The organism is Stenotrophomonas sp. PI_27 (genome assembly GCF_027854495.1).
GTDB lineage: Bacteria > Pseudomonadota > Gammaproteobacteria > Xanthomonadales > Xanthomonadaceae > Stenotrophomonas > Stenotrophomonas pavanii.
On record NZ_JAJNOF010000017.1, the window covers coordinates 56,619 to 103,386 of the forward strand.

Annotated in this window: 40 protein-coding genes, 7 tRNA genes and 1 pseudogene (1 of these 48 running past the window's edge); 25 read left to right on the forward strand and 23 right to left on the reverse strand. The window is 68.0% G+C overall.

Going from position 1 to position 46,768, the window contains the following annotated elements; genetic code table 11:
- The 14 genes from LRM18_RS18130 to LRM18_RS18195 form a co-directional block, all read left to right on the forward strand.
- Nucleotides 1–59, forward strand: partial view of a DUF1249 domain-containing protein gene (locus LRM18_RS18130; RefSeq protein WP_033833151.1) — the final stretch only. Its footprint begins 451 nt before the window's first position; the window shows 59 of its 510 coding nt (coding positions 452–510); the start codon falls outside the window, past its left edge; the stop codon is at nt 57–59.
- Between the two features lie 42 nt (nt 60–101).
- Nucleotides 102–590: an 8-oxo-dGTP diphosphatase gene (locus LRM18_RS18135; protein ID WP_049466582.1), complete on the forward strand. Its 489-nt coding sequence runs from the start codon at nt 102–104 to the stop codon at nt 588–590.
- A 125-nt stretch (nt 591–715) separates the two neighbouring features.
- Nucleotides 716–1,330 carry a DUF2239 family protein gene (locus tag LRM18_RS18140; RefSeq protein WP_049466581.1) on the forward strand — a complete coding sequence of 205 codons (615 nt, stop codon included), beginning with the start codon at nt 716–718 and terminating at the stop codon, nt 1,328–1,330.
- 117 nt (nt 1,331–1,447) lie between these two features.
- Complete coding sequence (locus tag LRM18_RS18145) at nt 1,448–2,809, forward strand: MATE family efflux transporter (RefSeq protein WP_270955197.1); 1,362 nt, start codon at nt 1,448–1,450, stop codon at nt 2,807–2,809.
- A 450-nt stretch (nt 2,810–3,259) separates the two neighbouring features.
- Complete coding sequence (locus LRM18_RS18150; RefSeq protein WP_049466577.1) at nt 3,260–3,874, forward strand: phosphatidylcholine/phosphatidylserine synthase; 615 nt, start codon at nt 3,260–3,262, stop codon at nt 3,872–3,874.
- A gap of 22 nt (nt 3,875–3,896) precedes the next feature.
- The gene (phaE, locus tag LRM18_RS18155) at nt 3,897–4,961 is read left to right on the forward strand and encodes a class III poly(R)-hydroxyalkanoic acid synthase subunit PhaE (protein WP_270955198.1); all 1,065 of its coding nucleotides are present in this window, start codon (nt 3,897–3,899) and stop codon (nt 4,959–4,961) included.
- Nucleotides 4,958–6,025: a class III poly(R)-hydroxyalkanoic acid synthase subunit PhaC gene (phaC, locus tag LRM18_RS18160; protein WP_164083284.1), complete on the forward strand. Its 1,068-nt coding sequence runs from the start codon at nt 4,958–4,960 to the stop codon at nt 6,023–6,025. Before phaE ends, phaC begins: the two co-directional genes overlap by 4 nt.
- Before the next feature lie 55 nt (nt 6,026–6,080).
- Nucleotides 6,081–6,452 carry a YfeK family protein gene (locus LRM18_RS18165; RefSeq protein WP_270955199.1) on the forward strand — a complete coding sequence of 124 codons (372 nt, stop codon included), beginning with the start codon at nt 6,081–6,083 and terminating at the stop codon, nt 6,450–6,452.
- Nucleotides 6,453–6,516: 64 nt separating this feature from the next.
- Nucleotides 6,517–6,720, forward strand: a complete 204-nt coding sequence (locus LRM18_RS18170; protein WP_049466571.1) for a PspC domain-containing protein — start codon at nt 6,517–6,519, stop codon at nt 6,718–6,720.
- The gene (locus tag LRM18_RS18175) at nt 6,717–7,169 is read left to right on the forward strand and encodes a hypothetical protein (protein ID WP_057494650.1); all 453 of its coding nucleotides are present in this window, start codon (nt 6,717–6,719) and stop codon (nt 7,167–7,169) included. The genes LRM18_RS18170 and LRM18_RS18175 overlap by 4 nt, the downstream gene beginning before the upstream one ends.
- Before the next feature lie 719 nt (nt 7,170–7,888).
- A complete protein-coding gene (locus LRM18_RS18180) occupies nt 7,889–8,104 on the forward strand; it encodes a hypothetical protein (RefSeq protein ID WP_005417149.1) in 216 nt (71 codons plus the stop codon).
- 207 nt (nt 8,105–8,311) lie between these two features.
- Entirely contained in the window at nt 8,312–10,699 is a 2,388-nt protein-coding gene (locus tag LRM18_RS18185) for a Tex family protein (protein WP_270955200.1), read from the forward strand.
- 208 nt (nt 10,700–10,907) lie between these two features.
- Entirely contained in the window at nt 10,908–13,097 is a 2,190-nt protein-coding gene (locus LRM18_RS18190) for a PAS domain S-box protein (protein WP_057494629.1), read from the forward strand.
- Nucleotides 13,098–13,159: 62 nt separating this feature from the next.
- Nucleotides 13,160–13,462, forward strand: a complete 303-nt coding sequence (locus LRM18_RS18195) for a hypothetical protein (protein WP_270955201.1) — start codon at nt 13,160–13,162, stop codon at nt 13,460–13,462.
- An 86-nt stretch (nt 13,463–13,548) separates the two neighbouring features.
- Here the strand turns inward: LRM18_RS18195 and LRM18_RS18200 are convergent, their stop codons facing one another.
- Nucleotides 13,549–14,649: a DUF5694 domain-containing protein gene (locus LRM18_RS18200; protein ID WP_270955202.1), complete on the reverse strand. Its 1,101-nt coding sequence runs from the start codon at nt 14,647–14,649 to the stop codon at nt 13,549–13,551.
- Nucleotides 14,650–15,117: 468 nt separating this feature from the next.
- On the opposite strand from LRM18_RS18200, the gene LRM18_RS18205 reads away from it, so the two are divergent.
- Entirely contained in the window at nt 15,118–16,941 is a 1,824-nt protein-coding gene (locus LRM18_RS18205; protein ID WP_270955203.1) for a methyl-accepting chemotaxis protein, read from the forward strand.
- Here LRM18_RS18205 and LRM18_RS18210 read toward each other — a convergent pair.
- Together LRM18_RS18210 and LRM18_RS18215 are read right to left on the reverse strand one after the other, a co-directional pair.
- Nucleotides 16,938–18,380 carry a GGDEF domain-containing protein gene (locus LRM18_RS18210; protein WP_270955204.1) on the reverse strand — a complete coding sequence of 481 codons (1,443 nt, stop codon included), beginning with the start codon at nt 18,378–18,380 and terminating at the stop codon, nt 16,938–16,940. The genes LRM18_RS18205 and LRM18_RS18210 overlap by 4 nt on opposite strands.
- A gap of 367 nt (nt 18,381–18,747) precedes the next feature.
- A tRNA-Leu gene (locus LRM18_RS18215) sits at nt 18,748–18,833 on the reverse strand.
- Nucleotides 18,834–18,963: 130 nt separating this feature from the next.
- Between LRM18_RS18215 and LRM18_RS18220 the strand changes: the two genes are divergently transcribed.
- A complete protein-coding gene (locus LRM18_RS18220) occupies nt 18,964–19,344 on the forward strand; it encodes a response regulator (protein WP_049471469.1) in 381 nt (126 codons plus the stop codon).
- A gap of 31 nt (nt 19,345–19,375) precedes the next feature.
- Here the strand turns inward: LRM18_RS18220 and LRM18_RS18225 are convergent, their stop codons facing one another.
- On the reverse strand, nt 19,376–20,332 hold the full coding sequence (locus tag LRM18_RS18225; protein ID WP_053462921.1) for an SOS response-associated peptidase family protein: 957 nt from the start codon (nt 20,330–20,332) through the stop codon (nt 19,376–19,378).
- A 76-nt stretch (nt 20,333–20,408) separates the two neighbouring features.
- Here LRM18_RS18225 and LRM18_RS18230 point away from each other — a divergent pair, with 76 nt between their 5' ends.
- The gene (locus tag LRM18_RS18230; RefSeq protein WP_053462922.1) at nt 20,409–20,825 is read left to right on the forward strand and encodes a GNAT family N-acetyltransferase; all 417 of its coding nucleotides are present in this window, start codon (nt 20,409–20,411) and stop codon (nt 20,823–20,825) included.
- A gap of 101 nt (nt 20,826–20,926) precedes the next feature.
- Here the strand turns inward: LRM18_RS18230 and LRM18_RS18235 are convergent.
- The 7 genes from LRM18_RS18235 to LRM18_RS18265 form a co-directional block, all read right to left on the reverse strand.
- Nucleotides 20,927–21,002, reverse strand: a tRNA-Glu gene (locus LRM18_RS18235).
- A 47-nt stretch (nt 21,003–21,049) separates the two neighbouring features.
- A tRNA-Ala gene (locus LRM18_RS18240) sits at nt 21,050–21,125 on the reverse strand.
- Between the two features lie 46 nt (nt 21,126–21,171).
- Nucleotides 21,172–21,247: transfer RNA gene (locus tag LRM18_RS18245), tRNA-Glu, on the reverse strand.
- 49 nt (nt 21,248–21,296) lie between these two features.
- Nucleotides 21,297–21,372: transfer RNA gene (locus LRM18_RS18250), tRNA-Ala, on the reverse strand.
- Between the two features lie 184 nt (nt 21,373–21,556).
- Nucleotides 21,557–21,632 (reverse strand) — tRNA-Glu (locus LRM18_RS18255).
- A gap of 54 nt (nt 21,633–21,686) precedes the next feature.
- Nucleotides 21,687–21,762 (reverse strand) — tRNA-Ala (locus LRM18_RS18260).
- A 103-nt stretch (nt 21,763–21,865) separates the two neighbouring features.
- Nucleotides 21,866–22,264, reverse strand: coding sequence for a heavy metal-responsive transcriptional regulator (locus LRM18_RS18265; protein WP_064238767.1), 399 nt, complete (start codon nt 22,262–22,264; stop codon nt 21,866–21,868).
- Nucleotides 22,265–22,460: 196 nt separating this feature from the next.
- Here LRM18_RS18265 and LRM18_RS18270 point away from each other — a divergent pair, with 196 nt between their 5' ends.
- From LRM18_RS18270 to LRM18_RS18300, 7 genes are all read left to right on the forward strand, one after another.
- Nucleotides 22,461–23,528, forward strand: coding sequence for a helix-turn-helix domain-containing protein (locus LRM18_RS18270; protein WP_049469351.1), 1,068 nt, complete (start codon nt 22,461–22,463; stop codon nt 23,526–23,528).
- An 81-nt stretch (nt 23,529–23,609) separates the two neighbouring features.
- The gene (locus tag LRM18_RS18275) at nt 23,610–24,413 is read left to right on the forward strand and encodes a TlpA disulfide reductase family protein (protein WP_270955205.1); all 804 of its coding nucleotides are present in this window, start codon (nt 23,610–23,612) and stop codon (nt 24,411–24,413) included.
- 30 nt (nt 24,414–24,443) lie between these two features.
- Entirely contained in the window at nt 24,444–25,286 is an 843-nt protein-coding gene (gene dsbG / locus LRM18_RS18280) for a thiol:disulfide interchange protein DsbG (RefSeq protein ID WP_053506326.1), read from the forward strand.
- A 511-nt stretch (nt 25,287–25,797) separates the two neighbouring features.
- Entirely contained in the window at nt 25,798–27,231 is a 1,434-nt protein-coding gene (locus tag LRM18_RS18285; protein WP_074725380.1) for a DcaP family trimeric outer membrane transporter, read from the forward strand.
- A gap of 76 nt (nt 27,232–27,307) precedes the next feature.
- Entirely contained in the window at nt 27,308–28,660 is a 1,353-nt protein-coding gene (gene adiC / locus LRM18_RS18290) for an arginine/agmatine antiporter (RefSeq protein ID WP_014647526.1), read from the forward strand.
- Nucleotides 28,661–28,680: 20 nt separating this feature from the next.
- Nucleotides 28,681–30,969, forward strand: a complete 2,289-nt coding sequence (locus tag LRM18_RS18295; RefSeq protein WP_049469343.1) for an Orn/Lys/Arg decarboxylase N-terminal domain-containing protein — start codon at nt 28,681–28,683, stop codon at nt 30,967–30,969.
- A 28-nt stretch (nt 30,970–30,997) separates the two neighbouring features.
- Nucleotides 30,998–31,900, forward strand: coding sequence for a cation diffusion facilitator family transporter (locus LRM18_RS18300; RefSeq protein WP_270955206.1), 903 nt, complete (start codon nt 30,998–31,000; stop codon nt 31,898–31,900).
- Between the two features lie 177 nt (nt 31,901–32,077).
- Here LRM18_RS18300 and LRM18_RS18305 read toward each other — a convergent pair whose 3' ends face one another.
- The 8 genes and pseudogenes from LRM18_RS18305 to LRM18_RS18340 all read right to left on the reverse strand — a co-directional run bounded on the left by LRM18_RS18305 (nt 32,078) and on the right by LRM18_RS18340 (nt 39,393).
- Nucleotides 32,078–32,791 (reverse strand): energy transducer TonB, encoded by a 714-nt coding sequence (locus LRM18_RS18305; protein ID WP_064238762.1) that lies wholly within the window; start codon nt 32,789–32,791, stop codon nt 32,078–32,080.
- Nucleotides 32,784–33,530 carry a ChaN family lipoprotein gene (locus LRM18_RS18310; RefSeq protein ID WP_336297093.1) on the reverse strand — a complete coding sequence of 249 codons (747 nt, stop codon included), beginning with the start codon at nt 33,528–33,530 and terminating at the stop codon, nt 32,784–32,786. Before LRM18_RS18310 ends, LRM18_RS18305 begins: the two co-directional genes overlap by 8 nt.
- Before the next feature lie 40 nt (nt 33,531–33,570).
- Entirely contained in the window at nt 33,571–36,042 is a 2,472-nt protein-coding gene (locus tag LRM18_RS18315; RefSeq protein WP_270955208.1) for a TonB-dependent receptor, read from the reverse strand.
- A 64-nt stretch (nt 36,043–36,106) separates the two neighbouring features.
- On the reverse strand, nt 36,107–37,033 hold the full coding sequence (locus LRM18_RS18320; protein WP_270955209.1) for a FecR domain-containing protein: 927 nt from the start codon (nt 37,031–37,033) through the stop codon (nt 36,107–36,109).
- Nucleotides 37,030–37,539, reverse strand: a complete 510-nt coding sequence (locus LRM18_RS18325; protein ID WP_057494642.1) for an RNA polymerase sigma factor — start codon at nt 37,537–37,539, stop codon at nt 37,030–37,032. Before LRM18_RS18325 ends, LRM18_RS18320 begins: the two co-directional genes overlap by 4 nt.
- Nucleotides 37,540–37,700: 161 nt before the next feature.
- A complete protein-coding gene (locus LRM18_RS18330; protein ID WP_049469329.1) occupies nt 37,701–37,925 on the reverse strand; it encodes a hypothetical protein in 225 nt (74 codons plus the stop codon).
- Nucleotides 37,922–38,623, reverse strand: a pseudogene (locus LRM18_RS20360) (glutamine amidotransferase). Before LRM18_RS20360 ends, LRM18_RS18330 begins: the two are co-directional and overlap by 4 nt.
- Entirely contained in the window at nt 38,620–39,393 is a 774-nt protein-coding gene (locus LRM18_RS18340; protein ID WP_270955211.1) for a YggS family pyridoxal phosphate-dependent enzyme, read from the reverse strand. The pseudogene LRM18_RS20360 and the gene LRM18_RS18340 overlap by 4 nt, the downstream one beginning before the upstream one ends.
- A 76-nt stretch (nt 39,394–39,469) precedes the next feature.
- Here LRM18_RS18340 and ptsJ point away from each other — a divergent pair, with 76 nt between their 5' ends.
- Nucleotides 39,470–40,756 (forward strand): transcriptional regulator PtsJ, encoded by a 1,287-nt coding sequence (gene ptsJ / locus LRM18_RS18345; RefSeq protein WP_270955212.1) that lies wholly within the window; start codon nt 39,470–39,472, stop codon nt 40,754–40,756.
- 30 nt (nt 40,757–40,786) lie between these two features.
- Here ptsJ and LRM18_RS18350 read toward each other — a convergent pair whose 3' ends face one another.
- From LRM18_RS18350 to imuA, 4 genes are all read right to left on the reverse strand, one after another.
- The gene (locus LRM18_RS18350) at nt 40,787–41,293 is read right to left on the reverse strand and encodes a hypothetical protein (RefSeq protein ID WP_270955213.1); all 507 of its coding nucleotides are present in this window, start codon (nt 41,291–41,293) and stop codon (nt 40,787–40,789) included.
- Nucleotides 41,294–41,374: 81 nt separating this feature from the next.
- Nucleotides 41,375–44,485, reverse strand: a complete 3,111-nt coding sequence (locus tag LRM18_RS18355; RefSeq protein ID WP_270955214.1) for an error-prone DNA polymerase — start codon at nt 44,483–44,485, stop codon at nt 41,375–41,377.
- Between the two features lie 6 nt (nt 44,486–44,491).
- Complete coding sequence (locus tag LRM18_RS18360) at nt 44,492–45,901, reverse strand: DNA polymerase Y family protein (RefSeq protein ID WP_057494647.1); 1,410 nt, start codon at nt 45,899–45,901, stop codon at nt 44,492–44,494.
- A 9-nt stretch (nt 45,902–45,910) separates the two neighbouring features.
- Nucleotides 45,911–46,525, reverse strand: coding sequence for a translesion DNA synthesis-associated protein ImuA (imuA, locus tag LRM18_RS18365; RefSeq protein WP_053462936.1), 615 nt, complete (start codon nt 46,523–46,525; stop codon nt 45,911–45,913).
- Nucleotides 46,526–46,768: the final 243 nt, after the last annotated feature.

Sequence of the window (46,768 nt, forward strand, 5' to 3'; positions counted from 1 at the left end):
GCCGTGACCCCGATGGCGCCGGTGCGCCTGCCGAGCGCCGCCTGTCGCTGGTGCGCTGATCGGCCATAATCCAGGGCTGACCTGCCGCTGGATGCCGCCCCATGCCGTACACCCCGATCGTCGCCACCCTGGGCTACGTGCTGTCGCCTGATCGTCGCCAGGTGCTGATGATCCACCGCAACACCCGTCCGGGTGACCACCATCTGGGCAAGTACAACGGGCTGGGCGGCAAGATCGAAGCGGACGAGGACGTGGCCGCCAGCATGCGTCGCGAGATCGCCGAGGAAGCCGGCATCGACTGCACCGGCATGCGCCTGCGCGGCACCCTCAGCTGGCCGGGTTTCGGCAAGCACGGTGAAGACTGGCTGGGCTTCGTGTTCGTCATCGACACCTTCGAAGGCACCCCGCACGGCGGCAACCATGAAGGCACGCTGGAATGGGTGGACCTGGACAAGCTGGACACGCTGCCGATGTGGGAGGGCGACCGCAACTTCCTGCCGCTGGTGTTCGACACCGACCCGCGCCCGTTCCACGGCGTGATGCCGTACAAGGACGGCCGCATGGTCAGTTGGTCCTACAGCCGGCTGTGATCCGGCGAATCGGGGAGGTGCCCACCCGAGGCTGGCACGCTTTTCCGGATAATTAATGCCCGGGCAATATTGACGTCGACAAATTACCCGGGCAATATTTGCGCATCGCCTCTGATGCCCTTGCCATGCCTGCGTCCCGTCTTCCTCCTTTCAGTTGTTTCGACGGCCATCGCCTGGTCGCTTCCGGCACCCCGGAAGTGGCTGCGCTTGCCCTCAAGCAACTGCGCGCCAGCAACGCGGCCGGGCCGTTGCTGGTGTTCGACAACGCCACCGGCCATACCCGTGATTTCGATACGCGCGGCAGTGATGCAGAACTGCTGTCGCGGGTAAGTGCAGCGTTTCCCGCCGTGGAGACGGATGCCGAGGTCATTGCCGAAGACGCACCCGCGGCCCCGCGTGGCCGTGGCCGCCCGAAGCTGGGCGTGGTAGCGCGCGAAGTGACGTTGCTGCCGCGCCACTGGGCATGGCTGGCAGAGCAGCCGGGCGGGGCCTCGGTGGCACTGCGAAAACTGGTGGAGGCGGCCAGCCGCGCCGGTGCGGACAAGGACCGCCGGCGTCGCGATGCCGAGCGCGCCTATCACTTCCTGCAGACCATCGCCGGTGACCTGCCGGGCTTCGAGGAGGCCATCCGCATGCTGTTCGCGCATGACCGCGCAGGCCTGGAAGCGGTGCTGCATTCCTGGCCCAGGGATGTGCGCGACCACGCCCTGCGCCTGGCGTTCGACAGCGCCGACGGCTGAACCATCGCGCCGTCGTCGCGCGGCGGCGCCACCTGATCGCGGGCCACGGCCCGCTCCCCTGTGCTTGCTTTGCTGGCGGAAACGCCGGGCAGGGCAGCGCCTTGCCCAGAGAACCCCATGAACGCCCCTGTACATCCCACGCCCCCGGCCGCGCCGCCTCTGTGGCGCACCTACCTGGCCCTGCTGCTGCCGATGCTGCTGACCAACGCGCTGCAGCTGGCCGCAGGCACGCTGGACAACATCTACCTCGGTCATCTGCTCGGGACGCAGGCGGTGGCCGCCGCGGCAGCATTCTTCCCGGTCTTCTTCCTGCTGCTGGCCCTGGTGATGGGCCTGGCGACCGGCGCGATGGTGCTGATCGGCCAAGCCTGGGGCGCGCACCGGCCGCAACAGGCGCGGGCGGTGGCCGGCAGCGCGGTGGCGCTGATCCTGCTGCTGTCGGTGCTGGTGATGGCTGTGGGCGGCGGTGTTGCGCCACACCTGCTGACCGCGCTGGGCACACCGGCACCGATCCTCGGCGAGTCCATCGTCTACGCGCGCGTGCTGTTGCTGGCTGCACCTGCGTTCTTCCTGCTGTGGCTGGCCACCGCCGTGAGTCGCGGGGTGGGCGATGCGAAGACGCCCCTGCAGGCGCTGCTGTTGGCCACCCTGATCGGCCTGCTGTGCACGCCGCTGCTGATTCTGGGATGGGCCGGCCTGCCACGGCAGGGCGCAGCCAGTGCGGCCGTATCGGCGGCGTTGGCCTCCCTGCTGGCCCTGGGCTGGCTGCTGTGGCGCTGGCGCCGGATGGGGCATCCGCTGGCACCGGGCCGTGAGCTGCTGCGTGCGATTCGTTTCGATGGCGTACTCATCCGTTCGATGCTGCGCATCGGCCTGCCGTCTTCGCTGCAGATGCTCAGCCTGGCCATCGCCGAAATCGTGTTGCTGGCCTGGATCAACCGCTACGGCTACACCGCTACGGCCGCCTACGGTGCGGTCAACCAGCTGATGAGCTGGGTGCAGCTCCCGGCGATGTCGCTGGGGATCACCGCCACCATTCTCGCGGCGCATGCGGTGGGTGCTGGGCGGACGGCACGGCTGCCGGCCATCGCCCGCACCGGGGTGCTGCTTGGACTGGCGACGCTGAGCATGGTGGTGGTGCTGGTTGTGGTGCTGGCGCCCGGGCTGACCGGGCTGATCCTGGCGGCGACCGAAGTGCGCGAGCTGGCTGCGTTGCAGCTGCGCACTGTGGTGTGGGGCGTGCTGGCGATGGGAGTCAGCGCGGTGCTGGTGGGAGTGATGCGCGGCAGCGGCACGGTATGGCGGCCAGCGTTGCTGGGCATGATGGCGGTCGTACTGGTGGAGCTGCCGCTGGCGATGTGGCTGCGGGCGCGGCACGGCCTGGCGGGCCTGTGGTGGGCGTGGCCGCTCGGATTGGCGGCGATGCTGGTGATGCAGGTGATGTGTTTCGCCCGGTGGCGGCGGGTGCACGCTGGGTAGTGCCGGCGTTGGCCGGCATTCCGGAAGGGCAGGGGCAGCCGGCCAGCGGCCGGCTCTACCACTTCAGGGCCGCTGCGCCAGCAGCAGTGGAAGCATCCGGCATCATCATCGCCGGTCACCAGGAATCGGACGTGGCGGCGGGCCCGCCGGTGACCATAGCGCCGACCTCGTGGCTTGGGAAGTAGGGAAACCCCGCTGTGGGGTGATGAGGAAATGTCCACGGTCGCAGTCGGTGAGATCCGGTTGTCCACAGGGGGTGTGGATTACGCGTGGGCAACTTTGTGGATAAGCCGCGACAGGCGCCACCCCCCTAGGCTGTCAAGATGGGTGGCGAAAAATTCACCGCCGGTGAGGGCGGGTGAGGGGGCGGTGAAGGGTGGGCCCCGTCAGCGCTGTCGCCAGCGGCGGCGCTCGCGGTAACCTGTGGGCCTTGATGCTCCGTGAGACCCCATGAAACGTCACTTCTCGATGCTGCGCGAATTCCAGCTGGCCGACTGGTTCACCCTGGCCAATGCTTTCTGCGGCACCGGTGCGGTGTTTGCCGCCATGCGCTTCCTGCAGGACGGCGAGCGTGGCTACCTGCTGTTCGGCATGGCGCTGATCCCGTTGGCCTTCATCTTCGACGCCCTCGACGGCCGCATCGCGCGCTGGCGCAAGTCCAGCTCGACCCTGGGGCGCGAGCTGGATTCCCTGTCCGACGTGATCTCCTTCGGCGTGGCGCCGGCGGCGCTGGCCTATGCCTGCGGCATGCAGGGCGGCTGGGACTGGCTGGTGCTGAGCTACTTCGTCTGCTGCGGCGTCAGCCGCCTGGCGCGCTACAACGTCACCGCCGAAGCGTTGAGCGGCGACGAGGGCAAGGTCACGTACTTCGAGGGCACCCCGATCCCGACCAGCCTGGTGCTGGTGATCGTGCTGGCCATCGCTGCCGGCACCGATGCCATCGGCGACCACATCTGGTTCGGCCAGTGGCAGATCGGCCCTTGGCAGCTGCATCCGATGGTGCTGTTGTTCGCGCTGTCCGGGTCGCTGATGATCAGCAAGACCCTGCGCATCCCCAAGCCATGAGCCAGCCCAGCGGAGGCCTGCGATGACCAGCTCGGCCCACGACGCCGGCAGCAGCGATTTCGAAACCCTGGCCCGGCAGTACTTCGGCGCCTGGGGCGATGCCCTGCGCCATGCGAGCACGCCCGGCGCACCCGCCGGTGACGATCCCGGCAGTTGGCAGCGGCTGTTCGACTGGTGGGGCCAGCTGTTGCCCGAGCAGGCGCAGGGCGCACCGGACGATGCCGTGCGGCGCTTCCGCGAACAGGCGGGCAACTGGTACGGCACCATGCAGGACGTCGCCGCACGGTTTGCGGGTCGCGACGCCAGCAGCGCTGAAGTGGCCCAAGCCTGGCGCGAGGCGGTGCAGGCGCAGGGCGACGGCATGCTGCAGTGGATGCTGCAGGGTGCCCGTGGCAGCACCCATGCCGGTGCCGCGGTGCCCGAATTCGCCGCGTGGCTGCAGCAGTTCCAGCTGCAGGCCGGTCCGTGGCTGCAGAGCCCGGCGTTCGGCCCCGGTCGCGAGCACCAGGCACGCTGGCAGGCCCTGCTGCGGGCGCAGGAGGAATACCAGCAGCATTCGCGGGCCTACGTCGATCAGATCAAGCAGGCGCTGGACGAGGCCTTCGCGCTGTTCGAGCAGCGCCTGGCCCAGCACGAGCAGCCGGGCAGCCAGCTGACCAGTGCGCGTGCGATGTTCGACCTGTGGATCGATGCGGCCGAGGAGGCCTACGCCAAGGTCGCCATGTCCGAACCGTTCCAGCAGGTGTACGCCTCGCTGGGCAACGCGCAGATGCGCCTGCGCGCTGGGCTGCAGCGCGAGGTGGAACAGATGAGTGAGCGCATCGGCCTGCCGACCCGCAGCGAGATGGACGCCGCCCACCGCCGCATCGCCGAGCTGGAGCGCAGCCTGCGTCGCCTGCAGGCGCAGGTGGCGGTGCTGGCCGGGACCGCCGAGGTGGATCCCGTGGCACAGCCGGCGCCAGCGAAGGTGAAGCCGGTCGCACGCAAGGCCGCGAAGAAGGCGGCACCGGCGAAGAAGGCGGCTGCAGAAAAGACGTCTGCAAGAAAGGCCGCGCCTCGCACTTCCGCACGGGCGCGTGACCGATGAAGGGACCCCTGGGCTTCAATGCCGATGACCTGCTGCAGGAAACCCTGGCCATGCAGCGCAAGCTGATGGAAGGGCTGAAGCTGCTGCCGCAGGTGGAAGACGTGGACTATGGCGCGACCGCGCGCGAGGAAGTCTGGCGCGACGGCAAGGTGGTGCTGTACCGCTTTGTCGGCGAACAGGCGCCGACCCGGCGCACGCCGCTGCTGATCGTCTACGCGCTGGTCAACCGGCCGTACATGGTCGACCTGCAGGCTGACCGTTCGCTGGTGCAGAAACTGCTGGCGCTGGGCCAGGACGTGTACGTGCTGGACTGGGGCTACCCGGATCGTTCCGAACGCTTCCAGACCCTGGAGGACTACCTGCTGCGCTACATCGACGGCGCGGTTGATGCGCTGCGTGCGCGCAGTGGTGGCCCGGTCGACCTGCTCGGCATCTGCCAGGGCGGCGTGTTCGCACTCTGCTACGCAGCGTTGCGCCAGCGGAAGCTGGGCAAGCTGATCACCATGGTCACCCCGGTCGATTTCCAGACCGCCGACAACATGCTCTCACACTGGGCGCGGCAGGTGGACGTGGACCTGCTGGTCGACACGCTGGGCAACATCCCGGCCGACCTGATGAACGCCAGCTACCTGATGCTCAAGCCGTTCCGCCTGAACGTGCAGAAGTACGTCGGCCTGCTCGACATCCTCGATGACAAGGCGGCGCTGGAGGACTTCCTGCGCATGGAGAAGTGGATCTTCGATTCGCCGGACCTGGCGGGCGAGGCGTTCCGCGATTTCATCAAGCAGTTCTACCAGGCCAACGGCCTGATGAAGGGCACGGTACGGATCGGCGAGGAAGCGGTGGATCTGTCGCAGGTGACGCTGCCGGTGCTGAACATCTACGCCGAGCAGGATCACCTCGTGCCGCCGGACGCTTCGCGCGCGATGCGTGGGCGCTTGGGCACTGAGGACTACACCGAGTCCAGTTTCCGCGGCGGGCATATCGGTATCTACGTGTCCGGTCGCGCGCAGCGTGAAGTCCCCGCCACGATCGATGGGTGGCTGAAGGCACGCGACGCGTAGCGCCTGCTTCGTTATTTGCAGCGTCGAGCCATGCTCGACGGCAGGGAGAATGATGATGTCGCACAGGATTTCAATGCTGCTGGCTGCGCTGCTGCTGACTGGCCCGGTCGCCCAGGCGGCACCCGGTGCAGACGCGCGGCGGGAGATCGCCCAGCTGATCTCCAGCCTGGACGGCTCCCAGTGCCGGTTCCAGCGCAATGGCCGCTGGTACGACGGCAGCGATGCGCGCGCGCACCTGCAGCGCAAGTACGACTATCTGCTGAAGAAGGACATGGTGGACAGCGCCGAGCAGTTCATCGAGCGCGCCGCCAGCCAGAGCAGCATGAGCGGCAAGGCCTATCGCATCCAGTGCCCGGGGCAGCCTGAACAGACCGCTGCCGCCTGGTTCGGTGCGCGCCTGCAGGCGCTGCGCCACCGCACGCCGTAGACAGGGGCGCGGTGTAGAGTCGAGCCATGCCCGACTGCTTTCCCCGTAGCCCAGGAGAACCGCCATGAACACCACGCCGCGCACGCTGTCACGTTCATTGAACGACCGCATGATTGCCGGCGTGATGGGCGGCATTGCCCATCGCTTCGGCTGGAATGCGACCCTGTTGCGGGTGATCTACGTCCTGGTTTCGCTGGCCTCCGCCGCCTTCCCTGGCATCCTGGTCTACCTGATCCTGTGGCTCCTGATTCCCAACGAGGCCGATTGAAGACTGGAGCAACGCCCTGGCCGACCTGGCTGCGCGCGCTGCAGGTGCTGGGCGCGGCGTGGACATCGCCCAATACCCTGCTGGGCCTGATCGGAGGGCTGGCCGGCATGCTCGGTGGCGCGACGCTGCGCTGGAGCGCGCGTGACTGCGCGCTGGTGTTCGACCGCTGGCCCTGGGGTCCCGGCGGGGCGATCACCCTGGGCAACGTGATCCTGCACACCGGGCATGACCTGGGCATTTCCTGCCGCACCTATGCGCATCAGGCGGGGTGGGGCGTGGAACCGCTGATCCGGCTGGATGATCACGAACGTGCGCACGTGTACCAGTACATGGTGCTGGGGCCGTTGTACCTGCCGGTGTACCTGTTGTGCGGCGGGGTGAGTGCGCGCAATCCGTTCGAACGCGCGGCCGATCATTTCGCCCGGTTCGGGCACGGCTGGTGGCCGTAGTTTCCAGCCAACGGCGCAGCCCCTCGTGGCGTGGTCGCGGAATGCGTTTCATGCGATTGGGCCGGGCAGGATGGGTTCGCGGGACACGCCGTAAACCCGTCCATGGGGGCTCGATGGCGCCATCCATGGCGCCAACGGTCCCGCGAACCCACCCCGCCCGGCCCCTGACAGTTTCCGTGCGCGTCCATCCACGGAGAAGAAATAGAACAGCAGAAGCGGGTCGCGCGCTGCGCTTGCTCGCAGCCGAGCATGGCCCTCTCTACAGGAAGCAACAAAGCAGCCGGCCAGGCCGCTTTTGCTTTTGATCTTTTTTCTTCTCCGTGGGTGGAGGCAGCCACCAGGAATCTGTCAGCGGCCGGGAGGGTGGGTAGGGCGGGGTGTCCGCGGCATGGATGCCGCGGCCAAGCCCCCATGGATGGGTTCACGGCGTCCCCGGCCTACCCACCTTCCCGGCCAGCCCACAGCAAACCGGCTTTCCGCGACCAACCAAACCACCCACGAGGGGCTGCGCCGTTGGCTGAAATCCCCACGACTCGTTAGCCGGAAGTTAAAGATCCGTAAGCATTCTGCTGCGATCCCGCAGTCATCTGCATGCAACCGATCGTCATTAGCCTTCGTGACGTTCCAGTCAGGTTCGACGCGGTAAGCTCCTCCTTGATGAGCTCGCAGCATCGCTCGTCAAGTGCAGTAGGCAGTAGCAATTTGGAGGAATACATCACATGGCAATCGTTCTTTATGTCGGTGGTAGCAAGGATGGCGAGAAGGGCGTGGTGCCCTACGGCTTCAGCAAATCCCGCGCCGACACCGCGCTGGGGCCGGAGTTCTACACGGAGCGGTTCATGGAACTGCAGGGTGTCGGCAAGGTCCGCCTGATGGCCCTGGAAGGCATGCGTGACGACATCGTCATGCAGCGTGCCGCCCGCCACTACCGCTGACCTTCGCAACACGCGGCAGGGCGCGCCCACCATCGCGCGCCCGCGCCGGCATCCCAGCCCCGGGCCAGTCCGAGCCCGCTCCTTGCCAGGATGCCGGCGTCCACTCCGGCGACGCCGCTGAACCTCGCGCCCTGTCAATGCCTTGTCCGGCTCCGTCGTGGATTGCCAGAATGGGGTCTTCCCGTAACGCGGTTCAGACCTGAAGCAATGCACGACGCCAAGAACGCCCAGAGCGCGCTCGCCCAGCAGATCGCCCAGACCATCGCCGACGAGATCGGTGCCCAGTCCGCCCAGGTGCGCGCCGCCGTCGGCCTGCTCGACGAGGGCGCCAGCGTTCCGTTCATCGCGCGCTACCGCAAGGAAGTGACCGGCGGCCTGGACGACACCCAGCTGCGCAACCTGGAGGTGCGCCTGACCTACCTGCGCGAGCTGGAGGACCGCCGCGCGGCCGTGCTGGCCAGCATCGGCGAACAGGGCAAGCTCAGCGATGAACTGCGCAACGACATCCTGGCGGCCGATACCAAGAGCCGGCTGGAAGATCTGTACCTGCCGTACAAGCCCAAGCGCCGCACCCGTGCACAGATCGCCCGCGAGGCAGGGCTGGAGCCGCTGGCCGATGGCCTGCTGGCCGACCCGACGCAGAACCCGCAGACGTTCGCGGCCACCTTCGTCGATACCGACAAGGGTGTGGCCGACACCAAGGCCGCGCTGGAAGGCGCGCGTGCGATCCTGATGGAGCGCTGGGGCGAGGATGCCGCGCTGGTCGGTGAACTGCGCACCTGGCTGGGCGAGACCGGGGTGATCCGCGCCCGCGTGGCCGAGGGCAAGGAGACCGAAGGCGCCAAGTACCGCGACTATTTCGATCATGCCGAGTCGCTGGCGAAGATTCCCTCGCACCGCTTGCTGGCACTGTTCCGCGCGCGCCGCGAAGAGATCCTGTTCCTGGAACTGGACCCGGGCAGCGATGCCGAGGCCGGCCACCAGTACGCCGAGGGTCGGGTGGCACGCAAGGCCGGCATCGCCGACCAGGGGCGCGCGGCCGACCGCTGGCTGCTGGATGCCTGTCGCCTGACCTGGCGCGCCAAGCTGCACACCCATCTGCTGCTGGACCTGTTCAACCAGGCCCGCGAGAAGGCCGAGGCCGAGGCCATTGCGGTGTTCGGCGACAACCTGAAGGATCTGCTGCTGGCCGCGCCGGCCGGTCCAAAGACCGTGCTCGGCCTGGACCCGGGCATCCGCACCGGCTGCAAGATCGCCGTGGTCGATGCCACCGGCAAGCTGGTCGCCACCGACACCATCTATCCGCATGAACCGCGCCGGCAGTGGGAGCAGTCACTGCAGACGATCAAGCAGCTGTGCGTGAAGCACAACGTTGAACTGATCGCGATCGGCAACGGTACCGCCAGCCGCGAAACCGACAAGCTGGCCGGTGAAGCGATCAAGGCCTGCGCCAACCCGAAGCTGCAGAAGGTGGTGGTCAGCGAGGCCGGGGCGTCGGTGTACTCGGCGTCCGAGTTCGCGGCCAGGGAGTTCCCGGGGCTGGACGTGTCGCTGCGGGGCGCGGTATCGATCGCGCGCCGCCTGCAGGACCCGCTGGCCGAACTGGTGAAGATCGATCCCAAGGCGATCGGTGTCGGCCAGTACCAGCACGATGTGGACCAGTACCGTTTGGCGCGGGCGCTGGATGCACGGGTCGAGGACTGCGTGAATGCCGTGGGCGTGTACGTGAATACCGCCTCGGCTGCACTGTTGTCGCGGGTGTCCGGGCTGTCGGCCACGGTGGCCGAGAACATCGTGCGCCATCGTGACGAGAACGGGCCGTTCAAGCGTCGCAAGGAGCTGCTGAAGGTCGCGCGCCTGGGCGAGAAGACCTTTGAACAGTGCGCCGGCTTCCTGCGCATTGCCGACGGGGATGAACCGCTGGACGCCTCGGCGGTGCATCCAGAAGCCTACCCGGTGGTCGAGCGCATCGTGGCCAGCACCGCGCGCCCGATCAAGGCGCTGATCGGTGATGGCAGCTTCCTGCGCGGCCTGAAGGCCGAGCAGTTCACCGATGCCACCTTCGGCGTGCCGACCGTGCGTGACATCCTCAGGGAACTGGAGAAGCCGGGACGCGACCCGCGCCCGGAGTTCAAGGCGGCGCGTTTCGCCGAGGGGGTCGAGGACATCAAGGACCTGCGCGAAGGCATGGTGCTGGAAGGCGTGGTCAGCAACGTGGCCGCTTTCGGTGCCTTCGTCGATATCGGCGTCCACCAGGACGGCCTGATCCACATTTCGGCGCTCTCCGATACGTTCGTGAAGGACCCGCGCGATGTGGTCAAGGCCGGTGACATCGTCAAAGTGAAGGTGCTGGAGGTCGACGTGGCGCGCAAGCGCATTGCCCTGACCCGTCGCCTGGACGACACCCCCGGCCAGGCCACCAGCCGTCCGGGCCAGCGTGATGAACGCGGCCAGGCGCCGGGGCCACGCCGCGACGCAGGCGGCCAGAACCGCGGTCCGAACCGGGGCCAGGGGGCGGGCGGTCGTCCCGCCCAGTCTGCTCCGCCGGCCAACAACGCCCTGGCCGAGGCCTTCGCCCGCGCCAAGCGCAGTTGAGGATCGTGCCCCCCGTCACGCTTGGCTCGTGGCGGGGGACTTGTCGGTTTTCCCCGTGATTGCGCACACTTGCGCCTGAGGGGGGGCGTTCGGCCACCCCGCTGTCGCTGGGGAGGGCCATGACGCCAGCACCACCCGTCGCCTGTACCGGCGGCCGCAGCACCCTGCTGCGGTCGGCGCCTGCCTGTGCCGGCAGGGGACCGGATTGATGGCGGGCCAGGGCACCCACGGCAATGGACTGCTGGAGCGCCGCCTGCATGAGCTGGCGGAAGAGCGTCGCCGCCTGGCGATGATCATCGACGGTACCGCTGCGGGAACCTGGGAGTGGAACGTGCAGACCGGCGAGATGCGGGTCAACGCGCGCTGGGCCGAGATCGTCGGCTACCGCCTGGAAGAGCTGGAACCGATCTGCCAGAAGACCTTCCTGAAACTGGTCCATCCCGATGACATCGCGCTGTCGGATGCGGCGCTGGACGACCATTTCGAAGGGCGCAGCGACAACTACGCCTGCCTGCTGCGCATGCGCCACAAGAACGGCCAGTGGATCTGGATCCAGGACCGTGGCCGGGTGTTCGAGTGGGACGGGCAGGGCAGGCCGTTGTGGATGGCCGGTGCCCACGCCGACGTGACCGAGCTGCAGCAGGCGCGGCAGGACGCGGCCGAGACCCGGCAACGCCTGCAGGCGGTGGTCGATGCGTCCGATGAGGTGGCGGTGATCGCCACCGATACCGATGGCACCATCACTCTGTTCAACACGGGGGCGGAGCGGTTGCTGGGCTACAGCGCGGTGGACGTGGTCGGCCAGCGCCGGCTCGATGCTTTCCACGATCCGGGCGAGCTGGCGGCCTGGATGCAACCGCTGGTCGATGCCGGCGGCAACCGTCCCGATGTGTTCGAAGCACTCAGTGCGCGTGCCGATGGACAGACCTATTCGCGGCAGTGGACGTTGCTGCGCAAGGATGGCCAGCCCCGCCAGGTGCGCCTGTCGATCAGCCGCATGGACGGTGCCGGGGGCGCGCGGATCGGCTATGTCGGCATGGCCATCGACATCACCGAGATCCTGCAGGCGCGCGCGGAGGCACGATTGTCGGCGGAGAAGTTCGCCGGCGCGTTCACCTCTGCCGCGCTGGGCATGGCGCTGGTCTCGCTGGAGGGGCGCTGGCTGGACGTCAACGACGCGCTGTGCAGGATCCTGGGCTATCCGCGCGAGGAACTGCTGCAGGTCGATTTCCAGCGCCTGACCCATCCCGATGACCTGCAGACCGATCTGGCCCTGGTGCAGGACCTGCTGGCGGGACGGCGCAGCCACTACCACCTGGAAAAGCGCTATCTCGACCGCGACGGCCGCATCATCTGGGCGCGTCTGTCGGTGTCGCTGGTGCGCAACGAGCACGGCGAGCCGCTGCATTTCGTGTCGCAGATCCAGGACATCACCGCCCAGCGCAGCAGCGAGCAGCGCCTGTTCGAAAGTGAACAGCGCAGCCGCATCACCCTGGACGCAGTGGCCGACCTGGTGATCAGCGTCAGCCTGGACGGGCGCATCGATTACGCCAATGCGGCTGCGGTGCGCACCCTGGCCGGTGATGGCGCATTGTCGCTGGCCGGGCACAAGGTGCAGGACGTGCTGGCGCTGACCACCGAGTACGCACCCGGCTCGGTGCTGGACGTGTCGGTGCTGCTGGACCCGGAGAGCAATGCGGTGGACCTGCACGCCGACCTGCTGCTGCGGCTGGGGACGGCCACGGTGCCGGTGGACCTGACCCGTGCCTGGCTGCGCGATGACGAAGGCCACGTGCGCGGCGCGGTGTGGGTGCTGCGCGACGACACCCAGCAGCGCGCGCGCCAGCGCGAAGCGCGCCACCTGGCCGAGATCGACCCACTGACCGAACTGAGCAACCGCCGCGGCTTCGAGGTGCACCTGCAGCAGGCGATCACCCGCGTCGAGCGCACCGGCCAGGCGGCCTCGTTGATGTACATCGATCTCGATCGCTTCAAGCCGGTCAATGACACCTGGGGCCACCTGGCCGGTGATGCCGTGCTGTGGGCGGTGGCCAGCGTGCTGCGCCACGGCGTGCGCGATTCGGACGTGGTGGCGCGGTTGGGCGGTGACGAATTCGCGGTCATCCTGTCCGGTTGCACGCCGCGGCGTGCGGCGCGCATCGGCGGCGAGCTGCTGCAGACCCTGGCCGCGCTGTCCATTCCCTGGGACCAGCACCGGTTGCGGGTCGGAGCCAGCATCGGCATTGCGCCCCTGGCGGGCGGGATGAGCGTGGACCAGGCGGTCGCTGCGGCCGATGCCCAGTGCTACCGGGCCAAGGCGATGGGGCGCAACAACGTGCAGGTGCAGGGCGAGTTGTCCGAGCGTCCGGGTGATGATCCCGACGCCGCCGAGGATTGATCTCAGCCTGTGAGAGGACGCGCGCGAATACTGCGCGCATCTCCACTCACGCAGGTGACCCCATGAATGCCTGGAACCCGGCTGCGGTACGCATGTTCATCCCGGCCCTGATCGGCTGGTGCCTGGCGCTGGCCGCTTGCCTGCGTACCGAACAGCTGCACGGCGACCAGCACGCACAGGCGTTGCTGCCCGTGTTGCAGCGGGGAGCGTTCGCGCTGCTGCTGCTCAGTCTGGCCTGCACGTTTGCGGCCTGCCTGTTGCTGTGGCGGCATGGCCGCTGTGATCGTGGGCGTATCGCCTCCGGCACGATGCCAGCGCGGCATCCATCAGCACGCGCCGGCATGGGGCGCGCCGGAAGGCAGTGATCTGCGGCAGCGGCCGCTGGAGATGCCCGCTGGCGCCGTGGATGTCCGGGGCGGCGCGGCCCGGACATGCGCCGGCACCCCTTCCGTCAGCGCAATACGGCGTCCGTACTGACCAGCTGCACATCATGCATCTGGTTGAGGTAGGCCTCGTAGTAGCCCTTGTGCGAGGCACCGACAATGGTGAGCATGCGGGTGCCCGGGTGCTGACCGAGCACGTCGCGCATGTTGGCGACCATGCGCAGGTTGCGGGTTTCCCAATAGCCCAGGTAATTGCGCCCGAAGGCCTCGGGTGACGGCTCGCCCAGGGCCGCGCCGAAGTCGCTGTGGTAGACAGTCATCGCCGTGTCCGCAGCGTTGTAGTTGCGGTAGAGCGCAAGCAGGCCGTCGGGCTTGGACAGGTGGGCGTGCAGCGCTTCGTCGGCGACCAACCGCGCCGTGGTCGCCGGGTTGTCCCAGGCCGCCTGGAGCGCCGCGCCATAGGCCTTCTCCCGGTCCTTCGGGACAGGCGTGTCGGCGGTGTGGTCATCCACCGACCACAGCCGTTCCAGGCCCAGGCGTGCCGCGAGGACGCCGGCGATCATGCCGGCCTCGTCGCGCCTGGCCAAGCGCCTGTCGAGGAACTGCACCAGCTCCGGCGTCAGGCTGTCTGCGGCGCGACGTTCATCGCTGGGCAGGCGCAGCCATTGCACCACGGCCGAACCGTTCTCGCCTGCGGCAAGGAACACGGCCGCGAGGCGGCGGCGCTGGGCCGGTGTCGGGGCTTTCGGCCAATCCGCGAGCAGGCGCTCCATCTCGGCATTGGCGCTGGGAACGTCCAGGCCGGTCGCGGCCTGGGCCGGTGCCGGGTCGATGCAGTAGGTCTCGACACTGTCAGCGTAGCGCGCGGGGTTGCGTCGCATGAAGTCGCATTGCATGCCGGACAGGTTCTCCACCGCGATGGCCGTCGGTTGCCATGCCTGAAGGCGCGCCAGCAGCGGCTCCAGCAGCGGCTCGAGATGCTCCCGCGTGAAGGTCTTCGGCAGGCCGGAGAGATGCGGGCTGCCCAGCACCATCACCTGGTTCGGGGGGCCGGGCGGTGGTCCTTTCAGCAGGTCCGGCTGGAAGGACGGGCGATAGGTGCCGTCGGCGGCAAGCGCGCCGGCGCTGCACAGGCCCAGGATCAGGAGGCTGGCCAAGCGTGGGAACATGCGATCTCCGTGTCAGGTGACGTCCTGCAGTCCGCTGCATGCTGGCCATTCCCCGTGGGCCGGGAATCTCCCGTTGGTCATGTAAACCTTCCTTGCTTGAACGGCATCCCCACTTTCCGCGTGCGTGAGCGGAATGTGATGAAGATCGCGATTGTCTATCGCATCCCTGCCGTTGCATCTGATGTTGCGACGGACGTCGCGTAATCCGGCTAAAGCCAACGATCACGTCGCCGATACTCCCTCTGGATCCCGCTCCCGTCGCCCGCTGCAGGACCCCAGGCTGCCCCTGACGGGTGGCCCGCGCTGTGTGTTCCGCCGCTCCCGGATGCAGGCCGCGCCCGCAGCAGGCGTGCTTGCCAGCCGCTCGCGGGGTGCCTGCAGGCACCTGTAGTCCCAAGCAACTGAAGTTGCCGCCGGGCATCCCGCCCGTCGGGTCGCAACCGCTTACCGGACACCGAGGATCAGACAATGCTCATTCCAGGCTTCACGGCAGGCGCGCAGGCGCCGGCCGAGCTGCATACCCGCTGGTCGCCGTGGCGTGCCCTGCGGGGCGCGCTGGCACCCCATCCCCGCGCCGCCGTCGATGCGGCGGCCGATGCCCGTTCCGAACTCGAGGCGCAGGTCGCGGCGCTGCACCGGGTCCAGGCGGTCATCGAGTTCGCCCTCGATGGCACCATCCTGCAGGCCAACGACAACTTCCTGCAGGCGATGGGCTACCGGCTGGAGGAGATCCAGGGCAGGCATCATTCCCTGTTCGTCGACCCGGAGCACGCGCACAGCGCCGAGTACCGCGACTTCTGGGCGCGGCTGGGCCGCGGCGAATATGACGCGGGCCAGTACCGGCGTTTCGGCAAGGGTCAGCGCGAGATCTGGATCCAGGCCTCGTACAACCCGGTGCTGGACCGGCAGGGGCGCCCGTACAAGGTGGTCAAGTTCGCCACCGACATCACGGCGCAGAAGCTGCAGGCGGCCGACTCGGCCGGGCAGCTGGCGGCGATCGACAAGTCGCAGGCAGTGATTGAATTCAGCATGGATGGGCACATCCTGTCGGCCAACGACAACTTCCTGGCCGCCACCGGTTACCGCCTGGACGAGGTGCGCGGGCAGCACCACGCGCTGTTCATCGAGCCCGACCATCGCGACAGTGCCGAGTATCGCCAGTTCTGGGAAAAGCTCGGCCGTGGCGAATACGATGCCGGCCAATACCGGCGACTCGGCAAGGGCGGGCGCGAGGTCTGGATCCAGGCGTCCTACAACCCGATCCTGGACCTCAACGGAAAGCCGTTCAAGGTGGTCAAGTACGCCACCGACATCACCGCGCAGGTGCATGAGAACCAGGCCATGCAGCGCGCCGTGGCGCAGACCCGCGAGGTGGTGGCGGCTGCCAAGCAGGGCGACCTGACCCGGCGCGTGGCCACCGCCGACAAGACCGGCCCGATCGCCGAGTTGTGCGAAGGCGTGAATGCGCTGGTCGAGGCGATGGGCGCGATCATCGGCCAGATCAAATTCGCCGCCGACACCATTGCCGTCGGCGCCACCGAGATCGCGCAGGGCAACGGCGACCTGTCACAGCGCACCGAGCAGCAGGCAGCGTCACTGGAGGAGACCGCAGTGTCGATGAAGGGCCTGGCCGAGACCGTACAGCGCACTGCGACCAACGCGCGCCAGGCCAGCCAGCTGGCCGGTGGCGCCGCCGATGTCGCCGCGCGAGGCGGCAGCGTCGTGCACGAGGTGGTCGAGACCATGGCGGTGATCAACGCGTCCTCGCGGCGCATCGTCGACATCATCGGCGTGATCGACGGTATCGCCTTCCAGACCAACATCCTTGCGTTGAACGCGGCGGTGGAAGCAGCGCGGGCAGGGGAACACGGCCGTGGCTTCGCCGTGGTCGCCACTGAGATTCGCGAACTGTCGCAGCGCTCGGCCAGCGCGGCCAAGGAGATCAAGCAGCTGATCGATGCGTCGGTGGCCAACGTCGGCGCCGGTACCGCTCAGGTCGAAAGCGCTGGACGCACCATGGACGAGATCGTCACCAACGTGCGCCGGGTCAGCGAGCTGATGTCCGAGATCAGCACGGCCGCGCAGCAGCAGAGCGACGACATCCAGCAGATGAACCAGGCCGTCGATCTGATCGACCAGGGCACCCAGCAGAACGCCGCGCTGGTCGAGGAAGCCTCGGCGGCGGCGCGCAGCATGGAAGAGCAGTCGGCACAGCTGCTGCAGACCGTGGCCAGCTTCCGCGTCCATGGCGTTGCCGGCCAGCCGCATGCGGCGGTGCTGCGCGCGGTCTAGGCGCGGCGGTCGACCTGTTGTTCCCCGGCCTCGACGGCCGGGGCGGCGTGCACGCAGTTGCGGCCGGCATGCTTGGCCCGGTACAGGGCCTGGTCTGCGCGCTCGACCAGGCTGCGCGGGTCACCCTGGTCATGCGCGGCCTGCCAGGCCACGCCGATGCTGATGGTGACCCGGGCCTCGGCGGCGGGCAGGGCAGCGGCTTCCACGGCGGTGCGCAGGCGCTCGGCCAGGCCAATGGCGTGGTCCAGGCCGTGCGTGGGCAGCGCCGCGATGAACTCCTCGCCGCCGTAGCGGGCCAACAGGTCATCACCGCGTTGCAGGCAGGCGTCGAGGATGGCCGCGACCGCCTGCAGGCGGCGGTCGCCCACCGGGTGGCCGTACGTATCGTTGAGCCGCTTGAAGTGGTCGATGTCGATCATCAGCACCGCCAGTCCCATGCCATGGCGGCGCGCACGGCCATGTGCGCTGCCGAGCGATTCATCGAAGCTGCGGCGGTTGCCCAGTCCAGTCAGCGGATCGCGGCGGGCCAGCAACGCCAGTTCGTCGCGCTCGCGCTGGATCTGGACCTGGGTCAGCACGCTGCGCAGGGCATAGCCGAGCATCGCGCCGATGAAACCCACGGTGGCCAGCGTCGGCTGCAGGCGTGCAACCAGCAGCGCCACCATCATCAACAGCAGCGGCAGCATCAGCGGCCCGGCGGCGTCGACAATGCGCCGCAGGTTGCGGGGTACGCCAGGCGCCGGTCGGCGTCGTGTGCTGCCAGCCATCACCGCCAGCGATACGAACAGTGCGCTGATCAGCATGTCCCCCCAGCCGCCGTCGGGCACCTGCGGCTGCCAGGTGGTGATGTAGAGCGCCAGCAGGAAGTAGCCCAGCGCGTAGATCGACAGCGCGCGGAAGAAATCGCGACGATCGGCGTCATCCTCGGCCAGGAAGCGGATCAGCGCGAAGCAGAACACCAGGCTGTTCTGCACGCTGCTAATCGTCTGCAGGCAGTGTGTCCACAACGCGCTGTTCAACGGCGCCATCGTGCGTGCATGCACAAAGTACAGCAACCACAGCAGCGTGATGATCAGCAGGTCCACCGCACGGATCCAGCGGTTGCCGCCACCCGGGCTGGCAGCGACGTAGGTCAGTGGAATCCGGTAGAACACGTACAGGATCAGCGACGAAGCGGTCATCTGCGCAGGGGTGAGGCCGGCCACGTTGCGATACAGCAGGGCCAGCAGGGCGAGCGCGAACAGGCTGACGGCAGCGCCCAGCGTCCGCCATTTGCACGCCGCCCGGCGGCTGCCCCGAGCCCGCCGCACGCAGGCCAGCGCGGCCAGCAGCGGCGCGGTGATCAGCATCAGGTACGAGCCCACCGGGTCCTGCAGGCCGATCAGGGCAATGACGAGCGCATGCGCGACCATGAAAAACAGTGCCGCACGCAACGTCATGCATTCCCCCACCCCCAGATCCAGCTGGGATCACGATAGGCAGAAGTACGTGAGGCTGGCAAGAAAAGTGTGCGCTACGTCTATCTACAACCTTGTCGAAGGTCGCAGTTGTGTGGCATCGGGGGGCGCAACGCTGTCCGCGTGGGCTGCCTGCGTGCCCGGCACCCGGCCCTGCCAAGGCGGATCGAGATCATGGACGGGTTCACCGCGGCGATGCGGCAGGTCGATTCCAGGGGCAGGGCGCGCAGCCGCGCGGGCAGGGCAGCGGCGAGCGTGGGTGGGGCTGGCGTTGGCATCCTCGTCGGTGCCGGGCGTCCCGGCCCGCAACATGCAAAAGGCCAGGTCGGGGACCTGGCCTTTGATGCAGTGGTGCCGGTGAAAGGACTCGAACCTTCATGGGGTCACCCCCGGCTGATTTTGAGTCAGCTGCGTATACCATTCCGCCACACCGGCAGGCAGCGTGCGAGTGTAACCGAGGTGGGCGGGAGATGCCTAGGGGGATGGCCTATCAGGCCGGTTCCTGTCGGTATCGGCCCCTTGGTGGCTATACTCCCTGTGCAATTGCCACCAGGAGCGGTAGCCGATGACAGTGTTGCAGGACCTGAGGGTGCTGGTGGTCGAGAACGACGAGATGAGCGCGGCCCTCCTGCAGATGCAGCTGGTGCATGCCGGTGCGACCGTGGTCGGGCTCGCAGCGAGTGTGTCCGAAGCCCTGCGGCTGCTGGAACAGAGTGCCCCGGACGTGGCCCTGCTGGACTACCGGCTGGCCCGCAACGAAACCAGCGAGCCTGTCGCCGCGGCGCTTTCGGCGCGTGGCATTCCCTTCGTGCTGGCCACCGGGATGCTGGCCGAACAGCTGCCAGCGCCGATGTTGGCCGGCCTGCTGCTGGTCAAGCCGTACCTGTCGGCCGATCTGTCACGTGCACTGGCGCGAGCAGTGGGCCGCACCAGCGTCAAGGCCTGAGCCCCCACTGCTGGCCGCCAGGGCGTGGCACTCAACCCGCTTCCTCGTACACGTAGCGGATCTCCTCGCGGTCATCCAGGATGCGGTACTGGCGCGCGAGGTCTTCCGGGTCGGGATTGAGCCAGGCGTCCAGGTGTTCCCTGCGGATCGGTACCACGCCACGGTCATGCCCGGCAGCGGCGACATCGCTGGGAGGAGCGTCGGTGATCGTAGCGAATGACAGCAGGTGGCCTTCCGGCCCCTCCCACTCCGCCCAGAGGCAGGCCAGCAGCAGGTCGCGGGGCGGATCGGGACGGAATTCGAGCACCACGTCCTGTTCCTTCTCGCCGGCCTCCAGGCTGCGGCCCGCCATCGCGTGGCGCGGCACGTGCTCGTAGAACGCCTGCACCACGACCACCCCGTGGCGCAGTCCGAACGCACCGCGCCAGTAGCCTTCCAGGCTGTCACGCCTCGCGTTGTAGGTGCCGGGATATAGCACGTCGTTGCGCGCCGGCTTGTCCGGGAGCCGGCATTGGTAGCGCATCGGGCGGATCACGCGCTGGCCGTGCTCGCTGACCATCACCGGCGCGTAGGTGCCGGGGAAAATGCGGTTGTCGCGCGGCAGCAGCTGTACCCGGTGCAGGTCTTCCAGCCGGGCCTGCGCGCGCTCGATGCGGTTGCCGGCCACGCGCAGGTCGTTGCGCGCCTTCTGGGTGGGACGGGTGGCCAGGGCAGCATGGGCGATGTCGCGCCGCTCGCGCTGGCGGGCCAGTTCGGCCTCCAGTGCCTGTTGCTCCTGCGCGTGCCATTGCTGGATCTTCGCCACGATGTCGCGGCCCTGTTCGGTACGTGCCCCGGCGAACCCGTCATCCATCGCCTTCGGGGTCTTGGGCCGTTTCTTGCCCGGATCGTGCGCGTACAGTTCGGCGAACTCTTCCAGCGACAGGATGGCGCCGAACTCGCGCACCAGCTTGGCGTAGTCGGCGCGGATCAGGGCGGAATAGCACATGGGCACTCTGCGGGCGAGGGTCGCAGCGGTTGCGACGTGGATGCGGCAGGATAGCCCGACCCACAGGAGATACCGCATGAACGATTCCGTCACCTGCCTGTTCCGCGAAGCGGTACCCACGGTCGAGGACTATTGCCGGTTGCGTGTGCTTGCAGGCCTCAGTGCCAAGAGCCGGGAAGCGGCAACGCGCGCGCTGCCCAACACGCTGTTTGGCGTGTGCGCGTACCAAGGGTCCGAGCTGGTGGCGATGGGGCGCATCGTGGGAGATGGCGGCTGCCATCTGCAGGTCTGCGACATCGCGGTGCTGCCGCGGTTGCAGGGGCAGGGACTGGGCAAGGAGGTGATGCGGCGCCTGGATGGCTGGATGCAGGCCAACCTGCCGCCATCGGCGTATGTCAGCCTGCTGGCCGACGGCGAGGCACATCGGTTGTATGCGCAGTTCGGGTTTGCGCCGACGGCACCGGCGTCGATCGGAATGTACCGGCGGTTCTGAGCCATGAGCGGGGTGAAGCCATCCACGCATGGCGTGGATAGGGCCTTCCCAGGAATCACAGGCAAAGAAAAACCCCGACCAGGGTCGGGGTTTTCAAGAATTGGCGTCCCCACGGGGATTCGAACCCCGGTCGCCACCGTGAAAGGGTGATGTCCTAGGCCTCTAGACGATGGGGACGCACGAAAACTTCAAGTTGTAGATGCTTCGACGGCCTAATGTCGAAGTGGTGGAGCCAAGCGGGATCGAACCGCTGACCTCCTGCATGCCATGCAGGCGCTCTCCCAGCTGAGCTATGGCCCCAGTGAAACTCCGGATGATCTGCCGGGAGCAGAGTCCGTTTTGAAACTGGCGTCCCCACGGGGATTCGAACCCCGGTCGCCACCGTGAAAGGGTGATGTCCTAGGCCTCTAGACGATGGGGACGCACGAAAAACTTCATGTTGTAGAACCTTCGACGGCCTAATGTCGAAAGTGGTGGAGCCAAGCGGGATCGAACCGCTGACCTCCTGCATGCCATGCAGGCGCTCTCCCAGCTGAGCTATGGCCCCGTGTTACCGAGCCGCCTATCATACCTGCGTGTTCACGTTTGTGGAAGTTTTTTTTGAACTTTTTTCGTTCCGGCTCAACCACGGCCACGAGGGCAGGGGAACCGCAACGCCACAACCTGAATGCCGGTAGGCGGTGAACAAAAAAGACCCGGTTATCGGCCGGGTCCTCGTTGTTCGTGATGAGTGGCGTCCCCACGGGGATTCGAACCCCGGTCGCCACCGTGAAAGGGTGATGTCCTAGGCCTCTAGACGATGGGGACGCAATTCTCATCAATGTTCTTTAGCGACCTTTCGACGGCCTAATGCCGAAAGATTGGTGGAGCCAAGCGGGATCGAACCGCTGACCTCCTGCATGCCATGCAGGCGCTCTCCCAGCTGAGCTATGGCCCCACGTCGCTGAGGAGCGAAATAATAGCCTTGCCCCAGGGGGTTGGCAAGCATTTGTTGCACTTTTCTTCACGCGCGGGACGTGGTGGTGGATGGCCGTCTGCGCTCACGGGGTGTCGTCGCTCAGCGCCGCCAGGATCGGGCATTCATCCAGCGTGCCATGGCCGGGGCAGGCGGCGACCAGCTGCGAGAGCGCAGTGTGCATGCGCTGCAGTTCGGCCATGCGGTGCGCGATGTCCTGCAGCCGGGCCTGTGCCGTGTTGCGCACGCCGCCCATGTCGTGCGGGTGGCCGTCGCTGAGCGCCAGCAGGTCGGCGATTTCTTCCAGGGTGAATCCCAGCGTCTTGGCGCGGCGGATGAAGCGCAGCCTGCGCAGGTCCTGCTCGGTGAAGATGCGGTAGCCCCCGGCCGAGCGGGCCGCCGTGGGCAGCAACTGCTGGCGCTCGTAGTAGCGCACCGTATCGATCGGCACGCCGGCCTGGCGTGCCAGTTGACCAATGTTCATGGCGGATTCCTGCGGATGCTGCCGGTCATTCTGAAGCCTTGAGTCTGGTCCAGGGTCAACGCTGCCGACGCTGCCGACGCTGGCGGCGCATTCAGCGCACTTTGCAACTTTCTTCATAGCCCCGCCGTTGCGGCAGTTCCTACCCTGCGCCTGAACCGGCCGCTGGATGGCCTGCAACGAACCGAGGAGATGGTCTGTGGAAGGATTCAGAAACGAAGGATTCGTCGAGGTCGCGGTGGTCGAGTATCCCGGAGGCGACCCGTCGGCCGCGTCCGTGTTGACTGAAATGGCACATGTTGCCAACCGGCTTGCCCAGCAGCAGCGCCGACCGTTCAAGCGTGTCCTGGTGACCCGCTGGATCGTGCCCGCCAGCCAGACCGGCGTGCACCGGATTGCCGGAGCGGAGATGCTCGAGGCGGACATTCCCGCCGTGATCGCCGTCCCCGGCCAGATCAGCCAAGGGGTCTGCCTGCGCGCCGATGAGGTCCTGCTGGACTGGCTGCGCGCGCACTACGACGGTGGCAGTCTGCTGGCGGCGGCCAGCGATGGGGTCAGCATGCTTGCACGCGCGGGCCTGCTGGCCGGGCGCACGGTCAGTGGTCCGGACCTTGGCCAGCATCCGGGCCTGCAGGGGCAGTCGGCAAGCTGGGTGCCCAGCGAGCGTGCGCTCGTTGACGACGGCGACCTGCTGACAGTGGCCGGTCCGCAGGCCTGGCGCTTCCTCGGCCTGCGCCTGCTGTACCGGCTGCATGGCCAGGGCGTGGCGAGCGCGGTCGCGCAGCAGCTGGGGATTATCGTGCCCGCGCCCATCCAGCAGGATCTTGAGCGCTTCAGCGCCAACTTCGCCCACGGGGACCGTGACGTATTGAAGGCGCAGCGCTGGCTGCATACCACTGCCGCGCGGGGGGCCACGCTCGGCGCGATCTGCGAGGTGTCCGGACTGGAACCGCGGACGCTGCAACGACGCTTCCTGAAGGCAACGGGCCTGCGTCCGATCGAGTATTGCCAGCGTCTGCGCATCGCCAAGGCGCAGACGCTGCTGCAGCAGGGCGCGGGTATCGATGAAGTGGCGTGGGGCGTGGGCTATGCCGACCAGAGCGCATTCCGCCGCCTGTTCCTGCGCATTGTTGGCATGACGCCGGCCAACTATCGCCGACTGGTCAGCAACAAGCGGCGTGAGCGGCCGCTGCTGTCATCGGTGGCCGGCAGCCTGCGCGGACTGCAACCGGCGTCCGCCATGCAGATGCCACGCAGTGTTGCCTGAAGCCCGCTGCGGGCGTCGCACTTGCAACCCGGGCGCGACGCTTCGACCATGCAGGCAGTGGCGGATTGGACAGGTGGGCTGATGTCGAGTGTTGGGCCGGTGCCGATGCCGGTGGTGTTGATCCTGATATGCGTGCTGCTGGCCATGGCCGTGGCACACCTGTGGCCGCGACGGAAGAACGGCATGGCAGTGCCATCTGCCGCAAGCATGGTCCTGGACATGTTGCTGGTCGGCCTGCTGTGCGGTCGTATCAGCTTCGTGGCCCTGAACTTCGCGCTCTATCGTCAGGCCCCTTGGAGCATCCTGCAGATCGCCGATGGTGGGTATCACCTCCCGGTCGTTCTGGTTGCCGCGCTGGCATGGGGAGCCTGGCGTCTGAAGCCCTGGCGCCCGTTGCGGGTCCCGGTGCTGGCGGGCGCGCTGGCGGGTGGGGTGCTGTGGGCGACGGGCAGCCACCTGCTGTCGGCGTGGCAGGAACGGCGGATGCCGCTGCCGGCCGTGCAGGTGGCTGATCTGCAGGGACGTACGGTCGACCTGCAGCAGTTCCGCGGCAAGCCGGTGGTGCTCAATCTCTGGGCCAGCTGGTGTGGCCCGTGCCGGCGCGAGATGCCGGTGCTGGCCTCGGCACAGCAGACCCACACCGACGTGCAGTTCGTGTTCCTCAACCAGGGGGAAAGCCTGGACGAGGTACAGGGTTTCCTTGCCACCGAACGGCTGCGGCTGGACAGCGTGCTGCTGGACGATAGCGCCTCCGCATCAACCGTACTGGGTGTACAGGCCTATCCCTCGACGCTGTTCTTCGACGCCGAGGGACGCCTGCGTGAACTGCACCTTGGCGAACTGACCGCGGCGGGCCTTGAACACAAACTGCGCCGGCTGCGGTAGCCTGCGCGGGCATCTCATTACGGAGTTCCCATGTTGTCGACTTCCCTGCGCATCGCTCCAGCGGTGCTGTTGCTGCCGGTCATGCTGGCATTGGCGGCCTGCAGCCAGGCCCAGACCCCGCCCGGCAAGACAGCGGCGACACCGGCAGCGAGCGCTCCGGCCGCCGCGGCCAAGGGGGACCGGCCCGCAGTGCTGAAAGGCATCGAGAAGCACGGTTTCGAGGTTGTCGCCGAGTTCGATGCGCCGGCTGGCCTGCGTGGCTTCGCCGGAGTGGTGGGTGGACAGCAGCCCGCCGCCGCGTACGTGACTGCCGACGGCAAGCATGTGCTGGTAGGCAGCCTGTTCGATGCCGAGGGCAACGACGTGGCGGCCGAGGCGGTGGAGAAGCTGGTCGCCGCGCCGATGTCGGCCAAGATGTGGGCCAAGCTGGACGCCAGTGCCTGGGTGCGCGACGGCAAGGCCGATGCACCGCGCGTGGTCTATACCTTCAGTGATGCGAACTGTCCGTACTGCCACAAGTTCTGGGAAGCGGCACGGCCGTGGGTCGATGCTGGCAAGGTGCAGCTGCGCCACATCATGGTCGGCGTGATCCGTGAGGACAGTCCGGCCAAGGCTGCTGCCATCCTGTCGGCGCGTGACCCGAGTGCAGCGCTGCTGGAGAACGAGCACCAGTTCGACCGCGGCGGCATCAAGGCGCTGCCGAGCATCAGCCGCGAGATCGCGGGCAAGCTCGATGCCAACCAGGTGCTGATGATCGAGATGGGCTTCCAGGGCACGCCGGGCATCCTGTTCCAGGACGCGCAGGGTCAGGTGCAGCGTCGCGCCGGCCTGCCCCAGGGCACTGACCTGCAGACGGTACTGGGTCCGCGCTGACCGGTGCGCAAAGCGTGATGTAACGCACAGGCCCGCATGGCAGCATGCGGGCCTGTTGTTTTCCTGGCGCATGCACGCGCTGCCGCTGCGCACTACCTGTTCGTCGTCACGTCTGAATCGTGACTGACATCAAGCATCGCGCCTTGATTCCAATCAAGGCCAAAAACGACAGTCGGATTAGCCTGTGACGCATGCAATACAGCGTCTACGCGCGAGGGATGCCGCGCCTCTCACGCCCTTATCCGGGATCGGCGGCAGAGCCATTCACGACGTTCTCACTCCCTGCTTGTTACCCAGACCGCTGCGGTCGCCACCTCTCTGGCAGCGCGGCCTTGATGGACTCGGCATCGATGTGGGCAGGGCAGTGTCATCGTCCTGTTGCCTGCGACAGGCAGGCTGATCGATGTCGTGGACGCAGTATCCGCATTTCCAGCAACGGCAACGCGTGGTCAGGGTGCTGTGTGCCTGTGCCCCGTCAGCGCATTGCCCGTGTTTGTCCAGGGAGGATGCAATGCGTTTTGCGGTACTGAGTCTGGCCTGCCTGACCGCGTTGGCGATCACGCCCGCCCATGCGCAGCAGGTCGCCCGTGAGGATGCGCAGGCGCTGCGCCAGGAAATTGCGGCCATGCGCCAGGCACTGGAAGGCATGCAGCAGCGCCTGGAGCGGCTTGAGCAGCGCGAGGGCTCAGCGCCTGCCGCCGTGGCGCAGGCCCCGACCCCGGCAGCAACGGCGGGCGGCAGCGCCAGCATGCTGCACCCGACCCAGGTGCCGGGGGTGGCGCAACCGGTGCTGCCGCAGCGCGAATCGGTAGCCGATCCCTCAACGGCGGCGTCGCGCCCCGACAGTGCAGCCGGTCCGACCGACCCCGAGCTGAAAGGCTTCTTCGCCATTCCTGGCACTGACACGGTGATCCGCATCGGCGGCTACGCCAAGCTCGATGCGATTGCCGATTCGCGCGCCGCCGGTGACGAGGATCAGTTCATTCCTTCGTCGATGCCGGTCGGCGGCAGCCATCGCGATGTGTCCAACTTCAACATCCACGCCAAGCAGACCCGCTTCAGCTTCGAGGCGCGGCGCCCGACCACGCACGGCAACCTGCGCTTCTACCTGGAAAACGACTTCTTCGGCAGCAGCGAGGGATACCAGTTCCGCCTGCGCCATGCCTATGGCCAGCTGGGCAACACCTACGCCGGCTATGGCTATTCCAGCTTCATGGACCCGGACAGCCTGCCCGATACGCTGGACTTCGCCGGCCCCGGCGGCGCCGGCTACCTGCTGGTGGCGGGCATCCACCACAGTTTCACGATGGGCAAGGGCAACACCCTGACTGTGGCAGCCGAAGACCCGCAAACCGAACTTGCCGGTGCCAGTGATTCACGGGTGGCAGTGAACCGGTTGCCCGACGTGACGGTAACCGCGCGCATGGAGCGCGACTGGGGCCACCTGCAGTTCGGTGCGGTGGCGCGCAGCCTGGCCTATGACGGAGAGGGCGAGCGCGACCGGCGCATGGCCGGTGGCCTGCAGTTGAGCGGCTCGGCATCGGTGGGCGAACGCGACCTGCTGCTGTTCGGTGCGCTGGGCGGGCGCGGCCTCAGCCGCTATACCGCCGACCTGACCGGCTCGGGACTGGATGCGGTGGTCGGCGCCGACGGCCGGCTCGACGCGCTCGACCTGCACGGTGGCTTCGTCGGCTACACCCATTACTGGTCCGAGCTGTGGCGCTCCAACCTGATCTTTGGCCAGCTGACCCTGGAGCGCAACGCCGCACTCGCCGCTGATGCATTCCGGCAGAGCCGCTACGGCGTGTTCAACCTGATCTGGAGCCCGGCGCCGTCCTGGACGATGGGCATGGAGCTGCTGTACGGCCGGCTGGAACAGCAGGGCGGCGCACGCGGCGACACGGTCCGGGTGCAGGGCAGCCTGCAATACAACTTCATCAAATAGACGCCAGCGGTCGTACGCCAGCGTAACCGTCCCCACGCCCGGTGCTGCCGGGCTCATGCCAGTACCGGAGATCGTCATGGCAGAAGCAAAGAAAATCGGGGTGGTCGGAGCCACCTTCCTCGTCGCCGGCAACATGATGGGCTCAGGCGTGTTCCTGTTGCCGTCCAGCCTCGCCAAGATCGGTACCGCCTCGATCTGGGGCTGGTTGATCACCACCGCCGGCGCGCTGCTGCTGGCCTTCGTGTTCGCCAAGCTGGGCAAGCTTGCGCCCAAGGCGGGCGGCCCTTACGCCTATGCGCGCGACTGGTTCGGGCCGTACATGGGCTTCCAGACCAATACCATCTACTGGTTCGCCAACTGGATCGGCAACGTCGCCATTCCGATCGCGGCGGTGGGCTATTTCAGCTATTTCTTCCCGATCCTGTCCGAGCCGCTGGTGCGCTGCGTTGCGGTGCTGGTGCTGGTCTGGGCGCTGAGCTTTGCCAACGTGATCGGCCCGGCCTTCGTCAGCCGCGTGCAGACGGTCACCACCAGCTTTGCGTTGGTGCCGATCCTGGGCATCGCCATTTTCGGCTGGTTCTTCTTCGATGCCGACATCTTCAAGGGCGCCTACAACGTGTCTGGCGAGTCGAACTTCGGTGCGATCTCGAGCGCCGCGGCACTGACCCTGTGGGCCTTCATCGGCGTCGAGTCTGCATCGGTGACGGCCGGTGTGGTCGAAAATCCGGAGAAGAACGTCGCCCGCGCGACGCTGGCCGGCGTGTTCCTGGCTGCCATTGCCTACATCGCCAGTTCGTCGGTGATCATGGGCATGGTGCCGAACGCGGAACTGCAGGTGTCCGACGCACCGTTCGCGCTGGCGGCGGCCAAGGCGGTCGGTGGCTGGGGCGGCGCGCTGGTCAGCCTGTGCGCCTTCATCGGCGCCGCCGGCTCGCTGGGTGGCTGGATCCTGCTGACCGCGCAGAGTGCCAAGGCAGCGTCGGATGACGGCCTGTTCCCGAGCATCTTCAGCAAGACCAACAAGGACGACGTGCCGGTCAAGGGCGTGCTGATCGTGGCAGTGCTGATGACCCTGGCGGTGCTGGTGACCTCCACCTCGGAAACCGCGTCGGCCCAGTTCGACGTGATCACGTCGGCGGCCGTGGTGCTGACCCTGCTGCCCTACATCTACTCGTGCGTGGCGTGCTACTTCGTGGTCGAGCGTTCGCACACCCTGGTCCACACCGGTGCGTTCTGGACCCTGACCAGCCTGACCGTGGTGTACTGCCTGTGGGCGATCTACGGCTCGTCGGGAACCATCGTGCAGTACGCCTTCCTGTTCGTGCTGTTCATCACCGTGTTCTATCCCTTCTTCAGCGAGGAGCGCCGCCAGCAGCGGCAGCGCGCCCGCGAGGCCTCGGCCATCAGCGCCGGCGCCCGGCATTCCTGAGTTCGACAAGGAGAATCAACGTGTACTTCAAGTCCCTGGACTACCCGGTCATTGTCATCGACAACGACTACGAGTCGCCGCGCATCGGTGGCATCCTGATCCGTGCGCTGGTGGAGGAGCTGCGCAGCAACGACCAGCGCGTGCTGTGCGGGCTGAACCTGGATGACGCCCGGGCCGGTGCCCGTACCTACGTGGCGGCCTCGGCGGTGCTGATCTCGATCGATGGCAGCGAAGAGGTGGATGGCGAGTTCCAGCGCCTGACCGCCTTCCTGCGCGAGCAGAGCGCGCGCCGTGCCAATCTGCCGGTGTTCCTGTACGGCGAGCGCCGCACCATCGAGAAGGTGCCGAGCAAGCTGCTCAAGTACATCCACGGTTTCATCTTCCTGTTCGAAGACACCAAGAGCTTCATCTCGCGGCAGGTGATGCGCGCGGCCGAAGACTACATGAAGAACCTGCTGCCGCCGTTCTTCAAGGCGCTGATCCACCATGCAGCCGAGTCGAACTACTCCTGGCACACGCCGGGCCACGCAGGTGGCGTGGCGTTCACCAAGTCACCGGTCGGCCGTGCATTCCATCAGTTCTACGGGGAAAACACCCTGCGCAGCGATCTGTCGATCTCGGTGCCCGAGCTCGGCTCACTGCTGGATCACACCGGCCCGATCAAGGACGCCGAGGAAGAGGCGGCGCGCAACTTCGGCGCCGACCACACCTTCTTCGTCACCAACGGCACGTCCACCGCCAACAAGATCGTCTGGCATGGCACGGTGGCGCGCGGCGATGTGGTGTTCGTCGATCGCAACTGCCACAAGTCGCTGCTGCATGCGCTGATCATGACCGGCGCAGTACCGGTGTACTTCACCCCCAGCCGCAATGCGCACGGCATCATCGGGCCGATCAGTCTGGACCAGTTCACGCCGGAATCGCTGCAGCAGCGCATCGCCGCCAATCCGCTGGCCAGCAAGGCCTATCAGGCCGGCTCCAAGCCGCGCATCGCGGTGGTGACCAATTCGACCTACGACGGCCTGTGCTACAACGCCGAGAAGATCGCTGACGAGATCGGCAGCGCGGTCGATTTCCTGCACTTCGACGAAGCGTGGTACGCCTACGCTGCGTTCCATCCGTTCTACGAGAACCACTACGGCATGGCCAAGGGCAAGCCGCGTGAGCAGGATGCGATCATCTTCACCACGCATTCGACCCACAAGCTGCTGGCGGCGTTCTCGCAGGCGTCGATGATCCACGTGCGCAATTCCGCCCAGCGCAACCTGGATGCCGAGCGCTTCAACGAGTCGTTCATGATGCACACCTCGACCAGCCCGCACTACGGGGTGATCGCCGCCTGTGACGTGGCATCGAAGATGATGGAAGGCGATGCCGGCCGTTCGCTGGTGCAGGAGATGCATGATGAGGCGATCGCCTTCCGCCGCGCGATGCTGCACGTCCGCGACGACCTGGGCCGCGACGACTGGTGGTTCAGCGTGTGGCAGCCGACCCAGGTCGAGCGCAGCCTGGACAAGGGCGACACGCCGGCGCCGCTGGTGGCCAAGCGCGAGGAGTGGTACCTGCAGCCGGACGCGCACTGGCACGGGTTCGAGAACCTGGTCGACGACTATGTGCTGATCGATCCGATCAAGGTGACCCTGCTGACCCCCGGGCTGGGAATGGACGGCAGCATGGGCAAGCTGGGTATTCCGGCGGCGGTGCTGAGCAAGTTCCTGTGGGGCCGCGGCATCACCGTGGAAAAGACCAACCTGTACTCGGTGCTGTTCCTGTTCTCGATGGGCATCACCAAGGGCAAGTGGAGCACCCTGGTGACGGAGCTGATGGCATTCAAGGAACTCTATGACCGCAATGCACCGCTGAGCCAGGCGCTGCCGACGCTGGCGGCTGATTATCCGGTTGCCTACGCCGGCTGGGGCCTGCGCGACCTGTGTGACGCGCTGCATGCGTTCAACCAGGAATTCGCCGTGGCCAAGGTCATGCGTGAGATGTACGTGGACCTGCCGACCCCGGTGATGACCCCGGCCGATGCCTACAACCACCTGGTGAAGGGGGAGATCGAGCGGGTCGACATCGAGCAGCTCAGTGGCCGCATCGCGGCGACGATGCTGGTGCCGTACCCGCCGGGCATTCCGACCATCATGCCGGGCGAGCGCTTCGGCGACAGCGACGAGCCGATCATCCAGTCGCTGCGCATCGCCCGTGAGCAGAACGCGCGCTTCCCGGGCTTCGAGTCGGACGTGCACGGGCTCATCATCGAGCATGACGGCGATGTGGCCTCGTACAGGGTGGAGGTGCTGAAGGCCTGACCCGCGACGGTCGGCCCTTCGGAGAGCGATGGATACCGCGCGCGAGCAACGCATCCTGAAGTTCTCGATCGGGGTCACCATCGCGGTGAGCGCGATCGGCTTCAGTGGTGGCCTGCTGGTGGGCTCGCAGGCCATCCTGTTCGATGGCGTCTACAGTCTGGTCGATGTTGCCCTGACCCTGGTGTCGCTGTCGGTACTGCGGCTGGTGGCGCGGGAACAAAGCCCGCGCTTCCAGTACGGCTACTGGCACTTGGAGCCGATGGTCGAGGCACTGGGCGGTGTGATCCTGTCGCTGGCCTGCGTGTATGCGCTGGCCAACGCGGTGATCGGCTTGACCACGGGCGGGCACGAAGTGAAGTTCGGGCCCGCGCTGTGGTGGGCGGCACTGTTGAGTGCCAGCAACCTGGCGATGGCGGCATTCGTCGCGCAGCGCGCGCGTCGGCTGCGCTCGGCGCTGTTGTGGCTGGATGTGCGCGGCTGGCTGCTGGGCGGCCTGATGAGCCTGGCGGTCGTGCTGGCCTTCGTGCTTGCGCTGGCCTTGCATGGGAGCGACTGGCACCACTGGGTGCCGTACCTGGACTCGATCGTACTGGCGTTGATCAGCCTGGCGGTGCTGCCGGTCCCGGCGCGCAGCGCGTGGAAGGCCATGCGCGAGGTACTGCAGGTGGCGCCGGATGACCTGGACCGGCGCGTGCAGCAGGTGATGCAGGCGTTCGTCGCCGAGCGGGGCTATGCCGGCTTCACCAGCCATGTGGCGAAGATGGGGCGGATGCGCTTTGTCGAGATCCACGTATTGGCGGACCCGGCGACACCATTGGGCGCGGTGGGCGAGGTCGATGCGATGCGCGATGAGATCGCGTTGCGGCTGGACGCACGTGGCGGTACGTTCTGGCTGACCATCGATTTCACCGCAGACCCGGCGTGGACCTGAACCTGCTTCTGCGGGGCCGGGTCCCTGCGTGGCTGCTTTTCGTGTGCAGCAGCCGAGCACGGGCTCGGCTCTAGGCCCTGCCGGGATCGGTGCGCGCGGCGGGCCGCTGTGATGTGGCGCATCTACGTGACGCCAACCGCGGTTGAGGTCGCAGACGGCCGCGCCGTTCCGCGACGCCTAGCGCAGGTAGTACTCCACCGGGACCACCCGTTCCTGCGGTGCCTTCAGTTCATCGGGAATGGGCGGCAGCGGCTGGGCGCGGCGGAACGTCTGCAGCGCGGCCGCGTCGAGCTCCGGCTGGCCACTGGACTGCTCCAGCCGCAATGACAGCAGGCGGCCGGTGCGGCCGATGCTGGCCCTGACCCAGGCCGTTCCCTGCTGGCGGCGCGCGCGTGCGGCGGCAGGGTAGTAGCGGTAGCGCTCCAGCCGCGCCATCAGGCGGGCGTCCCACTGGTCGCTGGCGGCGCCGGCCTGGACGTCCGCCGGTGGTGCGTCCGGAGTGGGCGGCGCGGCCGTGATCGATGCCGGCACGGGAGGTGTATCGGTCACGGTCGCCGCCGGGGCGGGGGGCAGGGCGTGCTCGCCGGAACCGCCGCGTGCGCTGGCGGTCAACTCTCCCTCGCGCGCGGTGGTGGGCTTCGGTGGCGGGGGCGACCTGGTTGGCCGCGACGCGCGCGCCTGCTGCGCCTGGCTGGGGGTGTCGGCCTGGCGCTCTTCCACCGGCTGGGGCGGCGTAGCCGGTGCCAGCAGGCGCAGGCTGATGCGCACGTCCTGCTCAGCTGGCGGCGGCAGCGGCGGCGTTGCCACCCAGTGCATCAACAGCAGCAAGGGCAACAGGTGCAGGCCGATGCTGATGGCAATCGCCTGCCAGTGTTGGCGCCGTTCACTCATCGCCCAGCACCCACAGCAGGTCGGCGTCGGCCGCATCGACGGTTTCACCGGGTGACGCCAGCGCGATCACCAGTGCCGGTGCGTCCGGTGGCAGGTAGCCCGGCACGCCGGTACCGCGCAGTACATGCCAGCGGCCGGCCACCAGCAGCGCGGGTGCAGGGGCTGCGGCCAGTACCTGTGCCATGCGGATGTCGCGGGCCTGTTGCACGGCCAGCATTCCTTCCAGCATCGGCGCTGCGCCTGCGTGCTGGGCCAGCACCACGACCGACAGGCGTTGCCGGGCGGTGGGCATCGGGAACCGCACCGAGGCGTTGGAGGCGAGCAACGCATTGACCTCGGCACGCGACAGGTTGCCGCCGAACAGGGGGATGCCGGCCGCGGTGGCGTCCTGTACCAGCCCGCCATAGGCAGCCCACGGCCAGCGTGCATCCCAGTCCAGAAGTTCCTGCAGGCGCGTGCCGTCGGCACGATTGCCCTTGGCCAGCCAGCGTTGCACGCGGTCCAGGCGCGGCTGGCGCTCGCTGGCGATCATCTCCAGCACCAGTGCGCCGTGTGGACGCTGCTGTTGCAGCGCCTGCAGCAGCCAGCGCTGGGCAGCGTGGTCAGCGGCCTGGTCGTGGCGTTCGCCCAGCAGCAGTCGCGGGGCATTCGCTGCGCGCTTCACGAACGCGGCTTCGTCCAGGCGCCGGCCACTGGCCAGGTCGATCACCGTGCCGGGCAGTGGCTGCGCGCGCACCAGTGCGGCAAGCGCGAGCAGACACAGCGGCAGCCAGCGGCGGCTAGAACGCCACGTTGAGGCCCATCGAGACGGTGCGGCCGCGACCGTTGCCGCGGTCCAGGATCGGGCTGAAGATGCTGTCGATGGAGGCGTTGTTGTCATAGGACTTGTTCTGCAGGTTTTCGATGTTCAGCCACAGCGTGGTGTTGGGCTGGGGCTTGAAGCTGGCGTAGAAGTCGAGCAGCACGCCGGTGCCGCCGGTCTTGCGGGTCTGGAAGAAGTCATGGCCTTCCTCGGTGGGCCCGGAGTATTCGGCGCGCAGGCCGGCCTGCACGCGCTGCTGCCACCAGCGGCCGCCCACGTCCAGCGTCCAGTAGCGGTCGGGCAGGGCGGTGATGTCTTCCAGGTTGACGAATTCGATGGCGGGCGCGCGGGTGTGCGAACGGGTCCAGCTCAGCGTGGCGTGGTAGTGCGCGCTGGCGTAGTGCGCTTCCAGCTCGATACCGCGCATGCGCACCACGCCCGGGTGGTTCATCCAGCGCGTGGTGGTGCTGAAGTCGTCCACGTCCAGCGCATCGGTCCAGGCAGCGAGCTGCGGATCGCTGTCGATCGGCACCACGAATGGCTCCACCTCCGGCGGGTGCACGATCAGCAGGTACTGCGGCTTGATGTAGTCACGGATGCGGTTGTCGAAGCGGGTGACGCGCAGCTGCGCCAGGTCACCGTCGGTCAGCAGCGAGGAGGCGCTGAGGTTGACGCCGAACTGCAGGTTGCGCGAGCGCTCACGGCGCAGGAACGGGTTGGCGCCGACGCCATCGGCATCGCTCATGCCTTCCAGAGGAATCTTCTCGAAGAACATCTCCTGCACCCGCGGCGGGCGGGAAGTGCGCGAGACTTCAGCGAACAGCTGCAGCCAGTCGGTGGCCTGCCACGCTGCCGCCAGGCTGGGGCTGAGTGCGCGCTGGGTGCGGCGCACATCGATGCCGCCGCCGTTGATCTCTGCACACTGGCCGGGCACATCCGAGCACACGGGAACGTGACCACGGATGCCATACCGATCCTGGCGCAGGCCTGCGGTCAGCGCGTAGACGTCGTACTGCAGCTCCAGCGTGCTGAACACACTGTCCAGCTGGCTGCGGCCCTCGGGGTTGGCCCCGCGCAGGGTGGGGGTGTCGGCCACATAGATGTCCGACTGGTGCTTGATGCCGGTGTTCCAGCGCGCCTGCAGTGCGCCGACATCGAAGCGGCTGGTGTTGTCCAGGGTCCAGCTGCTCAGGCTGCTGTGGGTGCGGCGACCGATGTAGCTGGAATCCTCCACGGGCGGGTAGAACAGCCGGGTCTTGTTGCCGGCGAAGGTCGCGCGCAGGTCGATCCACGGCGAATAGGGCGTGTAGTGGTAGCGGGCGCGCTGGTTGCGTGCGGAAATCTGCCACGGGTAGTTGTGGTAGAAGTCGTTTTCGTAACGCATGTGGCTCAGGTCGAGCCGGTGCTGGTCGCTCGGCTGCAGGCGTGCTTTCAGCAGCCAGCTGCCGGGCTGCTGGCTGCCCGGGTCGGCGGTGTTCTTCTGCCCGCGCGCGGTGGCGTACTCGCTGCTGCGGCTGCTGCTGGCAGCGGCCAGCAGGCCGAACTGGCGGTCGCCGCCATCCTCGCTGTGGCGCCAGGCACCGGCAAAGGTACGGCCATTGCCGTAGCCGTTGTTGCCATGGCGGTAACCCGCGCGCAGGCCCCAGTCACGACCTTCGCCCAGCAGATCGTCGATGTCGAGCGTGCGGAAATTGGTACTGCCGGCCAGCGTGCCGGCGCCATCACCACCGGCGACTGCGCCGCGCTGCACGTCCACGCCGGCCAGCAGGAACGGATCGACATAGGCGAACGGCCCGCCCGAGCCGTGGCCCGCATTGTTGCGGAAGGTCTGGGTGACGCCATCGATCATGGTGTTGACCCGCCCCGCACCGGTCATGCCGCGGATGTTGACCTGCAGGCCGGGCTGGCTGCGCGAGTGGAAGCTGTGGCTGCCGGGCATCGAGCGCAGCAGGCTGTTGCCGTCCTGGCGTTCGGCCATCGCCACGCGCTCGCTGCCGACCGCTGGCGCAAAGCCATCGCGGGTGGCCGGCACATACTGGCTGGCCCCTGCACCGGGAGAGTGACCCTGCGCGGCATCACCCCGGACGCGGAGCGGGCCGGTTCGACGGCTGCCATCGGCGGGGGGGGCCGGCGCCGGTTCCAGGGTGGCGCGGCGTGCGTCGATGAAGCGCGGGCGCAGGCCGCTGCCGACCAGCAGGCGCGACAGGGCCTGCGCATCGTCGAACTGTCCACGCAGTGCCGGCGCGGTCTGGCCGCCCGGCAATGCCGCGCCGATCACCAGATCGACACCGGTCAGCCGGCTGTAGGCATCCAGCGCGCTGGCCAGCGGTTGTGCAGGAAGATCGAAGTGGCGCGTGACGACCTGCGCGCAGGCGCTGGCAGGCAACAACGGAAGCGGACTGGCGCAGGCCAGTGACAGGGCCAGGACAAGGGGGCGGTGAAACGGCATCGGGGGCTCCAGGGGCTGACGCAGCGCGTCGTCATCCTGGGGAGACGCAGTGGCGGGGCCGTTGTCAGGGTGCATCGTGATGTCCCTTGCGTGGCGGCAGCCACACCTGCACGCCCGCGCCCAGGCGGAGCACGCGCACCTGCAGCTGCGTGGCCAGCTGGTCGCGGCTGCGCGCCGCACCGTCGGCGCTGCCGAGCAGGGTGACCGGCTGCTGGCGCAGGTGTGCGCCGAGGATCCAGGTGTGGCCGCCATGCCAGCGATCCAGGTCCTCGGTGACCTCGGCCAAGGGCGTGGAGACCCAGTGCAGGCGGCGTTCGCGCCAGTCCAGGGCACTGGGGCGGGCAGCCAGGGTCCGGATGGGAGCCCGGCCATCGAAGCGCAGCTGTTGCCCTTCGGTGGCCTGCTCGCTGCGGATGCCGCTGTCCACGCGGACGCGATGCTCGGTGACGGTGACCACGCTGTCATTGTCGTGCACGGCAAGGTCGAAGGCCGTGCCGAGCGCGGTGACCGTGCCGTGCGTCGTGTGCACCTGGAACGGGTGCTGCGCATCGGCGGCCACCTTGAACCACGCCTGGCCGTGCTGCAGCTGCAGCTGGCGCCGCTGCGCATCGATGCGCATACGCACTTCACTGCCGGGCGAGAGCAGCACATGTGAACCGTCGGGCAGCACTTCTTCGCGGACCTCGCCCGCGGCCGTGCGCATCACCTGCGCGGCCGGCGGTGCGGCCTGGCGGGTATACAGGCCCAGTGCACAGAGCAGCAGCACCGCGGTGCCGGCCTCGCGCAGGCGCCGGCGCTGCCGCCTGTGCTGGTGCCGCTGCAGGCTGGGCGTCGCATCACCGGCCTGCCAGAGCGCCTGCAGGTGCTGGTACTGCGCGGCGTGGCGCACGTCGGCGTGGTACCACTGATTGAACGCACGCTCGTCGCGGCCGCCTTCATGCCCGTCCAGCCACCAACGCGCGGCCTCGCGCGCGATCGCCTCCTGGCTCATGCGCCGGGGACCTGCTGCAGTGCGACCAGCGCACGCAGCAGATGGCCATGCGCGGTCTGCCGGCTGATACCCAGCTGGCGGCCGATCTCGGCCAGTGCCATCTGCTCCACCCGTGCCAGCAGGAACACCTGGCGTGAACGAGGGGGAAGGGCGGCAATGACTGCGTCGAGGTGGCGCAGCTGTTCGGTATTGAGCAGGCGCTGTACCGGCAATGGCGCAGGGTCGGCGATCGCGTGCAGTTGCGCCTCATCCATCGCTTCTTCGCGCCGGCGCTTGCGCTGGCGGTAATGATCGGCGATCAGATTGTGGGCGACGCGGTACAGGTAGGCGCGGCCGTTGCCCAGCAGGCCACTGGCGGCGACGCTGACAACGCGCAGCCAGGTTTCCTGCACGACGTCATCGGCGTCGCAGCGTTGCGGGAGTTTACGGCGGACATGGGCGTGCAGCGGCCGGTAATGGGCCGCGCACAGCTGCGCGACATCCGTCGGTTCGACAGGCGTGGACACGGGGCGGGCGACAACTGGGAAAGGGAACAGCCCGCGGCGGCAAGGGCAGCGGCTGCACCTTACAGCAAAAGAGAATCATTTGCATCAAGAGGTGGTATTTCGCCCGCATCCGCTTGCGGTGCAGAGAGGTGCCGGCCAGTGGCCGGTGCCCCATCGGATCGTCAGAGGTCGCGGTACTGAACCTGCGCCGCCAGCACGCGCAGGCCGTCGGCATTGCTGGACAGGATGCGTTCTTCGCCGACACCTTTCTGCCGTTTCAGCTGGAAGCCCTGGCCGGCAGGCAGCTGCGCGGCGATGGCGTCCATGCGTTGCAGGGCATCGGGGCCGGCGCAGTCGAAGTGGCCCCAGTAGGCGCCATCGCGGTGGATCTGCAATCGGTAGTTCATCGCGGTTGCTCCGGCAGGTCCTGCAGCCAATGGTCGAACATCGCGGTGGCGGCCGCCGCCAGTGGCGCACCATAGCGACGCGACTGCGCACGCAGGTCGTTGGGACTGATGCCGGCCTGGGCCAGTTCCAGGGTGTGGCCGATCAGCCAGCGTTCGAACTGGCGTGCGTCCAGCTCGGGATGGCATTGCAGTGCCAGCGCATGGTTGCCGATGGCGAACGCCTGGTGGCGGCAGGCCGGCGTGCTGGCCAGGCGACGTGCACCGGCCGGGAGTTCGAACGCCTCGCCATGTCAATGCAGCACCGGGATACCCTGCAGGGCCTGCAGCGGCGAGCGCTGGCCGTCATCGGTGAGCAGCAGCGGCGCAAAGCCGATCTCCTTGCCGCCCGTGGCGGTGACGTCGGCACCGAGCGCACGTGCCATCAGCTGCGCGCCGAGGCAGATGCCCAGCGTGGGTCGCTGCTGCTGCAGCCGGCGTTGCAACAGCGCGATGCTGTCGTTGAGAAAGGGATAGAGATCAACGTCGTTGACGCTGATCGGTCCCCCCAGCACCACCAGCAGGTCGGCGGCCTCGGCCGCGTCGAGCGTGTCGATGCCGGCCTGCAGCACCTGCAGCTGCCAGCCCTGCGCCAGAAGCAGAGGCTGCAAGGTACCGAGGTCTTCAAAGGCAACGTGTTGCAGGACGACCGCATGCTTCATGCCGGGGCTCCATTGCTGGGCCAATAGAAACTGTCCGGGGTGGCGCGCGCGCCAAAGATGGCCTGGCCGACACGGACCACGGTGGCACCTTCCTCGATGGCGACTTCGAAGTCGCCGGACATGCCCATCGACAGCTGAGACAGGTCGATGCCGGCAGGCGCAGTGCCCTGCAGCTGGTCGCGCAGCTGGCGCAGGCGCACGAAGCAGGCACGCACGCGCTCGACCTCCGGGGTGAAGATGGCCAGCGTCATCAGGCCGCGTACGCGCAGGCGATCGAACGCGGGCAGTTGGTGCACGAAGGCCTCGACCGCGTCGGGCTCCAGTCCGTACTTGCTGGGTTCAGCCGAGGTGTTGACCTGCACGAATACATCCAGCGTACGGTCTTCCAGCTGCAGGCGCTGCTGCAGGGCCTCGGCCACGCGCAGGCTGTCGAGCGCCTGGAACTCGCTGGCGAAGCGCGCCACGTAGCGCGCCTTGTTGGTCTGCAGGTGGCCGATCACCGACCAGTGCACGTTCAGGTCGGCCATCGCCTCGGCCTTGCGCTGTGCTTCCTGCACCTTGTTCTCGCCCAGCATGTGGCAACCGACGGCCACCGCCATGCGGATGCGTGCCTCATCGACGGTCTTGCTGACCGGCAGCAGGCGCACGCTGGCCGGGTCGCGGCCAACGCGGGCGCAGGCGCTGGCAATGCGCTGGCGCACCGTGACCAGGTTGGCGGCGATCTGTTCAACGGACTGGGCGACGGGCCAGTCGGCAGCGGCAAGGGGCATGCGGGCACCTCCAATGCAGGATGGCCAGGGTCGGATACACTGGCACAGGACAAGAGATAGTTTGGCATAGGACAAAATGAAAATCACCGGGCATAGCGCCGAGTCGATCTTCGACAGCATCCGCGATGGCATCGGCAAGGGCGGCCTGCCGGCCGGCAGTGTGCTGCCGCCGGTGCGCGAGCTGGCCGAACAGTTGGGGGTGAACCGCAACACCGTGGCTGCTGCGTACAAGCGATTGGATGCGGCGGGCCTGGCCAGCACGGCGGGCCGCCGTGGCACCGTGGTGCGCGGACTGCCGCCGGCGATGCCGCGCGAAGGCAGCACGCCGGGGCTGGCGCTGCAGGACCTGGCCGGTGGCAATCCGGATCCGCGCCTGCTGCCGAACCTGCGGCTGGCGTCGACGGCGCCACGGCTGTACGGCGTGGGCACGGTCGACCCGAGGTTGCAGGCGTTGGCACGCGCCTCGCTGGATGCAGACTGCCCCGAGGGGTATGCGCTGGAGCTGACCCATGGCGCGGTCGATGGCATTGAACGCCTGCTGGCGGCGTGGCTGCTGCCGGGGGATCGCATCGCGGTGGAGGATCCATGCTTCCTCGGCAGCCTCAACGTGCTCAACGCTTCGGGTCACGCGCCGTTGCCGGTGGCGGTGGATGCCCATGGCATGCAGGTCGAATCGCTGCGGCAGGCATTGCAGGCCGGCGCACGTGCGGTGCTGCTGACGCCGCGTGCGCACAACCCGACCGGGGCGTGCCTGGATGCGAAGCGGGCACGGGCATTGCGCCAGTTGCTGGCGGCCTACCCGCAGGTGGCGGTGCTGATCGACGATCATTACGCGCTGCTCTCGCAGCAGACCTACCACTCGGTGTTGCCGCCGGACGGCCGGCGCTGGGCGCTGCTGCGTTCGCTGTCCAAGCCGCTCGGCCCCGACCTGCGGCTGGCCTGGCTGGCCTGTGATGAAGAGACCGCGACGCGGTTGCGGTTGCGGTTGGCGCCAGGCACCGGCTGGGTCAGTCATCTGTTGCAGGATGCGGCCATCACGGTGCTGGCCTCGGCGGCGCAGCGGGCGAAGATCGTCGCAGCCGGAGCGCGTTACCAGCAGCGCCTGCAGTCACTGCAGGAACTGCTGCGCGCGCGGGGCATGCCGACGCCGCTGCCGATGGAGGGATTGAACCTGTGGCTGCCATTGCCGGCCGACAGCCATCCGCAGGTACTGGCGCTGGCCGCGCGCGGATGGCATGTGCGCCCGGGTGAAGTGTTCGCGGTGGCTGCGCCGGGGCATGGCCTGCGCATCACCTGCGCGGCGCTGGGCGCGGCGCAGTTGCGGCAGCTGGCCGATGATCTGGCGGCGGTGTGCGGTGTGTAGCGCCGAGCATGGCTCGACGCCAGAAGCAGATCAGGGCGCGGCGTTGGCGCTGGGGCGCACGTAGTAGGACTGGCCGCTGTCATCGATGAACATCAGCTCCGGCGTGCCCTGCCAGGAGGTGAGCATGGCGCCGGTGTTGTTCTGGTGCTTGACCATCAGGCTGGCACCCCGGTCCGGGTTGGCCACCACCTTGAATACCTCGGTGGTGCCGTTGGCATCGTCCAGGGTCAGCACGGCTTCGCCGCCGCGATCGCTGGTGCCATAGCCGCCGCGCTCGGAGCCGTCCGGGCCGAGCAGGATCAGGCCGGACAGGGCCGTGGCGCGCGGCCCCTGGGTCCGGCCGTGGCTGACCGGGTCGGGCACCGGCGCGCCGAGGATCACCCGGGGTTGGCCCGTGCCGTCGTGGATGATCAGCCCGCGTGCTTCGAGGATGCGCTGTGGCGATTGGTTGCGATGCAGGTTCCAGGCGGTCCAGCCAGAGACCAGCAGGGCGAGGGTGGAGACCAGCAGCGTGGTCAGCAGCAGTGTGCGCGGCATCGTGTCGTCCTTCCTTGGATGCAGCGACGATCGCGGATACGGGCGACCGATGGCCAGTTCGGTGTGTGACGTCGTGTATCGTCAATGGAAGTCGCGGCTGTGGCTGCGCAGCCCCTGCAGCAGTTCATCCAGGCAATGCATGCGCTGCACGATGACATGCTGCACGCCATCGACGCGTTCCAGGCGGCCGTCGATCTGCATCAGCTGGGTATCGACCAGTACCCGGTGCTGGCGATCGGCCAGGTGCCGCCAGACCACGGCATTGACCATGCCGGTCTCGTCTTCAAGGGTGAGGAAGGTAACGCCACTGGCGGTCTGCGGGCGCTGGCGCATGCGGACCAAGCCGGCGATGCGCACGCGGCGGCCATGGCCGTGGCCCGCCAGCTGCGCGGCATCCAGGCAGCCGCGGCTGCGCAGCTGCGTGCGCAGGAACGAGATCGGATGGCGGCCGAGGGTGGTGCCGGTGCTGCGGTAATCGGCCTGCATGTCGTCCCAGGCGCTGGGCAGCGGCAGCGGCACGCGCGCTTCAGCAGTGGCGCGGGCCTGGTCGAACAGCGGCAGGCGGTTTTCCACGCCGGAGATGTCCCACCGCGCACGATGGCGATGGCCACTGAGCCCACGCAGCGCACCGGCATCGGCCAGCAGGCCCTGCTGGCGGCGATCCAGTGCGGTGCGCTGGCACAGGTCGCCGACATCCTCGAACGGGCGCCGCGCACGTTCGCGCATGATGGCCTGTACAGCCGCTTCATTGCAGCCGTCGACCAGGCGCATGCCGAGCCGGATCGCGGCCGCGCCCCTGCTGAAATCCAGCGTGCAGTCCCAGTCGCTGAAGCGCACGTCCACCGGCAGCACGCCGATGCCATGCCGGCGCGCATCCTGCAGCAGCTGGTCGGGACTGTAGAAACCCAGTGGCTGGCTGTTGATCAGGCTGGCGGTGAACGCGGCCGGGTGGTGGCATTTCAGCCAGCAGCTGTTATAGGTCAGCAGGGCGAAGCTGGCGGCGTGGCTTTCCGGGAAGCCGTAATCGCCGAAGCCCTTGATCTGCTCGAACAGATGCTCACCGTATTCCAGGCTGAAACCGTTCTCCAACATGCCGGCCAGCAGCTTCTCGCGATGCGGTTCCAGCCCGCCACGGCGTTTCCAGGCCGCCATCGAGCGGCGCAGGGCATCGGCCTGGCCAGGCGTGTAACCGGCTGCTTCGACTGCCAGCTGCATCACCTGTTCCTGGAACAATGGCACGCCCAGCGTGCGTGCGAACACGCGTTCCAGCTGCGGCGGGTAGAGCGGGTTGTCCGGGTCGTTCAATGCGCCCGGTCCCTGTTCGCGCAGGATCCGCCGCCGCTCCAGGTAAGGATGGACCATGTCACCCTGGATCGGGCCGGGGCGCACGATCGCGACTTCGATCACCAGGTCATAGAACGTGCGCGGCTGCATGCGCGGCAGCATCGCCATCTGCGCGCGCGATTCGATCTGGAACACGCCGATGGTGTCGGCGGCGCAGATCATGTCGAAGGTCTTCGCATCCTTGGGCGGGATCGCATCCATGCGCCCTTCGTGCAGGCCATGCTGTTTCAGCATCGCCAGGCACTTGCGGATGGCGGTGAGCATGCCAAGGGCCAGGCAGTCGACCTTCATCAGGCCGGTGGCATCCAGGTCATCCTTGTCCCACTGGATGACGGTGCGGTCGGCCATCGCCGCGTTTTCCACCGGCACCAGGGTCGACAGCGGATGCTCGGAGATCACGAAACCGCCCGGGTGCTGCGACAGGTGGCGTGGAAAATCGATCAGCTCGGCGGTCAACGCCAGCAGGCGCCGCATCAACGGCGTGTCCGGATCGAAGCCGCGCTCGCGCAGGGTTTCCGGCAGCGGGATGTTGCCGCCCCAGTGGTCCATCGCCGCGCCCAGTTCGTTGACCTGGTCCATCGGCAGGCCAAGTGCACGGGCGACATCGCGGATCGCGCTGCGGCCACGGTAGCTGATGGCCACCGCGGTCAGTGCGGCGCGCTCGCGGCCATAGCGCTTGAACACGTACTGCAGCACTTCCTCGCGCCGCTCGTGCTCGAAATCGATGTCGATATCCGGTGGCTCGTCGCGCTCGGCGGAGATGAAGCGCTCGAACAGCAGGTTGCTGCGCGCCGGGTCGATCTCGGTCACGCCCAGCACGAAGCACACCGCCGAGTTGGCCGCCGAGCCGCGGCCCTGGCAGAGGATGTCCTGGCTGCGCGCGAAGCGCACGATGTCCTGCACGGTGAGGAAGTAGGAGGCGTAGTTCTTCTGCTTGATCAACGCCAGTTCGTGTTCGATCTGCTCGCGTTGTTTCGGTTTGATGCCGTCTTTCCAGCGCCACCCGATGCCACGCTCGACCAGCACGCGCAGCCAGCTGTCCGGATCGTGGCCCTCGGGCACCAGCTCGCGCGGGTAGGTGTACTGCAGCTGTTCCAGGGTGAAGTGGCAGCGCGCGGCGATGCGCAGGGTCTCGGCCAGCAGTTCGGGCGGATACAGCTGGGCCAGCGCGGTGCGCGGGCGCAGGTGGCGCTCGCCGTTGGGGAACAGGCGCCAGCCGGCCTCGGCCACGCTGCAGCGGTGGCGGATCGCGGTCAGCGTGTCCTGCAGGGCGCGGCGGCGGCGCACGTGCATGTGCACGTCGCCACTGGCGACCAGCGGCAGGCGGTGGCGTTCGCCGAAGGCCTGCAGCTGCTGCAGGCGGCGTGCGTCGTCGTGTTCGTGGTGCAGCTCCACCGCCAACCACAGCCGATCATTGAAGCCGGCGCGCAGCAGTTCCAGGTCGGTGGCGGCGGGTTGCCGGTCCAGCCACAGGCACAACAGGCCGTCGGGCAGGCCGAGCAGGTCCTCGCGCAGGCAGCGGTACTCGCCCTTGGCTGCGCGCCGCCGGCAGGTGGTGATCAACTGGCAGAGCCCGGCATAGGCGGCCTGGTCGGTGCACAGCAGGGCCAGCTTCGGCCCGTCCTCGACCTGGAATTCGGCGCCGACGATCAGCGCCACGCCATGCGTCTTCGCTGCCTGCCAGGCGCGCACGATGCCGGCCAGCGAGCATTCATCGGTGATCGCCAGCGCGCGATAGCCCTGGCCGGCGGCACGCGCGAACAGCTCTTCGGCGATCGAAGCACCGCGCTGGAAACTGAAGGCCGACAGGCAGTGCAGTTCGGCGTAGCCGGGCAGTTCGCTGTGCATGGCGGCTCAGCCGAACCAGCCGTGCAGCATCCACGGCGCATGCGGATCGTTGCGCTCACGGAAGGCCCATCCGCGCTGGCCGTGTGCGGTTTCCACCACGTAGTAGTCGCGGCGCGCGTCGGCCTGGTCCCACCAGCCCGATTCGATCCGCTCCGGCCCGGCGACGATGCGCAGGCGCGGGTCACGCAGCGGTTGCGGGGTGTCCAGCAGCCAGCCGGGGCGCAGCGGCCAGTACGACGGAGGCTTGGCCGCGGGCTGGGTGCCACTGGCGCGTTCGGGGCGATGGTCGGCCTGCACCGCCAGCGGCTGCACGGCGTCATCGCCCAGCCGCGCACGCAGGCGCTCGCGCAGCTGGTTCCAGGGCATCGCCTGCGCCGGCCGGGTATCGAACAGGTCGCGCGCGGCCGGTACGAACGGCGGCAACTGCTCGGCCTGCAGGCGCAGTGCGCGGCTGCCGGCCGGCAGGGTGAAAGCCTCCATGCGGTTGCGTGCGATCTCGAACAGCAGCGCGGGATCGCGCTCGGGCGCCAGCAGGCCGATGGTCAGCACGCTGGCCGGCAGCAGGTCATGCTCGAACTGCAGGTCGAAGCGCTGCACGCCGCCATCGCGCGAACACAGGAACGCGGCCAGGTCCAGCAGCAGGCGGCGCAGCGGGAACAACAGGGCCTGGCTGGATTCGATTTCGTACTCGAATTCGATGCGTGCATCGAAACGGTCCGGTGGCTGGTAGTAGCGCAGGGGCGCGGTGGGTCGCCCACGCAATGCATCCAGCTGCTGCAGCACGTCCGGTGCGAAGCGCCGGGCCAGGCTGTCGCGCGGCAGTTCAAGTGCCGCGCCCAGCGTGCGCAGGCCGGAACGGCCAAGCACGGTGACCGCTTCGCTGGGCAGGCCGCAGCGCGGCAAGGGCAGCTGCGCCAGTGCCGCCGGCAGCTGCTGCGCATCGATGCCGAGGCCATCGTGGACGTTGGCCAGCACGCGCGCGGCATGCGGAGTAGGCGCCGCCACCAGCCGGTGGCGGAAACCAAGTTCGTGCAGTTCGCCGCGCAGCCGCTGCTGGATCGTCAACCAGTCACCGAACAGGGCGCGGCTGGCACCGATCTCCATGACCAGCGCGTGCGGGAAATCGAGGCTGACCTGCGAACTGTAGGCGTAGGCCCAGCTGGCCAGCAGCTGGCGGGTGTGCTGTTCGGCGTTGGGATCGTAATCGTGCAGGTGCATGTCCTGCACCAGCACCTGCGCGGCCGACAGCAGCATGCCCGGGCGCAGCCCTGCTGCGCGCGCGGCCGGGCTGACCGCACGCAGCACGCGGCGCTGCGCTGGGCCCTGCAGCAGCACCAGTGGCCGCTGCGGGTCCGGCTGCAGGCGCAGCACGCTGTCCAACGCCAGCTGCGGCAACAACACGCAGGCCCAGTGCATGGCGCGGCCTCAGTGGGCGATGGCCAGTGGCAACGGCTGCGCCGGCGGCAGGCCGCCACGGCACTTCAGCACCCGTACCTGGCCGTGGTCGAGCTGCAGGCGCAGGCTGGCCGGGGAGGGATTGCGCGCCGCCTGTGCCTCGCGGAACACGAAGCCCAGGCACTGGCCGCTGTCGGCGGCCACCTGCAGCCGGCGCAGGGCACGGTCGTCGGCCTGGTGTGGCCAGCACAGCACCGCCGCGCAGGCGGCAGAGCGCAGGCATTGTTCGGCGGCCCACAGCGCCTGCTTCGGCGCAGCGTGGATGACCTGCAGCTGGGCCAGGTCCAGCCCGGCCGCAGCCCAGGCCGGGGCATGCGGGCGATGGGGTGGCGCGACCAGCACGATCGGGCGGTCGCGCTGGCTCAGCCTGGCCAGCGCCGGCCAGACCAGTGCCAGTTCGCCAACGCCCGGCGCCGCCTGCAGCACCTCGCACAGCCCGCTCGCCGGCCAGCCGCCGCCGGGCAGGCGTGCGTCCAGCGCCGGGTGGCCGCTGGCCAGGTGGTCGCTGGCCGGCCCCTGGCGGGCCGGGCCGCGCCACAACTGGCGGCCGTCCAGCAGCCGGTCGAGGGCGACGACGGCACCCATCAGCCGATCCTCCAGGGGAGGCGCCGGGCAGGCTGGGAGCGACGGGAGCGGGCGGAAACGGCGGGCATGGCGCGAGTATCGACGGGCCGGTATCAGAGGCTGAGACCGGACATGCTACTCGCCCTGTGAGTAGAATTACTAATGAAATCGGAGGGGCGGGTTTCAGGTTGCTGAAGGGGTAAAGCATCCACGCATGGCCTGGATCTACTGGAGAGAGCCCCGGCAAATCCACGCCGCAGCCTG

What these genes read in the sequence shown, in the direction of transcription:
- LRM18_RS18185 (WP_270955200.1), top strand. Translation starts at nt 8,312, where the DNA reads ATGCACGACGCCAAGAACGCCCAGAGCGCGCTCGCCCAGCAGATCGCC.
- ptsJ (WP_270955212.1), top strand. Translation starts at nt 39,470, where the DNA reads ATGAAAATCACCGGGCATAGCGCCGAGTCGATCTTCGACAGCATCCGC.
- LRM18_RS18305 (WP_064238762.1), bottom strand. Translation starts at nt 32,791, where the DNA reads ATGAGTGAACGGCGCCAACACTGGCAGGCGATTGCCATCAGCATCGGC.
- imuA (WP_053462936.1), bottom strand. Translation starts at nt 46,525, where the DNA reads ATGGGTGCCGTCGTCGCCCTCGACCGGCTGCTGGACGGCCGCCAGTTG.
- LRM18_RS18265 (WP_064238767.1), bottom strand. Translation starts at nt 22,264, where the DNA reads ATGAACATTGGTCAACTGGCACGCCAGGCCGGCGTGCCGATCGATACG.
- LRM18_RS18230 (WP_053462922.1), top strand. Translation starts at nt 20,409, where the DNA reads ATGAACGATTCCGTCACCTGCCTGTTCCGCGAAGCGGTACCCACGGTC.
- LRM18_RS18145 (WP_270955197.1), top strand. Translation starts at nt 1,448, where the DNA reads ATGAACGCCCCTGTACATCCCACGCCCCCGGCCGCGCCGCCTCTGTGG.
- phaC (WP_164083284.1), top strand. Translation starts at nt 4,958, where the DNA reads ATGAAGGGACCCCTGGGCTTCAATGCCGATGACCTGCTGCAGGAAACC.
- LRM18_RS18220 (WP_049471469.1), top strand. Translation starts at nt 18,964, where the DNA reads ATGACAGTGTTGCAGGACCTGAGGGTGCTGGTGGTCGAGAACGACGAG.
- LRM18_RS18355 (WP_270955214.1), bottom strand. Translation starts at nt 44,485, where the DNA reads ATGCACAGCGAACTGCCCGGCTACGCCGAACTGCACTGCCTGTCGGCC.
- LRM18_RS18320 (WP_270955209.1), bottom strand. Translation starts at nt 37,033, where the DNA reads ATGAGCCAGGAGGCGATCGCGCGCGAGGCCGCGCGTTGGTGGCTGGAC.
- LRM18_RS18200 (WP_270955202.1), bottom strand. Translation starts at nt 14,649, where the DNA reads ATGTTCCCACGCTTGGCCAGCCTCCTGATCCTGGGCCTGTGCAGCGCC.
- adiC (WP_014647526.1), top strand. Translation starts at nt 27,308, where the DNA reads ATGGCAGAAGCAAAGAAAATCGGGGTGGTCGGAGCCACCTTCCTCGTC.
- LRM18_RS18225 (WP_053462921.1), bottom strand. Translation starts at nt 20,332, where the DNA reads ATGTGCTATTCCGCCCTGATCCGCGCCGACTACGCCAAGCTGGTGCGC.
- LRM18_RS18195 (WP_270955201.1), top strand. Translation starts at nt 13,160, where the DNA reads ATGAATGCCTGGAACCCGGCTGCGGTACGCATGTTCATCCCGGCCCTG.
- LRM18_RS18180 (WP_005417149.1), top strand. Translation starts at nt 7,889, where the DNA reads ATGGCAATCGTTCTTTATGTCGGTGGTAGCAAGGATGGCGAGAAGGGC.
- LRM18_RS18165 (WP_270955199.1), top strand. Translation starts at nt 6,081, where the DNA reads ATGTCGCACAGGATTTCAATGCTGCTGGCTGCGCTGCTGCTGACTGGC.
- LRM18_RS18340 (WP_270955211.1), bottom strand. Translation starts at nt 39,393, where the DNA reads ATGCCCCTTGCCGCTGCCGACTGGCCCGTCGCCCAGTCCGTTGAACAG.
- LRM18_RS18300 (WP_270955206.1), top strand. Translation starts at nt 30,998, where the DNA reads ATGGATACCGCGCGCGAGCAACGCATCCTGAAGTTCTCGATCGGGGTC.
- LRM18_RS18150 (WP_049466577.1), top strand. Translation starts at nt 3,260, where the DNA reads ATGAAACGTCACTTCTCGATGCTGCGCGAATTCCAGCTGGCCGACTGG.
- LRM18_RS18330 (WP_049469329.1), bottom strand. Translation starts at nt 37,925, where the DNA reads ATGAACTACCGATTGCAGATCCACCGCGATGGCGCCTACTGGGGCCAC.
- dsbG (WP_053506326.1), top strand. Translation starts at nt 24,444, where the DNA reads ATGTTGTCGACTTCCCTGCGCATCGCTCCAGCGGTGCTGTTGCTGCCG.
- LRM18_RS18350 (WP_270955213.1), bottom strand. Translation starts at nt 41,293, where the DNA reads ATGCCGCGCACACTGCTGCTGACCACGCTGCTGGTCTCCACCCTCGCC.
- LRM18_RS18140 (WP_049466581.1), top strand. Translation starts at nt 716, where the DNA reads ATGCCTGCGTCCCGTCTTCCTCCTTTCAGTTGTTTCGACGGCCATCGC.
- LRM18_RS18275 (WP_270955205.1), top strand. Translation starts at nt 23,610, where the DNA reads ATGTCGAGTGTTGGGCCGGTGCCGATGCCGGTGGTGTTGATCCTGATA.
- LRM18_RS18360 (WP_057494647.1), bottom strand. Translation starts at nt 45,901, where the DNA reads ATGCACTGGGCCTGCGTGTTGTTGCCGCAGCTGGCGTTGGACAGCGTG.
- LRM18_RS18190 (WP_057494629.1), top strand. Translation starts at nt 10,908, where the DNA reads ATGGCGGGCCAGGGCACCCACGGCAATGGACTGCTGGAGCGCCGCCTG.
- LRM18_RS18135 (WP_049466582.1), top strand. Translation starts at nt 102, where the DNA reads ATGCCGTACACCCCGATCGTCGCCACCCTGGGCTACGTGCTGTCGCCT.
- LRM18_RS18205 (WP_270955203.1), top strand. Translation starts at nt 15,118, where the DNA reads ATGCTCATTCCAGGCTTCACGGCAGGCGCGCAGGCGCCGGCCGAGCTG.
- LRM18_RS18210 (WP_270955204.1), bottom strand. Translation starts at nt 18,380, where the DNA reads ATGACGTTGCGTGCGGCACTGTTTTTCATGGTCGCGCATGCGCTCGTC.
- LRM18_RS18170 (WP_049466571.1), top strand. Translation starts at nt 6,517, where the DNA reads ATGAACACCACGCCGCGCACGCTGTCACGTTCATTGAACGACCGCATG.
- LRM18_RS18315 (WP_270955208.1), bottom strand. Translation starts at nt 36,042, where the DNA reads ATGCCGTTTCACCGCCCCCTTGTCCTGGCCCTGTCACTGGCCTGCGCC.
- LRM18_RS18285 (WP_074725380.1), top strand. Translation starts at nt 25,798, where the DNA reads ATGCGTTTTGCGGTACTGAGTCTGGCCTGCCTGACCGCGTTGGCGATC.
- phaE (WP_270955198.1), top strand. Translation starts at nt 3,897, where the DNA reads ATGACCAGCTCGGCCCACGACGCCGGCAGCAGCGATTTCGAAACCCTG.